General features: G+C 74.0%; 48 protein-coding genes and 1 pseudogene (2 of these 49 only partly in view). 18 read left to right on the top strand and 31 right to left on the bottom strand.

What is annotated here, in order from left to right:
- From ABEB06_RS10380 to ABEB06_RS10350, 7 genes are all read right to left on the bottom strand, one after another.
- Positions 1-662: the 5' portion of an ABC transporter ATP-binding protein gene (locus ABEB06_RS10380; RefSeq protein ID WP_345696532.1), read on the bottom strand. 55 nt of this gene lie to the left of the window's left edge; the window shows 662 of its 717 coding nt (coding positions 1-662); its start codon is at positions 660-662; its stop codon lies off the left edge, out of view.
- A complete protein-coding gene (locus ABEB06_RS10375) occupies positions 659-1,486 on the bottom strand; it encodes an ABC transporter ATP-binding protein (protein ID WP_345701801.1) in 828 nt (275 codons plus the stop codon). The genes ABEB06_RS10380 and ABEB06_RS10375 overlap by 4 nt, the downstream gene beginning before the upstream one ends.
- An 8-nt stretch (positions 1,487-1,494) precedes the next feature.
- Positions 1,495-3,438: a branched-chain amino acid ABC transporter permease gene (locus tag ABEB06_RS10370; RefSeq protein WP_345696531.1), complete on the bottom strand. Its 1,944-nt coding sequence runs from the start codon at positions 3,436-3,438 to the stop codon at positions 1,495-1,497.
- Between the two features lie 5 nt (positions 3,439-3,443).
- Positions 3,444-4,373: a branched-chain amino acid ABC transporter permease gene (locus ABEB06_RS10365; protein ID WP_345696530.1), complete on the bottom strand. Its 930-nt coding sequence runs from the start codon at positions 4,371-4,373 to the stop codon at positions 3,444-3,446.
- 89 nt (positions 4,374-4,462) lie between these two features.
- Complete coding sequence (locus ABEB06_RS10360; RefSeq protein WP_345696529.1) at positions 4,463-5,692, bottom strand: branched-chain amino acid ABC transporter substrate-binding protein; 1,230 nt, start codon at positions 5,690-5,692, stop codon at positions 4,463-4,465.
- 319 nt (positions 5,693-6,011) lie between these two features.
- The gene (locus ABEB06_RS10355) at positions 6,012-6,638 is read right to left on the bottom strand and encodes a hypothetical protein (RefSeq protein WP_345696528.1); all 627 of its coding nucleotides are present in this window, start codon (positions 6,636-6,638) and stop codon (positions 6,012-6,014) included.
- Between the two features lie 93 nt (positions 6,639-6,731).
- On the bottom strand, positions 6,732-7,184 hold the full coding sequence (locus ABEB06_RS10350; protein WP_345696527.1) for a PaaI family thioesterase: 453 nt from the start codon (positions 7,182-7,184) through the stop codon (positions 6,732-6,734).
- Positions 7,185-7,392: 208 nt separating this feature from the next.
- On the opposite strand from ABEB06_RS10350, the gene polA reads away from it, so the two are divergent.
- Both polA and ABEB06_RS10340 read left to right on the top strand, forming a co-directional pair.
- The gene (gene polA / locus ABEB06_RS10345; RefSeq protein ID WP_345701800.1) at positions 7,393-10,071 is read left to right on the top strand and encodes a DNA polymerase I; all 2,679 of its coding nucleotides are present in this window, start codon (positions 7,393-7,395) and stop codon (positions 10,069-10,071) included.
- A 476-nt stretch (positions 10,072-10,547) separates the two neighbouring features.
- Entirely contained in the window at positions 10,548-11,147 is a 600-nt protein-coding gene (locus ABEB06_RS10340) for a DinB family protein (protein ID WP_345696526.1), read from the top strand.
- On the opposite strand, the gene hrpB is transcribed toward ABEB06_RS10340, so the two are convergent.
- A complete protein-coding gene (gene hrpB, locus ABEB06_RS10335; RefSeq protein WP_345696525.1) occupies positions 11,148-13,709 on the bottom strand; it encodes an ATP-dependent helicase HrpB in 2,562 nt (853 codons plus the stop codon). It abuts the gene before it with no gap.
- Between the two features lie 6 nt (positions 13,710-13,715).
- Positions 13,716-14,597 carry a class I SAM-dependent methyltransferase gene (locus ABEB06_RS10330; RefSeq protein WP_345696524.1) on the bottom strand — a complete coding sequence of 294 codons (882 nt, stop codon included), beginning with the start codon at positions 14,595-14,597 and terminating at the stop codon, positions 13,716-13,718.
- 346 nt (positions 14,598-14,943) lie between these two features.
- Between ABEB06_RS10330 and rpsA the strand changes: the two genes are divergently transcribed.
- From rpsA to ABEB06_RS39485, 4 genes are all read left to right on the top strand, one after another.
- Positions 14,944-16,434 carry a 30S ribosomal protein S1 gene (rpsA, locus tag ABEB06_RS10325; RefSeq protein WP_345696523.1) on the top strand — a complete coding sequence of 497 codons (1,491 nt, stop codon included), beginning with the start codon at positions 14,944-14,946 and terminating at the stop codon, positions 16,432-16,434.
- Positions 16,435-16,600: 166 nt separating this feature from the next.
- Positions 16,601-18,829 (top strand): MMPL family transporter, encoded by a 2,229-nt coding sequence (locus tag ABEB06_RS10320; RefSeq protein ID WP_345696522.1) that lies wholly within the window; start codon positions 16,601-16,603, stop codon positions 18,827-18,829.
- Between the two features lie 98 nt (positions 18,830-18,927).
- Positions 18,928-19,752 (top strand): transglutaminase domain-containing protein, encoded by an 825-nt coding sequence (locus tag ABEB06_RS10315; RefSeq protein WP_345696521.1) that lies wholly within the window; start codon positions 18,928-18,930, stop codon positions 19,750-19,752.
- 173 nt (positions 19,753-19,925) lie between these two features.
- Positions 19,926-20,087 (top strand): aromatic-ring hydroxylase C-terminal domain-containing protein, encoded by a 162-nt coding sequence (locus ABEB06_RS39485; RefSeq protein WP_345696520.1) that lies wholly within the window; start codon positions 19,926-19,928, stop codon positions 20,085-20,087.
- A gap of 26 nt (positions 20,088-20,113) precedes the next feature.
- Here ABEB06_RS39485 and ABEB06_RS10305 read toward each other — a convergent pair whose 3' ends face one another.
- Positions 20,114-20,530 (bottom strand): MarR family winged helix-turn-helix transcriptional regulator, encoded by a 417-nt coding sequence (locus ABEB06_RS10305; protein ID WP_345696519.1) that lies wholly within the window; start codon positions 20,528-20,530, stop codon positions 20,114-20,116.
- A 62-nt stretch (positions 20,531-20,592) separates the two neighbouring features.
- On the opposite strand from ABEB06_RS10305, the gene ABEB06_RS10300 reads away from it, so the two are divergent.
- Positions 20,593-21,234 carry an MBL fold metallo-hydrolase gene (locus ABEB06_RS10300; RefSeq protein ID WP_345696518.1) on the top strand — a complete coding sequence of 214 codons (642 nt, stop codon included), beginning with the start codon at positions 20,593-20,595 and terminating at the stop codon, positions 21,232-21,234.
- A 39-nt stretch (positions 21,235-21,273) separates the two neighbouring features.
- Positions 21,274-22,191: an oxidoreductase gene (locus tag ABEB06_RS10295; protein ID WP_345696517.1), complete on the top strand. Its 918-nt coding sequence runs from the start codon at positions 21,274-21,276 to the stop codon at positions 22,189-22,191.
- A gap of 17 nt (positions 22,192-22,208) precedes the next feature.
- Here the strand turns inward: ABEB06_RS10295 and ABEB06_RS10290 are convergent, their stop codons facing one another.
- Entirely contained in the window at positions 22,209-23,099 is an 891-nt protein-coding gene (locus ABEB06_RS10290; protein WP_345696516.1) for an alkaline phosphatase family protein, read from the bottom strand.
- A gap of 188 nt (positions 23,100-23,287) precedes the next feature.
- On the opposite strand from ABEB06_RS10290, the gene coaE reads away from it, so the two are divergent.
- Entirely contained in the window at positions 23,288-23,893 is a 606-nt protein-coding gene (gene coaE / locus ABEB06_RS10285; RefSeq protein WP_345696515.1) for a dephospho-CoA kinase, read from the top strand.
- Here coaE and ABEB06_RS10280 read toward each other — a convergent pair.
- Positions 23,890-24,636 carry a CTP synthase C-terminal region-related (seleno)protein gene (locus ABEB06_RS10280; RefSeq protein ID WP_345696514.1) on the bottom strand — a complete coding sequence of 249 codons (747 nt, stop codon included), beginning with the start codon at positions 24,634-24,636 and terminating at the stop codon, positions 23,890-23,892. The two genes, coaE and ABEB06_RS10280, sit on opposite strands and share 4 nt — an antisense overlap.
- A gap of 70 nt (positions 24,637-24,706) precedes the next feature.
- On the opposite strand from ABEB06_RS10280, the gene ABEB06_RS10275 reads away from it, so the two are divergent.
- Positions 24,707-25,609 (top strand): LysR family transcriptional regulator, encoded by a 903-nt coding sequence (locus ABEB06_RS10275; RefSeq protein ID WP_345696513.1) that lies wholly within the window; start codon positions 24,707-24,709, stop codon positions 25,607-25,609.
- Between the two features lie 9 nt (positions 25,610-25,618).
- Here the strand turns inward: ABEB06_RS10275 and ABEB06_RS10270 are convergent, their stop codons facing one another.
- From ABEB06_RS10270 to soxR, 4 genes are all read right to left on the bottom strand, one after another.
- Positions 25,619-26,209 carry a GNAT family N-acetyltransferase gene (locus tag ABEB06_RS10270; protein WP_345696512.1) on the bottom strand — a complete coding sequence of 197 codons (591 nt, stop codon included), beginning with the start codon at positions 26,207-26,209 and terminating at the stop codon, positions 25,619-25,621.
- Positions 26,210-26,256: 47 nt separating this feature from the next.
- Complete coding sequence (locus ABEB06_RS10265) at positions 26,257-26,643, bottom strand: VOC family protein (protein ID WP_345696511.1); 387 nt, start codon at positions 26,641-26,643, stop codon at positions 26,257-26,259.
- A 26-nt stretch (positions 26,644-26,669) separates the two neighbouring features.
- A complete protein-coding gene (locus ABEB06_RS10260) occupies positions 26,670-27,518 on the bottom strand; it encodes an SAM-dependent methyltransferase (RefSeq protein WP_345696510.1) in 849 nt (282 codons plus the stop codon).
- Positions 27,519-27,621: 103 nt separating this feature from the next.
- Entirely contained in the window at positions 27,622-28,110 is a 489-nt protein-coding gene (gene soxR, locus ABEB06_RS10255; protein WP_345696509.1) for a redox-sensitive transcriptional activator SoxR, read from the bottom strand.
- 55 nt (positions 28,111-28,165) lie between these two features.
- Here soxR and ABEB06_RS10250 point away from each other — a divergent pair, with 55 nt between their 5' ends.
- From ABEB06_RS10250 to ABEB06_RS10240, 3 genes are read left to right on the top strand one after another with little or no spacing between them, the layout of a single operon-like run.
- Complete coding sequence (locus ABEB06_RS10250; RefSeq protein WP_345696508.1) at positions 28,166-28,867, top strand: transketolase; 702 nt, start codon at positions 28,166-28,168, stop codon at positions 28,865-28,867.
- A gap of 11 nt (positions 28,868-28,878) precedes the next feature.
- Complete coding sequence (locus ABEB06_RS10245) at positions 28,879-29,772, top strand: transketolase family protein (RefSeq protein WP_345696507.1); 894 nt, start codon at positions 28,879-28,881, stop codon at positions 29,770-29,772.
- A gap of 58 nt (positions 29,773-29,830) precedes the next feature.
- Complete coding sequence (locus tag ABEB06_RS10240; protein ID WP_345696506.1) at positions 29,831-30,604, top strand: tetratricopeptide repeat protein; 774 nt, start codon at positions 29,831-29,833, stop codon at positions 30,602-30,604.
- 158 nt (positions 30,605-30,762) lie between these two features.
- Here the strand turns inward: ABEB06_RS10240 and treZ are convergent, their stop codons facing one another.
- Together treZ and treY are read right to left on the bottom strand one after the other, a co-directional pair.
- Positions 30,763-32,499 (bottom strand): malto-oligosyltrehalose trehalohydrolase, encoded by a 1,737-nt coding sequence (gene treZ, locus ABEB06_RS10235; protein WP_425559603.1) that lies wholly within the window; start codon positions 32,497-32,499, stop codon positions 30,763-30,765.
- Positions 32,496-34,871: a malto-oligosyltrehalose synthase gene (treY, locus tag ABEB06_RS10230; RefSeq protein WP_345696505.1), complete on the bottom strand. Its 2,376-nt coding sequence runs from the start codon at positions 34,869-34,871 to the stop codon at positions 32,496-32,498. Before treY ends, treZ begins: the two co-directional genes overlap by 4 nt.
- A gap of 197 nt (positions 34,872-35,068) precedes the next feature.
- Between treY and ABEB06_RS10225 the strand changes: the two genes are divergently transcribed.
- Positions 35,069-35,419, top strand: a complete 351-nt coding sequence (locus ABEB06_RS10225; RefSeq protein WP_345696504.1) for a hypothetical protein — start codon at positions 35,069-35,071, stop codon at positions 35,417-35,419.
- Positions 35,420-35,449: 30 nt separating this feature from the next.
- Here ABEB06_RS10225 and glgX read toward each other — a convergent pair whose 3' ends face one another.
- Positions 35,450-37,567 carry a glycogen debranching protein GlgX gene (gene glgX, locus ABEB06_RS10220; protein WP_345696503.1) on the bottom strand — a complete coding sequence of 706 codons (2,118 nt, stop codon included), beginning with the start codon at positions 37,565-37,567 and terminating at the stop codon, positions 35,450-35,452.
- A gap of 256 nt (positions 37,568-37,823) precedes the next feature.
- Between glgX and ABEB06_RS10215 the strand changes: the two genes are divergently transcribed.
- Together ABEB06_RS10215 and ABEB06_RS10210 are read left to right on the top strand one after the other, a co-directional pair.
- Positions 37,824-39,080, top strand: a complete 1,257-nt coding sequence (locus ABEB06_RS10215) for an SAV2148 family HEPN domain-containing protein (RefSeq protein WP_345696502.1) — start codon at positions 37,824-37,826, stop codon at positions 39,078-39,080.
- 140 nt (positions 39,081-39,220) lie between these two features.
- The gene (locus ABEB06_RS10210) at positions 39,221-39,919 is read left to right on the top strand and encodes an exonuclease domain-containing protein (RefSeq protein WP_345696501.1); all 699 of its coding nucleotides are present in this window, start codon (positions 39,221-39,223) and stop codon (positions 39,917-39,919) included.
- A gap of 227 nt (positions 39,920-40,146) precedes the next feature.
- Here ABEB06_RS10210 and ABEB06_RS10205 read toward each other — a convergent pair whose 3' ends face one another.
- From ABEB06_RS10205 to ABEB06_RS10180, 7 genes and pseudogenes are all read right to left on the bottom strand, one after another.
- Positions 40,147-41,580 carry an amidase gene (locus tag ABEB06_RS10205; protein WP_345696500.1) on the bottom strand — a complete coding sequence of 478 codons (1,434 nt, stop codon included), beginning with the start codon at positions 41,578-41,580 and terminating at the stop codon, positions 40,147-40,149.
- A complete protein-coding gene (locus tag ABEB06_RS10200; RefSeq protein ID WP_345696499.1) occupies positions 41,577-42,413 on the bottom strand; it encodes an ABC transporter ATP-binding protein in 837 nt (278 codons plus the stop codon). Before ABEB06_RS10200 ends, ABEB06_RS10205 begins: the two co-directional genes overlap by 4 nt.
- A 175-nt stretch (positions 42,414-42,588) precedes the next feature.
- Positions 42,589-42,882, bottom strand: coding sequence for an oligopeptide/dipeptide ABC transporter ATP-binding protein (locus ABEB06_RS39335; protein WP_425559767.1), 294 nt, complete (start codon positions 42,880-42,882; stop codon positions 42,589-42,591).
- A 123-nt stretch (positions 42,883-43,005) separates the two neighbouring features.
- A pseudogene (locus tag ABEB06_RS39330) lies at positions 43,006-43,566 on the bottom strand (ATP-binding cassette domain-containing protein); the annotation flags it as partial.
- Positions 43,566-44,435, bottom strand: coding sequence for an ABC transporter permease (locus ABEB06_RS10190; RefSeq protein ID WP_345696497.1), 870 nt, complete (start codon positions 44,433-44,435; stop codon positions 43,566-43,568). The pseudogene ABEB06_RS39330 and the gene ABEB06_RS10190, both read right to left, overlap by 1 nt.
- Complete coding sequence (locus ABEB06_RS10185) at positions 44,432-45,394, bottom strand: ABC transporter permease (protein ID WP_345701798.1); 963 nt, start codon at positions 45,392-45,394, stop codon at positions 44,432-44,434. The genes ABEB06_RS10190 and ABEB06_RS10185 overlap by 4 nt, the downstream gene beginning before the upstream one ends.
- Positions 45,394-47,019 carry an ABC transporter substrate-binding protein gene (locus tag ABEB06_RS10180; protein WP_345696496.1) on the bottom strand — a complete coding sequence of 542 codons (1,626 nt, stop codon included), beginning with the start codon at positions 47,017-47,019 and terminating at the stop codon, positions 45,394-45,396. Before ABEB06_RS10180 ends, ABEB06_RS10185 begins: the two co-directional genes overlap by 1 nt.
- Before the next feature lie 189 nt (positions 47,020-47,208).
- Between ABEB06_RS10180 and ABEB06_RS10175 the strand changes: the two genes are divergently transcribed.
- On the top strand, positions 47,209-48,216 hold the full coding sequence (locus tag ABEB06_RS10175) for a LacI family DNA-binding transcriptional regulator (RefSeq protein WP_345696495.1): 1,008 nt from the start codon (positions 47,209-47,211) through the stop codon (positions 48,214-48,216).
- A gap of 97 nt (positions 48,217-48,313) precedes the next feature.
- On the opposite strand, the gene ABEB06_RS10170 is transcribed toward ABEB06_RS10175, so the two are convergent.
- Positions 48,314-49,951: an amidohydrolase gene (locus tag ABEB06_RS10170; RefSeq protein WP_345696494.1), complete on the bottom strand. Its 1,638-nt coding sequence runs from the start codon at positions 49,949-49,951 to the stop codon at positions 48,314-48,316.
- Positions 49,948-51,423 (bottom strand): APC family permease, encoded by a 1,476-nt coding sequence (locus ABEB06_RS10165; RefSeq protein ID WP_345701797.1) that lies wholly within the window; start codon positions 51,421-51,423, stop codon positions 49,948-49,950. Before ABEB06_RS10165 ends, ABEB06_RS10170 begins: the two co-directional genes overlap by 4 nt.
- 210 nt (positions 51,424-51,633) lie before the next feature.
- Between ABEB06_RS10165 and ABEB06_RS10160 the strand changes: the two genes are divergently transcribed.
- Entirely contained in the window at positions 51,634-52,353 is a 720-nt protein-coding gene (locus ABEB06_RS10160) for a TetR/AcrR family transcriptional regulator (protein WP_345696493.1), read from the top strand.
- A 9-nt stretch (positions 52,354-52,362) separates the two neighbouring features.
- Here the strand turns inward: ABEB06_RS10160 and ABEB06_RS10155 are convergent, their stop codons facing one another.
- From ABEB06_RS10155 to ABEB06_RS10145, 3 genes are all read right to left on the bottom strand, one after another.
- A complete protein-coding gene (locus tag ABEB06_RS10155; RefSeq protein WP_345696492.1) occupies positions 52,363-53,343 on the bottom strand; it encodes a polysaccharide deacetylase family protein in 981 nt (326 codons plus the stop codon).
- 132 nt (positions 53,344-53,475) lie between these two features.
- Positions 53,476-54,402 carry a phosphotransferase enzyme family protein gene (locus ABEB06_RS10150; RefSeq protein ID WP_425559602.1) on the bottom strand — a complete coding sequence of 309 codons (927 nt, stop codon included), beginning with the start codon at positions 54,400-54,402 and terminating at the stop codon, positions 53,476-53,478.
- 66 nt (positions 54,403-54,468) lie between these two features.
- Positions 54,469-55,908: the 3' portion of an MMPL family transporter gene (locus tag ABEB06_RS10145; protein ID WP_345701795.1), read on the bottom strand. It continues 768 nt past the right edge of the window; only the last 1,440 of its 2,208 coding nucleotides appear in the window; its start codon lies beyond the right edge, outside the window — the gene reads right to left on this strand; it ends in the stop codon at positions 54,469-54,471.

Genomic DNA, 55,908 nt, shown 5'->3' with positions numbered 1-55,908 from the left:
CCGGTGCCGTTGAGCACGATGTGGCCGGTCTGCATGACGTAGCCCTGGTCGGAGAGCGAGAGCGCGGCCTGCGCGTTCTGCTCGACGAGCAGGATGGTCATGCCGGAGGCCTTGAGCTCGACGATGGTCGCCATGATCTTCTGCATCATCAGCGGAGACAGGCCCATGGAGGGCTCGTCCAGCATGAGCAGCTTGGGCTTGGACATCAGGGCGCGGCCCATGGCGAGCATCTGCTGCTCGCCGCCGGACAGGGTGCCGGCGGCCTGCTTGCGGCGTTCGCCGAGGATGGGGAAGAGCGTGTAGGCGCGCTCGACGTCCTCGGCGATGCCGGCGGTGTCCTTGCGGAGGAAGGCGCCGAGGAGGAGGTTCTCCTCGATGGTCATCCGCGGGAAGATGTGCCGGCCCTCGGGGGAGTGGGCGAGGCCGAGCGACACGATCTTGTGGGCGGGGACCGTGTTGAGCGGTTCGCCGTCGAAGGTGACGCTGCCGGCGGTGGGCTTCAGCAGGCCGGAGAGGGTGCGCAGGGTGGTGGTCTTGCCGGCGCCGTTGGTGCCGATCAGGGTGGTGACCTCGCCCTGGTTGACCTTGAAGCTGATGCCCTTGACGGCCTCGATCTTGCCGTAGGAGACGCGGAGGTCGTCGACCTCGAGCAGAGCGGTCACTGGTCGTCCTCCGTGCCTGCGGTGGTTCCTTCGAGCGGGGCGCCGAGGTAGGCGGTGATGACCCGCTCGTCGTTCTGGACGGTCTCCTTGTCGCCCTCGACGATCTTCTGGCCCTGGACCAGGACGGCGGTGCGGTCGCACAGGTTGAAGATGAACTTCATGTCGTGCTCGATGACCAGGATCGCGATGCCCTTGTCGCGGATCGCGAAGACCAGCTCCTCGGCGGCGTTGGTCTCCTGGGGGTTCATGCCGGCGGTGGGCTCGTCGAGGAGGAGCAGGCCGGGCTCGCTGGCGAGCGCGCGGGCGATCTCCAGCTTGCGCTGCTCGCCGTAGGGGAGGTTGCGTGAGAGGTGCTCGGCCTTGTGGGCGAGGCCGCAGAACTCGAGGAGTTCCATGGCCTTCTCGCGGCTCTCGGCCTCGGCGCGCTTGTAGCCGGGGCCGCGCAGGATGGCCGAGAAGAGGCCTTCCTTGGTGCGGGTGTGCCGGCCGACCAGGACGTTCTCCAGGACGGTCATGTTGGCGAACAGCCGGATGTTCTGGAAGGTGCGGGCGATGCCGGCCTCGGTGACCAGGTTCGGCTTGGGCGGCAGGACCGTGCCCTTGTACTTCACCGTGCCCTCGGTGGGGACGTACAGGCCGGTGAGGCAGTTGAAGAAGGTGGTCTTGCCGGCGCCGTTGGGGCCGATCAGGCCGACGATCTCGCCCTCGCGGACGGTCAGGTCGACGTTGTTGACCGCGGTGAGGCCGCCGAAGCGCATCACGACGCCGGAGGCCTCCAGGACCGGCGCGCCGGTCGTGGTGGTGGGGGCGGTGTCGGTGGTCATCTGGGTGTTCACGCCCCTGCCTTGGTGAGTGCGTCGGCCGGCGCGGACTGGGCGGGGATGTCCGCCTCGTGGAACTCCAGCTTCTGCCGCCGGTTGGCGATGATGCCCTCCGGGCGGAAGCGCATCAGCAGGATCAGCGCGATGCCGAAGGCGAGCAGCTGGTAGTCCTGCAGGAACTGGAGCTTGGCCGGGATCAGGAAGAGCAGCGCGGTGCCGACGAGCGGGCCGCTGACGGTGCCCATGCCGCCGAGGATGACCGCGGCGAGCAGGAAGGCGGAGTTCGGCGGGACGGCGCCGGCGAACAGGTACTGGTCGGGCGAGACGGCGCTGGCCACGTGGGCCTGGACGGCGCCGGCCAGGCCGGCCAGGGTGGCGCCGAGCGCGAAGGCGATCAGCTTGACCTTGAAGCCGTTGATGCCCATGGCCTCGGCGGCGGTCTCGTCCTCGCGGATGGCGACCCAGGCGCGGCCGATCCGGGAGTCGGCGACCCGGGTGAAGACGGTGACGACGATCGCGGTGACGATCAGCATCAGCAGCAGGTAGTTGCCGAACTTGCCGAGCTGGAAGCCCAGGATGTCGTGCGGCTGGCCGAAGTCGAAGCCGAACAGCGAGACGTCCGGGATGGCGGCGACGCCGTTGGGGCCGTTGGTGAGGCTCGGGCCGGAGGTGCCGTCGAGGTTGTTCATCGAGATCCGGAAGATCTCACCGAAGCCGAGGGTGACGATGGCGAGGTAGTCGCCGCGCAGTCGGAGGGTCGGCGCGCCGATGACCACGCCGAAGACCAGGGCCGCGGCGGCACCGATCAGGACGGCGACGGGGAAGGGGAGGTGCAGGCCGCGGAAGACCGAGAACTGCGAGCCGGAGACCAGCGCGGCCGCGTAGGCGCCGACGCCGAGGAAGGCGACGTAGCCGAGGTCGAGCAGGCCGGCCAGGCCGACCACGATGTTCAGGCCGAGGGCGACGGTCGCGAAGATCAGGATGTTGACGCCGATCAGCGTGTAGACGTCGCTGCTCTGGGTGAACGGGAAGGCGGCCGCGGCGGCGAAGGCCGCGCCGGTGGTGACGGTGCGGTGCTTGCTGGTCAGGTCGCGCAGGCGCAGCAGCAGCCCGGAGGCGTTGAGCGCGGCGGTGGTGAAGGCGACCAGCAGCAGGTAGCCGATGAAGAGTTCGCCGTCCTCGGCGGAGATGCCGAAGGTGGCGGCGACCAGGCCGACCGCGAAGACCGCGATGATCAGCAGGATCTCGAGCCAGGAGGCCAGCGGGGCCGGCGCGGCGAGCGGGCGCTCGATCCGGCCGATGCGCAGCCACTGGTCGGCGAGCTTCAGGCCCGCGACGAGCAGGATCACCGCGGGCAGGGCGACGAAGAACCAGGTGTTGGTGGTGAAGATCTCCTCGATGCCGTCGGGGATGACGGTCAGCGCGAAGCCCTGGTCCAGGCCGATCCGGAAGACCACGGAGGCGGCCGCGATCGCGAACCACCACCAGGCCAGCGGCGGGTGCTTGACGTTGGTGCGGCGGTCGAGCGGCAGGCCGAGGGCGCCGAGGACGGCGATCAGCGAGCCGGCCGCGGCGACGAAGCCGCCGGGCTCCAGGTTGGCGAGGCCGCCGAGCTGGACGGAGATGGCGATCACCGAGTACCAGCAGACGGCGAGGGTGCCGGTGGCGGCGAACAGGATGCCGTTCTTGGAACCGGAGGGGCTCATCCAGCGGAAGCCGGGGGCGCCGTGGGCGGCGAGCGCCAGCAGGGCGGTGAGGGCGCCGCCGACCAGGGCGAGCCACTGCAGGCCGGCCGGGGAGCCGTAGTAGGTGAGGTCGCCGGGGAACTCGTCCGTCCAGGTCCAGGACATCATCGCGGAGGCGGCGGCGATGACGCCGCCGGCGATGGTGACGGCCTTGGCGACGCCCTCCGGGAGGGGGAGGACGGGCGTGGTCTCGTGGGTGGTGGTGGTCATCTGCCTCACGCCCGGTCTGCGACGCGCTCGCCCAGCAGGCCCTGGGGCCTGACGAGCAGAACGACGATGAGAAGGACGAACGCCCACACGTTGGCCCAGGCGGCGCCGCCGAGCTGGTGCATGCCGGGGACGTTCTGGATGTACGCGGTGGCGACGGCCTCGGCGACGCCGAGGACCAGCCCGCCGAGCATCGCGCCGTAGATGTTGCCGATGCCGCCGAGGACGGCCGCGGTGAAGGCCTTCATGCCGGCCATGAAGCCCATCATGAAGTCGACCTGGCCGTAGCGGAGGCCGTGCGCGACGGCCGCGACGGCCGCGAAGGCGGCGCCGAGGGCGAAGGCGATCACGATGATGCGGTCGGTGTTGATGCCCATCAGCTTGGCGGTGTCCGGGTCCTGCGCGGTGGCCTGCATGGCGCGGCCGGTGCGGGTGAGGCGGACGAAGCTGGCCAGGATGATCATGCAGAGCGGCGCGGCGATCAGCAGGAAGAGGTCGTTGCGCTGCAGGTGGAAGGCGCCGAACTCGATCGGGCCGCCGGCGAACTGCGGGAAGGTGAGCGCCTTCTTGGCGTTCGGGTAGAAGGCCCAGACCAACTGCTGGAGGGCCAGCGAGAGGCCGATCGCGGTGATCAGCGGGGCCAGTCGGGGGGCGCTGCGCAGCGGGCGGTACGCGAAGCGCTCGGCGCCGGTGGCCACCAGGACGGAGGCGATCACGCCACCGATGATCATGATGGGGAGGGCCACCCAGAGCGAGGTGCCCGAGGGCAGTGCCATGTAGGCGGTCAGCGCGCCGAAGCCGCCGATCATGAAGATCTCGCCATGGGCGAAGTTGATGAGCTGGACGATGCCGTAGACCATCGTGTAGCCGACGGCGATCAGGCCGTACATCAGCCCGAGCATCAGGCCGTTGGCCAGGTTTTGCGGCAGTTCGTGCACCGCAGCCTCCGTGTTGGGGGGTATGGGAAAGGCGGGGGGCGCTCTTGGCGCCCCCCGCCCGGACTAGCGCTTGGTGTCCGTCAGACGGATCAGCCGGTGTAGGTGCCGCTCTTCACGGAGGCCCACTTGTTGTCCTTGACGGTGTAGACCGTCAGCTGCTTGTTGCTGGTGTCGCCGTACTGGTCGAAGGAGACCTTGCCGGTGACGCCGTTGAAGGAGACCTTGCCCATGGCCTCGACGACCTTGGCGCGGATGTCGTCCGGCACCTTGCCGTTGTTGGCGGCGACGACGGCCTTGACGGCCTCGATGACCGACCAGGCGGCGTCGTAGGAGTAGCCGCCGTAGGCCGCGTAGGGCTCCTTGTAGCCGGCCGCCTTGTAGTCCGCGATGAAGGTCTTCGCGTCGGGCAGCTCCTCGACCGGGGCGCCGACCGAGGTGGCGAGGTCGCCGTTGCTGTTGTTGTTCGACAGCTTGATGAACTCGTCGTCGTACAGGCCGTCGCCGCCGAACAGCGGGACGGCGGCGCCGGCCTTCTTGATCTGGTCGGAGAGCGGGCCGCCCTCGGGGTACTCGCCGCCGTAGTAGACCGAGTCGGCGCCGGAGGACTTGACCTTGGTGGCGACCGCCGAGAAGTCCTTGTCGTCCGGGTTGATGTGCTCGGTGCCGACCACGGTGCCGCCGAGCTTCTTGAACTCCTCCTGGAAGATGTTCGCGAGGCCCGCGCCGTAGGTCTTCTTGTCGTCGATGACGAAGACCTTGGTCTTCTTGGCGTCGTTGAAGAGGTACTGGGCGGCGAACTTGCCCTGGACCACGTCGGTGGTGGCGGTGCGGAAGTACGAGGCGTACGGGCGGGTGAACTTGCCGGTGCCCCAGTCCGGGCCGAGGCTCAGCTGCGGGTTGGTGTTGGCTGGCGAGACCTGGGCGAGCTTGCCGTCGTTGAAGACCTTCTGCATGGTCAGCGAGACGGAGGAGTTCAGCGGGCCGACCACGCCGACGACGTTCTTCTCGCCGACGAACTTGGTGGCGTTCTGCTGGCCCGAGGTCGGGTTGGCCTGGTCGTCCAGGGCCTCGAGCTCGAAGGTGACGCCGGGAACGACCTTGTCCTTGTTGGCCTTCTGGACGGCCAGGTCGGCCGAGTTCTTGATGCCGAGGCCGAGGGCGGACAGCTTGCCGGTGAGCGGGGCGTCGACGCCGATGACGACCTTCGTGGTGCCGCCGGCGTTCTCGGAGCCGGACTTCTCACCGCGCGAGCCGCAGGCGGAGAGGGTGAGCGCTCCGGTGACTGCAATGCCCACGACAATCAGTGAACTCTTACGCACGAGGGTCCCCTTCTGGATCAGGAAAGCACCGCGCCCTGTGATGGCGGTGCCGGGTCGCGCGCTGGGCCAGGGGCCCACTCGGTTGGCGCGGTGACTGGCCGTGACTCTAAACCGGCTTTGCCGCGTCGGGCAGTGGGTCCGGACATGCTGTGATTCTCTTGTTATGAGTACCCCCTGAAGAAATCTCACATGGTGGTCATCCGACCCTCCTGGGGCCCGTGATTCCGGGCTCCGTCTCACTCTCCGAATGCGCTTGCAGGCCAAAGCCCTGGTCACGCAACGAATGTCCGATAATCGAACTGCAGTGTTCGGGTGGGGATCACTGGTCGCGTGCGTCCGAATATCGGGAATCCGGGCAGGCCAGACGGATGCTCGCGGACAGGTCGCGCGCGTAGGCCGCGCCGAGGATCTGGCTGACGGTCTGCATGGCGCGCGTGTTACGCAGCGTTACATCCAGGTAAGGCAGTGAGGCCTCCGCCGGCGCCGCCGAGCAGTCGGTCACCCGCAGCGTGACCAGCAGGAGGGCGTCCCCGTCCGGCGCCAGGGTGCGGGGCAGCGAACCCGTCACCTCCAGCCGCAGCCCGCGGTAGCCCTGGCTGATCCCCAGCAGCTCCAGCGGCACCGGCCCGTCGTTGTGCGCCGAGAGGCGGAAGGCGAAGGCCTGCGGGTCCTGCGCGGACGGGCCCTGGTAGGAGAACCGGGCCACCTGCGAGGGGTGGGGCGGCGGCGGGGAGTTGGCCGCGTGGTCCGGCCGGTGCGCCGCGTGCCGGACCGTCGCCGCGGTGGCCAGCGCGAGCAGCAGCGCGGCCAGCCGGCACTTCTGGCGTCGGGTCAGGAGCGGGGCGGGCGGACGCGGCGGGGGCAGCGGGGAGGTCGAGCCGTCACCCGCCTCCACCGGGCCGAGGAAGCCGTGGCCCGCACCGGGCGGTTCCCGCCCACCGGCCATGCCACCGCCCCCTCGCGTCGCCGTCGAATCGCAGCCAGGAGGTGCCCGTGACGGCGTCCGGCCAAACCGGCGAGGGGGTGGCGGGCTTCGTTCCTACAGGTCGCGCAGCATGCAGGTGAGCCGGCAGCTGGTGATCCGCTTGCCGGTGTCGTCGGTGATCGCGACCTCGTAGGTGGCCGCCGTCCGGCCCTTGAACACCGCCGTCGCCACGCCCGTGACCAGCCCGGACATCGCCGAGCGGTGGTGGGTCGCGTTCAGGTCGACGCCCACCGCGTAGCGGCCCGGGCCGGCGTGCAGCATCGCGCCGATCGAGCCCAGGGTCTCCGCCAGCGCCGCCGAGGCGCCGCCGTGCAGCAGACCGTACGGCTGCTGGTTGCCGTCGACCGGCATGGTGCCCACCACCCGGTCCGGCGAGGCCTCGACGATCCGGATGCCGAGCTTGTCGCCCAGGTGCCCGCCGGAGAAGGTCTCCGCGCTCACCCCCAGCTTGGCGAAGTGGTCGAGGACGTCCTGGGGCACGTTGAGGACGGGGGCCGGGTCGGTCATGGTGCTCCTGCCGATCGAGGGTGCACAGCTCGTGTCGACTGTGATCGTACGACCGTGTACCCACCGGTAGGAACGGGCGGTTTGCGTCCTTGCGTCCGCTGTCGGTGCCGGGCCATAGGATCTGTCCCTGGCAGTGGAACCGGCAGGACGGGACGTTGACGTGGCTACGCAGAGTGCAGGCAAGAAGGCGGCCGTCCGGCCCCGGCTGATGCTGCTGGACGGGCATTCGATGGCCTACCGGGCGTTCTTCGCCCTGCCCGTGGAGAACTTCAACACCACCACCGGTCAACCCACCAACGCGGTCTACGGCTTCGCCTCGATGCTCGCCAACACCGTGCGGGACGAGGCGCCCACCCACCTCGCGGTCGCCTTCGACCTCTCCCGGCAGACCTTCCGCTCCGTCGAGTTCCCCGACTACAAGGCCAACCGCGCCAAGACGCCCGACGAGTTCAAGAGCCAGGTCCCGCTGATCGGCGAGCTGCTCGACGCCATGCGCGTCCCGCGGATCACCGCCGAGGGCTTCGAGGCCGACGACATCATCGCCACCCTGGCCACCGCCGCCGCGGCCGAGGGCTTCGAGGTCCTGGTGGTCACCGGCGACCGTGACTCGCTCCAGCTGGTCGACGAGCACGTCACCGTCCTCTACCCGACCAAGGGCGTCTCCGAGCTGACCCGGTACACCCCGGAGAAGGTCCAGGAGAAGTACGGCGTCCTGCCGAGCCAGTACCCGGACCTCGCGGCGCTGCGCGGCGACCCGTCCGACAACCTGCCCGGCATCCCCGGCGTCGGCGAGAAGACCGCCGCCAAGTGGGTCAACCAGTTCGGCTCCTTCGACGAGCTGATCACCCGCGCCGACGAGGTCAAGGGCAAGATCGGCGAGAAGCTGCGCGAGCACCTCGACTCGGTCAAGCGCAACCGGGTGCTCACCGAGCTGGTCCGCGACGTCGAACTGCCGCTCGGCGTCCCGGACCTGGAGCGCACCGCGTTCGACGGCGAGGCGGTCTCGCAGATCCTGGAGGCGCTGGAGTTCCGAAACCCCAACTTCCGCGAGCGCGTCCACGGCATCGACCCCGGCGCCGGGCGGAGCACCGAGACCGCCGAGGCCGCGCCCGGCATCGAGGTCGACGGCGAGCTGCTCACCGTCCCCGGCGCCCTCGCGGCCTGGCTGGACGAGCACGGCAAGGGCCTGACCGCCGTCGCCGCCGTCTACGACTGGGCGCTCGGCACCGGCCGGGTGCAGGAGGTCGCGCTCGCCACCGCCGAGACCGCCGCCTGGTTCGACCCGGCGGGCCTGGAGGAGGCAGACGACCGCGCGTTCACCGCCTGGCTCGCCGACCCCACCCGCCCCAAGGCCCTGCACATCGCCAAGCACGTGATGCGCGCCTTCGCCGAGCAGGGCTGGCAGATCGCCGGCATCACCGCCGACACCGCCCTCGCGGCGTACCTGGAGAAGCCCGGCCGCCGCACCTTCACCCTCGACGTCCTCGCCGAGGAGTACCTGGCCCGCTCGCTCGCCCCCGCCGCCGCCGTCGAGACCGGCCAGCTCACCTTCGACGCCGAGGAGGAGGACGCCACCGCCGGCGCCCAGGCCCTGATGACCCAGGCCCGCGCGACCCTCGACCTGGCCGCGCTCTTCGAGACCCGGCTCGCCGAGGTCGGCGCCGTGGAGCTGTTCCACGACATGGAGCTGCCGATCGCCGAACTGCTGGCCCGGATGGAGCGCTACGGCATCGCCGCCGACCGGGCCTGGCTCACCGGCCTGGAGGCGCAGTTCGCCGTCGAGATCCAGCGCTGCGTCGAGGAGGCCCACGCGGCCGCCGGCCGCCCCTTCAACCTCGGCTCGCCCAAGCAGCTCCAGGAGGTCCTCTTCGGCGACCTCGGCCTGCCCAAGACCAAGAAGATCAAGACCGGCTACACCACCGACGCCGACGCCCTGACCTGGCTCGCCACCCAGACCGAGAACGAGCTCCCGGTCATCCTGCTCCGCCACCGCGACCAGGCCAAGCTGCGCACCACCGTCGAGGGCCTGCTCAAGACCGTCTCCCCGCAGGGCCGGATCCACACCACCTTCAACCAGATGGTCGCCGCCACCGGCCGACTCTCCTCCCAGGACCCGAACCTGCAGAACATCCCGGTCCGCACCGAGGAGGGCCGGGCCATCCGCCGCGCCTTCGTGGTCGGCCACGGGTACGAGTCGCTGCTCACCGCCGACTACTCGCAGATCGAGCTGCGCATCATGGCCCACCTCTCCGAGGACGCCGCGCTGATCGAGGCCTTCGAGAGCGGCGAGGACCTGCACACCACCGTCGCCTCCCAGGTCTTCGAGGTCGCCCCGGAGGCGGTCGACGCCGAGATGCGCCGCAAGATCAAGGCGATGTCCTACGGCCTCGCCTACGGTCTCTCCGCCTACGGCCTCTCCCAGCAGCTCGGCATCAAGCCCGCTGAGGCCCAGGGCCTGATGGACACCTACTTCGAGCGCTTCGGCGGCGTCCGCGACTACCTGCGCGACGTCGTGGAGGACGCCCGCGCCGTCGGGTACACCGAGACCCTGCTCGGCCGCCGCCGCTACCTGCCCGACCTCACCAGCGACAACCGGCAGCGCCGCGAGATGGCCGAGCGGATGGCCCTCAACGCCCCGATCCAGGGCTCCGCCGCCGACATCGTCAAGATCGCCATGCTCAAGGTCGACCGGGCGCTCACCGACGCCAAGCTCTCCTCCCGGATGCTGCTCCAGGTCCACGACGAAATCGTGCTCGAACTCGCCCCCGGCGAGCGGGAGCAGGTCGAGGCCCTGGTCCGCGAGCAGATGGCCGGCGCCTACCCGCTCCGCGCCCCGCTGGACGTCTCCGTCGGCGTCGGCCCGAACTGGGAGGCCGCCGCGCACTGACCCGCGCCCGCGAGCCCGACCGCGGCCGGACGCCCCCTCACGAGCGGGGCGTCCGGCCGTGATCGCTGGGATGCCGCCCAGACCTCCGCCCCCACGGGGACCTGAGCGGCGCAGCCGCGTGGGCGATGACGGGCACGAGCCGCGGCTGCTCCACCCCGCCCGCCGCCCCCGCCGCCGCGCCGAGCAGCCCGGCGGCAGCCGGGCCGGCCGGACGCCGCGCACCCGGATCACGCCGGCAACAACTGCAACTGCGACAACCGCCCGGCGCCCTCGACCTGTACGTACGGCGGTCCGGGCGTCGCCGTCTGCTCCCCGATCCTCGGCCTGTCGCCGCAGCCGCGTCGGACACCACCGGGCACCCCTCCTCGCCGACGCCGGCCCACTGAAAACCGCCGACCGTCGTCCCTTGCCGTCCGCCGGGCGCGCGCGAAATAATTTGCTGAAACTTTCTGAAAGTCTCTGCAAGGAGTTGCTTCATGCCGGGTCTCGCTCCTCCCGTCGCCGACGAGCGTTCGGGGCTCATCGCCTTCCTCGACCAGCAGCGGCGGCTGCTGCGGGTCGCCGCGCACGGGTTGACGGAGGACCAGGCCCGGACGGCGGCGGCCGCGAGCGAGTTGACCATCGGCGGCCTGATCAAGCACGCCGCCCGGTGCGAGCGCGGCTGGACGGACCTCGTCCTGCAGCGCGAGCGCACGCAGCCGGACGCGGAGGACGACGAGTTCGTCCTCGGCCCCGACGAGACGCTCGCCGGGGCGCTGGCCGACTACCGGGCGGCCACCGCGGAGACGGACGCGGCCCTCGCCGGGATCACCGACCTCGGCCGGCCGGTGCCGGTGCCGCCGGGGCAGGTCTGGATCTCCGCCGACGTCACGCAGTGGTCGGTCCGCTGGGTGCTGCTGCACCTGATCGAGGAGACCGCCCGGCACGGCGGCCACGCGGACATCATCCGCGAGACGATCGACGGCGCGACGCTCTACCCGCTGATGGCCGCGGCGGAGAGCTGGCCCGACCCCTGGTTCGAGCCGTGGCGGCCGGCCGGGGCGCAGACCGCCGAGGAGCGCGCGGCCGGGCGGTAGTCACCGGCGGGCGTTGGTGCGGCGGGTGGGTTCGGCGGTGGTCGGGTCCTCGGGCCACGGGTGGCGGGGGTAGCGGCCGCGGAGTTCGGCGCGGACCGCCTTGTACCCCTCGCGCCAGAAGCCGGCCAGGTCGCCGGTGACGGCCGCCGGCCGGCCGGCGGGGGAGAGCAGGTGCACAGTGAGCGGCACCCGGCCGCCGGCCAGGGCCGGGGCGGCCTGCCAGCCGAACAGCTCCTGGAGCTTGACCGCCAGGACGGGCCGGTCGCCGGTGTAGTCGACCCGGATCCGGGAGCCGCTGGGGACGGTGATCCGCTCCGGGGCGAGCTCGTCCAGCCGGCCCGCCTGGCCGCTCGCCCACGGCAGCAGCCGCTGCAACGCGCCCGCGGTGTCGATGCGCTGGAGGTCGGCGCGGCGCCGGGCCCGGGAGAGCTCCGGCTCCAGCCAGTCGTCGGCGGCCAGCAGCAGCGCGTCGTCGGCGACGTCCGGCCAGGGGGCGCCGAGCACGCGGTGCAGGAAGGCCAGGCGTTCGCGCAGCGAGGCGGCGGCCGGCGGCCAGCCGAGCAGGGCGGTGACGCCCTCGCGGGCGAGCCCGTCGAGGAGGGCGGACCGGAGCAGCGCCGGCGCGGGGGCGTCGAGCCGGTCGGCCGCGAGTTCGATCGCGCCGAGCGCGTCGACCCGGCGGGCGACCACGTCGCCGCCGCGCGTCGACCACTCGACCTCCTCGCGGGAGGTCAGCAGCGGCGCGGCGGCGCGCCGCGCGGTGGCCTCGTCGAGGGCGACGGCCCGCTGCACCCGCGCCGACGGCGAACCGGCCGGCCGGTCGGCGACGGCGATCGCCAGCCACTCCGTGCCCCCGAGCCGGGAGTCGGGCGCGAGCTCGGCGGCCGTCCCGGAGGCCATCAGGTACGGGCCCTGCGGCCCGCGCGCCCGCGCGATCCGCTCGGGGTGGGCCAGCGCGACCACGAGCGCGGCGTGGCCGGCCGTCGGTGCGGAGCCCGCCGGGGGCGGGACGTCCGGCCGGGGGCGGGCGCCGTCGGCCCCTCCCGCGGCGGGGCCCCCGCGGCCCTGCAACTGGGCGCGCAGCCTGCCGGACTCGGCGCGCCAGCGGCGGGCGTACGGGTCGTCGGGGCGGGCGCGGAGGGCGGTCAGGATCGCGTGGAGGTCGTCGCCCATGGCCCGCGGGGGCTCCTCGGACAGGAGCGCGACGAGGTCGGCGGCGGCCCGGGGGCCGACCGTGCCGGCGGCGTCGAGCAGGGCGCGGGCGAGCCGCGGGTGGAGGCCGGTGCGGGCGATGCGGTGGCCGCGCTCGGTGGCGCGGCCGTCGCGGTCGACGGCGCCGAGCGCGGTGAGCACGCCGCGGGCGGCGGCCATCGCGCCGGCGGGCGGGGCGTCCGGCAGGGCGAGGGTGCGGGCGTTGGGGTCGCCCCAGCAGGCGGCCTGGAGGGCGAAGGAGGTGAGGTCGGCGAGGGCGATCTCGGGGGTCGGGAAGCGGGCGGCGCGGGCGTCCTCGACCTCCGCCCAGCAGCGGTACACCGTGCCGGGCGCCTCGCGTCCGGCACGTCCGGCGCGCTGCCGCGCGGCGGCGAGCGAGGCGCGGACGGTGACCAGCCCGGCGAGTCCGCGGGCGTGGTCGGTGCGCGGCTCCCGGGCGAGTCCGGCGTCCACCACCACCCTGACCCCGGGGACGGTCAGCGAGGACTCGGCCACCGAGGTCGCCAGGATCACCCGGCGCCGTTCGCCCGCGCTCAGGGCCGCGTCCTGGACGGCCTGCGGGGCCTGTCCGTGGAGTTGCAGGACCTCGGCGTCGACCCGCAGCCGGTCGGCGACGCGGGCGATCTCGCCGACGCCGGGCAGGAAGCAGAGCACGTCGCCGTCCCGCTCGGCGAGGGCCCGGCGGACGGTGGCGGCGACGTGGTCGAGCAGTGCGGGGTCGGTGCGGGTGCCCTGCGGCGGGCGGACGGCGCGCGGCGGGGGTGCCCACACCACCTCGACCGGGTGGGAGACGCCCTCGGCGGCCACCACCGGCGCGCCGCCGAGCAGCTCGGACCAGGCGCCGGTGTCGGAGGTGGCGGAGGCGCAGACCAGTTCGAGCTCGGGCCGCAGGGCCGCGCGGACGTCCAGCAGGAAGGCGAGCGCGGTGTCGGCGTCCAGGTGTCGTTCGTGGCACTCGTCGAGGACGACCACGTCGACGCCGGGCAGCTCCTGGTCGCGCTGGAGGCGCTGCAGCAGGACGCCGGTGGTGACCACCTCGATGACGGTGGCGGCGCAGGCGCGCCGTTCGCCGCGCACGGTGAAGCCGACCCTCTCGCCGACCGGTTCGCCGAGCAGCCAGGCCATCCGGCGGGCGGCGGCCCGGACCGCGAGGCGCCGGGGCTCGGCGACCAGCACCCGGCGCGCGGGCCCGGCCAGGCCGTCCACCAGCCCGGCCAGGGCCAGCGGCACCAGGGTGGTCTTGCCGGTCCCGGGCGGCGCGGACAGCACGGCGCACCCGCGGTCGGCGAGTGCGGCGTGCAGCGCGGGGACGGCCGTGCGGACGGGCAGGTCGAGCCCCACCGTGCGCACCGGCGGTCAGCCCCGCTCGGCGACGAAGATCGCGGTGCCGGGGATCAGCCGGCCGCGCAGCGGGCTCCAGCCGCCCCACTCCTGCTCGTGGCCGGCGGGCCACTCGGGCTCGACCAGGTCGAGCAGCCGGAACCCGGCGCCGACCAGTTCGCGGACCCGGTCGCCGACCGTCCGGTGGTGCTCGACGTAGGTGGCGCGCCCCTGGTCGTCCTGCTCGACGTAGGGCGTGCGGTCGAAGTAGGAGGCGCTCACCGTCAGGCCCTCGACCCCGGCGTCGTCCGGGAAGGCCCAGCGGATCGGGTGGGTGACCGAGAAGACCCAGCGCCCGCCGGGCCGCAGCACCCGGTGGACCTCGCGCATCAGGGCGGCGGTGTCGGCGCTGAACGGCACCGCGCCGTACGCCGAGCAGGCCAGGTCGAAGGCGCCGTCGGCGAAGGGGAGGACGGCGGCGTCGGCCTGCACCACCGCGACCGGCTCGGCGCCGCGGCCGAGGTCGATCCGGCGGGAGTGCTGGAGCTGCCGGTAGGAGATGTCGAGCGCGACCGGACGGGCCCCCTGGGCGGCGAGCCAGCGGGAGCACTGGGCGGCGCCGGCGCCGAGCTCCAGCACGTCCTTGCCGGCCACCTCGCCGAGCAGGCGGACGTCGGCCTCGTCCAGGCCCTCGGGGCACCAGGTGAAGCGGTCGTCGCCGAGGAACTCGCCGTGCTCGTCCTGGTACTCGTCGGCGTTGCGGTCCCACCAGTGCCGGCTGGCCCGGCTGGACTCGTCCGCGGCGGCCTCCCGGCGGACGGCGTCGTCGCCGTCGTCCTCGTCCTCGTACGGGCTGAGCCGGGCGAGCTCGTCGAGGTCGGTGAAGTCCTGGGGCGTGGAGCCGGGGGTGGTGGCCAAGATCATAGAACCTGTCGCGTAGGCTATGGAGTGCGGAAGCGCCACTGGCGCATTCGGAGGATATGGCCTGATCTGTCCCGGCCTCTACCGTCTCGCCGCTTCGGCGTTGACCGTGCCCGGGTGTCCCCGTATGCTACAAGTTGCGCTGCGGGCCTGCGCGCCTCGGACGGAGCAGGTCGCGCTCGCATCTGTCGAAGACCCCACGGTCGTTAGACGGACACCGAACCCGGATTCCGGGACTTTCGGTGTGCCGTGTTCTGGGCTGTCCGGCTTTCGGTGGGAGCGATACGGGCCCTCCGCGTGGCATTACCTACGACTTCATGTCCGTACCGGAGCCCTTTTCCTAATGACGAGCCCCACCGACACCTCTGTCAGCACCACCCCGCAGGTTGCGGTCAACGACATCGGCGACGCCGAGGCCTTCCTCGCCGCCATTGACGAGACCATCAAGTACTTCAACGATGGCGACATCGTTGAGGGCGTCATCGTGAAGGTCGACCGTGACGAGGTGCTCCTCGACATCGGTTACAAGACCGAGGGTGTCATCCCGTCTCGCGAGCTCTCGATCAAGCACGACGTCGACCCCCACGAGGTTGTCTCCGTTGGTGACAACATCGAGGCCCTGGTCCTCCAGAAGGAGGACAAGGAGGGTCGCCTGATCCTGTCCAAGAAGCGCGCTCAGTACGAGCGTGCCTGGGGCACGATCGAGAAGATCAAGGAAGAGGACGGCATCGTCACCGGTACCGTCATCGAGGTCGTCAAGGGTGGTCTCATCCTCGACATCGGCCTCCGCGGCTTCCTCCCGGCCTCGCTGGTCGAGATGCGCCGTGTCCGCGACCTCCAGCCGTACGTCGGCAAGGAGCTCGAGGCCAAGATCATCGAGCTGGACAAGAACCGCAACAACGTGGTCCTGTCCCGCCGTGCCTGGCTCGAGCAGACCCAGAGCGAGGTCCGCCAGACCTTCCTCACCACCCTCCAGAAGGGCCAGGTGCGCTCCGGCGTCGTCTCCTCGATCGTCAACTTCGGTGCCTTCGTGGACCTGGGTGGCGTCGACGGTCTGGTGCACGTCTCCGAGCTGTCCTGGAAGCACATCGACCACCCGTCCGAGGTCGTCGAGGTCGGCCAGGAGGTCACCGTCGAGGTTCTCGACGTGGACATGGACCGCGAGCGCGTCTCCCTGTCGCTGAAGGCGACCCAGGAGGACCCGTGGCAGCAGTTCGCCCGGACCCACCAGATCGGCCAGGTCGTCCCCGGCAAGGTCACCAAGCTGGTTCCGTTCGGTGCGTTCGTCCGCGTGGACGAGGGCATCGAGGGCCTGGTCCACATCTCCGAGCTGGCCGAGCGCCACGTCGAGATCCCGGAGCAGGTCGTCCAGGTCGGCGACGAGATCTTCGTCAAGGTCATCGACATCGACCTCGAGCGTCGTCGCATCAGCCTCTCGCTGAAGCAGGCCAACGAGTCCCTCGGTGCCGACCCGGCGTCGGTCGAGTTCGACCCGACCCTGTACGGCATGGCCGCCTCGTACGACGACCAGGGCAACTACATCTACCCGGAGGGCTTCGACCCCGAGGCGAACGACTGGCTGCCCGGCTACGAGAAGCAGCGTGAGGAGTGGGAGCGCCAGTACGCCGAGGCGCAGGCCCGCTTCGAGCAGCACCAGGCCCAGGTCATCAAGAGCCGTGAGGCCGACGCCGCCGCTGCCGCCGAGGCCGGCGAGGAGGCCCCGGTCTCCGGTGGCGGTTCGTACTCCTCCTCGAGCGACGAGGGCTCCGGCGCTCTCGCTTCGGACGAGGCGCTCGCCGCCCTGCGCGAGAAGCTGGCCGGCGGCCAGAGCTGATCGCCCGCTGAACAGCCTCGCGGCTGAATAGCTGAGAAACCCCCACCCGGTTCGCCGGGTGGGGGTTTTGCTTTTCTTACATGTTCTTTATGTGAAGGAAATTGTGAGATGGGGCTCATCGTCCTTCTATAGGACGAACGTGCATTCACACCTACATTGAGAGGAGTTGTCCGAAAGGCTCCAGTACATGCGCAACGCCCGCACTACCGCTGAGCACCAGGTCAGCGGCCGGCTCGCCGCCCTCGGTCGAGCGTGCTTCCGCCACCGTCGTTGGGTCCTCGCCTTTTGGGCGCTCGTCCTGGCCGCCGGCGTCCTGATCGGGGGCCGGGTCTTCGAGGGCTCGGTGGCCGCCACCGGCTCCGGCGGCTCCGAATCGGCCCGCGGCACCTCGGTCGTGGAGACCGCCGACCCGGCCCTGGGCAGCCTCACCGCCGTCGTGGACGGGGCACCCGCGAGCGACCCGGCCGTCCAGCGGGCCGTGCAGGCCGCCACCGCCGACATCGCCGCCCTGCCGGGCGTCTCCTCGGTCGTCGACACCTACTCCGCCGGCGGGCAGCTGACCGCGGGCGACGGCAACGCCTCGCTGGTCTCGGTGAAGATGGCGGACGCCTCCACCACCGCCCAGCTCGCCGCGGTCACCGACCGCCTGGAGCACATCGACGCCGGTGGCGCGCACGTCACGGTCGGCGGCGACCTGGTGCTGCAGGACGAGGTCAAGAAGCAGACCGAGGCCGACACCCGTTTCGGCGAGATCGTCACCCTGCCGTTGACGCTGATCGTCATGGTGCTGGTCTTCGGCGGCCTCGCCGCGGCCGGACTGCCCGGCATCGGCGCGATCGCCTCGGTGGGCGGCGCCCTGCTCGCCATGTTCGGCTTCAGCCGGATCATGGACATGGACACCAGCGTCCTGCCGATCGCCACCGTGCTGGGCCTCGGCTTGTCGATCGACTACGCGCTGCTGATCGTCAACCGCTTCCGCGAGGAGCGCGGCCACGGCGCCACCATCGCCCAGGCCGTCGAGCGGACCGCCGCCACCGCCGGCCGGACGGTCGCCTTCTCCGGCCTGACCGTGGCCGTCGCACTGAGCGGTCTGTTCGTCTTCACCAGCCCGGTGTTCCGGGCGGTCGCCGCGGCGGGCGTGAGCGTGGTGGTGATCGCCGTCGCGGCGGCGCTCACCCTGGTCCCCGCGCTGCTGGGCTTCGTCGGCAAGCGGATCAAGGCGCCGACCTCGCCGGTGCCCGACGAGGGCTTCTTCTCGCGGACCGTCCGGCGGGTGCAGAAGCGCGCCGTCCCCGTGATGCTGGCCTGCATCGCGCTGCTGCTGGCCGCCGGCGCGCCGTTCCTCGGCTCGAACTTCAAGAACTCCGGCGCCGACGTGCTGCCGAAGAGCTTCTCCTCGCGCCAGGTCGCCGAGACCGTCGAGCAGCGCTTCCCCGGCCAGGTGCCGGCCCCGGTCACCGTGGTGGTCGAGGGCGACGCGGCCGCCGCGCAGAACTACGCGGACACCGTGGTCAGCAAGCTGCCCGGCGTCAGCGGGGTGCGGGCCGTGACGCCGGTCGGCGCCGACACCGGAGTCTCCACCGTCGAGGTCCTGGTGCAGGGCGACCCGCAGGGCGACCAGGCGAAGACCGTGGTCAAGGAGCTCCGCGCCGACCGCGGCGGCCTGAAGACCTACGTCACCGGGGACGCCGCCTCGCTGGTCGACTTCCAGCACGAGATCACCACCCGCGGGCCGTGGGCGCTCGGCCTGGTCGCGGCCGGGACGCTGGTGCTGCTGTTCATGATGACCGGCTCGGTGGTGATGCCGATCAAGGCGCTGCTGATGAACGTGCTCTCGCTGGGCGCGTCGCTCGGCGCGCTGACCCTGGTCTTCCAGCACGGCTACTTCAGCGGCCTGCTCGGCTTCACGCCGACCGGCGGGCTGGAGACGTACATCCCGGTACTGGTGTTCGCCTTCGCCTTCGGGCTGTCGATGGACTACGAGGTCTTCCTGCTCTCGCGGATCAAGGAACTCCACGACCAGGGGTACGACTGCCACCGGGCGGTGCAGCTCGGCCTGCAGCGCAGCGGCCGGATCATCACCTCGGCCGGACTGCTGATGGTGATCGTCTTCGCCGGGTTCGCGGCCGGGCAGATGCTCATGGTCAAGCAGATGGGCATCGCGCTGGCGGTGGCCGTCGCGGTCGACGCCACCCTGGTCCGCTGCCTGCTGGTGCCGGCCACCATGTCGCTGTTCGGCAAGCTCAACTGGTGGGCGCCGGCGCCGCTGCGCCGCCTGCACCGGATCATCGGCCTGAGCGAGCACGTCACGCTGCCGCCGCTGACCCCGGCGACCCTGCCGGCGCCGCGGGTGGCGGAGGAGGAGCGCGAGCTGGCGGGGGTCGGGGCGCACTGATCGGCCCGCAGCCGGCGCGGCATAGTTGAACGTGTTCAAAAATGCTGCGACGATGGGCCTCGACCCGGGGCGGTCCCGGGTCGAGGGGGGTGCGGGGCATGACGTGTGCGGTGCTGACGCCGTGGTGGCGCGCGAGGACGGACCTCGGCCCGGCGGGGGCGGCCGAGGCGGGAGCGGTCGAGGTGGGGGGCGGGACCGCGCCGACGCCGATCCTGGACCGCGAGCACCCCGGGGTGCGGGCGCTGGTCCGGGCGGTGGGGGACGAGGGCCCGCCGGTGGAGCGGCTGCGGCGGGCGCACCGGCTGATCGTGGCCCGGGTGCGGCCGGTGTACTCCGTGGAGGACCTCCGCCCGGTCTCCGAGGTGCTGCGGCGCGGATGCGGCTCGTGCAGCCAGCGGCTGGCGGCCCTGGAGGCCGTGGCCCGGGCCGGCGGCGTGCCCACCCGGGTCCGCGGACTGGTGGTGGACGGGACGTTCTGGTACCCGCGCTTCCCGCGGCTGCGGCGGATCGTCCCGGACCGGGTGGTGCTCGCCTGGCCGGAGTTCCGGATCGACGGCGGCTGGGTCTCCGTCGGCGAGCTCTTCGGCGCGGCCGCGGGTCGCGGCGCGGAGGGCGGCTCGGCGGAGGGCGGCTTCGCGGGTGACGGCTCGGCGGAGGGCGGCTTCGCGGGTGGCGGGTTCGCCAACCGCGGGTCGGAGACGCTGTTCGAGGCGCTGGCCAGGACCCCGATCGACTGGGACGGTCCGGCGGTGTGCCCGGCGGACGGGGCGGGCTGCGACCTGTCGGCGTACGTGCTGGCGGACCTCGGCCGATTCGACTCGCGCGACGAGCTGTTCGCGCGGCACGGCCAGACGCTCTGCGGGCCCGCCCGGCTGGTGGCGGAGCCGGTCCTCGGGCGGTGGGCGGCCGGCGCCGCCGCCTGAAGACTTGCCGAGCCGCACCCGCCGGCGGGCCGCTCCGCGCCGGAGCTGTCCGTCGAGGTGGACGGCACTCGGCTGCGGCTGGCGGAACCCGCTCGGAGCGGGCGGCCGTTGCTGCTCGACCTCACCGGAGGGCAGCCGGGGAGGGGAGCCTCCTGGCGGAGGGGCGGTCCGAGGTGGACGTGGTCACGGCGGCCGGCGGCGCGGACGGGCCGGGCGGACTGCTGGTGCGCCCGGACGGGTGCGTGGCGCGGGCGTGCGGCCCGGCCGGGCCGCACGCGGCGGAGCGGGAGGAGCTCCGGGCCGCGGTCGGGTGCTGGTTCGTCCGGACCCGGTAGCCCGCCCGCGCCGGGCCCGCCTCCGGTCAGACGAGTCGGCGCAGCAGTGGGATCGCCTCGCTCAGGCGGCGGTGCTCGGCCGGGGTGAGCCGGTCGGCGATGGCGGCGGCGATGGCCCCCTCGCGGCGGGACCGCTGCGCGCGCAGCGCGGCGGTCCCGGCCTGCGTCGCGGTGACCAGCAGCTTGCGGCCGTCGGTGGGGTGCGGCTGCTGGGCGACCAGGCCGGAGTCGGTGAGCAGGGCGACCGTGCGGGCCATCGACTGGTGGCGCACCCGCTGCAGGTCGGCGAGTTCGGCCGTGGTGCGGGGCCCCTCGCGGACCAGCCAGCCGAGGACGGCGGCCTGGTTCTGCGGCAGCACGTCGTCCACCCGCAGGGCACGGACCAGGGTGCCGATCGCCAGCCGCAGTTCGGCGGCGGTCTCCAGGGGGTCGGTGCTCTCCATGGGGGAAGTGTAGCCCGCCCGTCTACAGCAAAACTGTGCAGTCTTGCTGTAGTGTTTTCGACATGCGACTCACCAAGTTCGGACATGCCTGCGTACGGATCGAGCGCGACGACACCGTGGTGGTGATCGACCCCGGGGCGTTCACCGAGCCCGAGGCCGTCCTGGGCGCGGACGCCGTGCTGATCACCCACGAGCACTTCGACCACTTCACCGAGGCGCAGCTGCGCGCCGCCGTCGAGGCCAACCCCGGCCTGCGGATCTGGGCCAACCGCGCGGTCGCCGCCCAGCTGGACGGCATCGGCGCCCGGGTCGCCGTGGTCGGCGAGGGCGACGCCTTCGACGTCGACGGCCTGCCGGTCACCGTCCACGGCGAGTGGCATGCCGTGATCCACCCGGACATCCCCCGGGTGAAGAACATCGGCTTCCTGCTCGACGGCACCCTCTTCCACCCCGGTGACGCGCTCACCCTGCCGCCCCACCCCGTGGAGACGCTGCTGCTGCCGATCGGCGCGCCCTGGACCAAGGTCAGCGAACTCATCGACTACGTCCGTGAGTTCAAGCCGGTGCGGGCGGTCTCGGTGCACGAGGCGGTGCTCAGCGAGATCGGGCAGACGGTGCACGGCCGCCAGCTCGGCCCCGAAGGCCCGGGCACCGGCGCCGAGTTCGTCCGGCTCGCGGCCGGCGAGTCGCTCGACCTGGGCTGACCGCAGCCCGGCCGGTGGGCGGTGTGACAGACTGCGATCATGACAACGGGGACGATCACCGCCGCGGCGGCGGGGAGTTGGCGGCTCGGCGACCTGGAGGTGAACCGGGTCGGCTTCGGCGCGATGCGGATCACCGGCAGCGGCGCCTTCCACCAGGGAGTGCCGAGCGACCGGGGGCGGGCGATCGCGGTGCTGCGCAGGGCCGTCGAGCTCGGCGTCAACCACGTCGACACGGCGGCGTTCTACTTCTCGCGGCTGCGCTCGGCCAACGAGCTGATCAATTCGGCGCTGGCGCCGTACCCGGAGGACCTGGTGATCACCACCAAGGTCGGGCCCGGCCGCGACCCGTCCGGCGAGTGGTACGGGGCCAAGCCCGAGCAGCTGCGCGGGCAGGTCGAGGAGAACCTGCGCCAGCTCGGCCGCGACCACCTCGACGTGGTCAACCTGCGCCTGTTCGGCCCGCGCGGCACCACGCCGGCGGCCGAACTGTTCGGCGCGCTCGCCGAGTTGCGGCAGGCCGGGCTGATCCGGCACCTCGGTCTCTCCAACGCCGGCGCCGAGGACCTGGCCGAGGCCCGGGCGATCGCGCCGGTGGTGTGCCTGCAGAACCCGTACGGCATCGACATCCGGCGCGAGGACGACGGGCTGGTGCGCGAGTGCGCGGCGGCGGGCATCGCCTACGTGCCGTTCTTCGCCCTCGCGACCACCGGCCGCGAGGGCGGCCGGGGCGGCGGCGAGTACCCGGCGGTCGAGGAGGTCGCGCGGGCCCACGGCGCCACCCCGGCCCAGGTCCGGCTCGCCTGGACCCTGGGCCGGGGAGCGAACGTGCTCGCCATCCCGGGCACCGGCGACCCCGACCACCTGGCCGAGAACGTCGCCGCCGGCGCGCTGCGCCTCACCGCGGAGGAGACGGCGCGGCTCGACGCGCTCGGCGGGCCGGAGGCCGGTGCCCGGTAGTGCCCGGTAGCGCCCTGTCAGGCCGGGAGGAGGGCGGGTTCGGCGGCCGGGGTGAAGGGGCGGCCGTCGAGCGTCCAGTGCGGGTCCGGGGCGATGTCGAGCGCCGCGTAGACGTGGGCGGCGACGTCCGTGTGGTGCAGCGGGCCGACGGGGGCGCCGGGGACGATGCCGGGGCCGGCGGCGGCGATCCAGGCGGTGCGCTCCAGCTCGCTGCGGCCGCCGTGGCCGCCCTGGTCGACGTGGCCGTGGTCGGTGACCACGATGACCGTCCACTCCTCGTCGACGTGGCCGGGGCGGGAGCGGACGGCGTCCAGGATGCGGCCGAGGCGGGCGTCGGCGGCCTCGATCGCCCGGCGGTACTCCGGGCCGCAGCCGAGGAAGTGCGCGGTCTCGTCGGGCGACCCGAGGTAGACGAAGGACGCCTGCGGGTCGTCGTCGCTGCGGCCCAGCACGTACTCGGCCTCGGCGGTGACCCGCTCGTCGCAGACCTCCCAGGCCGCCGGGGTGTCCTCCAGCGGCGCGATGTAGGAGAGCCGGCCGGGCGCGGCGAACAGCGGGCCGCCCGAGCGGTTCAGGAACAGCGGCTCCCAGCCGCCGGCCGCGAAGGTCCGGCGGCGGTGCACGGCCGCGAGCCGGGTGGTGAAGTCGGGGAAGACGTCCAGCCGGTTGCCGCCCAGGTGGTTGCCGTACACGCCGTGCTTGGCGACGCCGACACCGGTGACGACGGTGGCCCAGCACGGGCCCGACATGGTCGGGGTCGCCTCGTCCACCTGGACGGGGGCCAGGAAGCCGGCGGCGGCGACCGCGTCCAGGTGGGGGGTGTGCAGCGCGTCCAGCAGGTCGAGACGGACGCCGTCGATGCCGACGACCAGGACGCGGCGCGGGCCTGCGGGCCAGAGGCTGGACATGGGACTCCCGTTCGGTGAACTTGTGTGAACAACACACTAGTGCGGCCAGGGTGGTCCGGGGGAAGGCCCGGAGGCTCCGGCCGGGCGGGAGACGGGGCGGGCGCCGGAGAGTTCGCCTGAAGTTCGCGCGCTGTTCGGCGGGGCGGGGTCACCGGGAGGGCGCCCCGACCGGCCGGTAACCTTGGCGCATGCTGAGGATCGGACTGACGGGCGGAATCGGCGCGGGCAAGAGCGAGGTCTCGCGACAGCTCGCCGAACTGGGTGCGGTGATCGTCGACTCGGACCTGATCGCCCGCGAGGTGGTCGCCCCCGGGACGCCCGGCCTGGCCGCCGTGGTCGAGGAGTTCGGCGCCGGCGTGCTCCGCGCGGACGGCGGGCTCGACCGCCCCGCGCTCGGCGCCGTCGTCTTCACCGACCCGCAGCGCCTGGCGGCCCTGAACGCCATCGTCCACCCGCTGGTCCGGGCCCGCTCCGCGGAACTCGAGGGCTCCGCCGGGCCGGACGCGATCGTGGTGCACGACGTCCCGCTGCTCGCCGAGAACGGCCTCGCCCCGCTGTACGAGGCCGTCATCGTGGTGGACGCGCCCGACCAGGTGCGGATCGACCGGCTGGTCCGGCTGCGCGGCATGGCCGAGGACGAGGCCCGGGCCCGGATGGCCGCCCAGGCCACCCGCGAGGACCGCCTCGCCGTCGCCGACCTGGTGATCGACAACAGCGGCACGCTCGACGAGCTCACGCCCCGGGTCCGCGAGGTCTGGCAGCGGCTGAAGGACCGGCAGGCCGCGCAGCGTTAGGCGCCGACGGGCGCGGCCGCGTGTCGGACGGCGGGCGCGGCCGCGTGTCGGACGGCGGCTGCGGCGAGGGCTCGGACGATCGGGTGCGCGCGGGTGCCGTCGCCGGCCAGTTCGGGCTGGAAGAGGGTGGCCAGGAAGAAGGGGTGGCCGGGGAGTTCGGCGATCCGGACGTCCCCGGTGTCGTCGGCGCCGGTGAAGCGCAGGCCGTGCGCGGCCAGCACGCCCAGGTGGGCCGGGTCGAGGCCGTACGAGCAGTGGTAGCGCTCGACCGTCCGCTCGGCGCCGAGCACGGTGGCGGCGAGGCTGCCGGGGCTGACGGTCACCGCGCCCTCGTGGCCCACCAACGAGCAGGCGAGCGGCACGATCACCGGGTCGGGGGCGGCCGGGTCGTTCTCGGCGTGCCCGGCGCCGGCGAGCCCGCAGACGGTGCGGGCGTACTCGAGGACCGCGTGCTGGAAGCCGGCGCACGTCCCGAGGAAGGGGATCCGCCCCTCCCGGGCGGCGCGGACGGCGGCCACCGCACCGTGCTCGCTGCGGTACGGGCTGCCGGGCAGCAGCCAGACGGCGTCGAAGCCGGACAGCGCGTCCGGGGCCCCGGCGTCCTCGGTGGGGATCCAGTAGGCGTCCAGGACCAGCTGCTCGCGCTCGGCGAGGGCGTCCAGCAGCGAGGGGACGCGGGCGTGCGAGCGGACCGACGGGGAGCGGTCGCCGACCAGGGCCAGACGGGCGGTGAAGGAAGTCATGGGAATCATCGTCGGCGGGCAGGGTCATCACGTCCAACGATGATTTCTGGGTTGCTCATCAGTGTTGCTGATGGAGATCCTGGACGGCATGGACCCGCACCAGCTCCGGACCTTCGTGACGGTCGCCCGGCTCGCCTCGTTCTCCGATGCCGCCCGCGAGCTCGGCTACACGCAGTCGGCCGTGTCGCAGCAGATCGCCGCCCTGGAGGGCGACGTGGGGGCGGCGCTGCTGGAGCGGCGGCCGGTCCGGGCCACGGCGGCGGGGGAGCGGCTGCTGGAGCACGCCGGACCGCTGCTGCTGCGGCTGGACGCGGCGCGGGCGGACGTGCGGCGGCTGGCCGGGGCGACCGGCGGGCGGGTGGTGCTCGGGGCGGCCGGCGTGACGGTCACCGCGCGGGTCGCCGGGGCACTGGCCGCGGTGCGCGAGCGGTACCCGCGGGCGGAGGTGACGATCACCCAGGTCGCCCGGGCCGAGGTCGCGGCCCGGGTCGCCACCGGGGCGGTGGACGTCGGACTGGTGGACGGGGTCGCGGCACCCAGCGACCCGCTGGCGCTCGGCGACGCCGGGCCGCTGCGGACCGTCGCGGTGGCGGAGGAACCGCTGGCGGTGCTGATGCCCGTCGGGCACCCGCTGGCGCGCCGCGCCGGGCTGGCGCTCGCCGACCTGGCGGACGCGCGCTGGCTGGACGCGCCGGACGTGGCGATGGAGCTGGACCGGCTGCGGGCCGCGGCGGGGGCCGGGGCGGGCTTCCGGGCGGCGGCCCGGTACGAGGGCGGCGAGGTGCGGGGGCTGCTGGCGCTGGTCGCGGCGGGGCACGGACTGGCGCTGGTGCCGCTGCCGGCCGCGGGCGGGGACGGCATCGCGGCGGTGCCGCTGCGCACGCCCCGGCTGGTGCACCGGACGGAGCTGGTGCACGGAGCCCTGCCGGAGGGGCCGGTGGCCCTGCTGGTGGAGACGCTGACGGGCCGCTGACGCGGCGGCTCAGAGGTCCCAGGAGCGGGGGCGGGTCTGGGCCTCCCACTCCTCGCGGAGCAGGGCGAGGATCGCGACGTCGTGGCGGCGGCCGCGGTGCAGGCAGGCGGATCGGCGGACGCCCTCCCGGGTGAAGCCGGAGCGGGCGAGCGTGGCCAGCGCGGCGGCGTTGGTGGTGTGGGTGACGGCCTCGACGCGGTGCAGCGGGAGTTCGCCGAAGGCGAGGTCGGTGAGGGCGTCGAGGGCGTCCGAGGCGTGGCCGTGGCCGCGGAACCCGGGGGCGAGCAGGAGGTGGGCCTCGGCGGTGCCGTCGGCGAGGTCCTGGTCGGTGAGGGCGATGTGGCCGATCGGCGTCCCGTCGGGCAGCAGGACCAGGAAGTCGTCGCGGTCGTTGTCGCCCTGGTCGCGTTCGATGCGCTCGCGCAGGGCGGGGAGGGAGCGCGGCCAGATGCCGATCTCGTGGGCGGCGGTCGGGTCGGAGCGCCAGCCGTGCAGGAGTTCGGCGTCGTACACGTCGAGCGGCGCGAGGGCCACCTCGCGGCCGCGCCAGCAGAGCACGCGGCCCGGGTCGGTCCCGTCCTCGTGATCGGTGTCGCTCATGCGCGGATCGTACGAGGGCGGCTCCCCGGGCCGGTAGCGAATTCCGGTCAGGCCGGCTGGATGAGGTCCCAGCGGTTGCCGTACAGGTCCTCGAAGACGGCGACGGAGCCGTACGGCTCGTGCCGGGGCTCCTCCAGGAAGCGGACGCCGGCGGCGAGCATCCGGGCGTGGTCGGCGGCGAAGTCCTCGGTGGTGAGGAAGTGGCCGACCCGGCCGCCGGTCTGGTCGCCGATCCGGGCCCGCTGCCCGGGCTCGGAGGGCCGGGCGAGGAGCAGGCCGGACTCGGTGGAGCCGCGCGGGGCGACCACCACCCAGCGGGAGCCGTCGGGGCGCGGGGTGTCCTCCCGCAGTTCGAACCCGACGGCGTCCACGTAGAAGGCGATCGCCTCGTCGTAGTCGGCGACCAGCAGGGCGGTCAGGGAGATGTGTGCCATGCGCACCATGATCCCCGAGCCGCGGGTCAGGGCTTGCGCGCGACGCCCGCCCAGATCGCGACCTGGGAGTCGGTGGGCTGCGCGGCCCGGTCGGGGCGCCACTGCGGGGCGGTGACCAGGCCGGGCTCCTGGAGTTCGAGGCCGTCGAAGAAGCGCAGCACCTGCTCGCGGCTGCGCATGGTCAGCTGGGCGGTGGCGTTCTTGTAGATCGCCGGGCCGCGGCCGGCCTCCTCCGGCGTGCTGAAGTCGCCGGTCGCGTGCGAGATCGCCAGGTAGCTGCCGGACGGCAGCGCGTCGACCAGGGTGCGGACGATCGCGTACGGGTCGTCGGCCTCGTCGACGAAGTGCAGGATGGCGAACAGCAGCAGCGCCACCGGCTGGTCCAGGTCGAGGAGTTCGCGCACGCCCGGATCGGCCAGGATCGCCTTCGGCTCGCGCAGGTCGGCCTGCAGCACGGAGACGCTGCCCCGGGCGGCACCGGCCAGCAGCGCCCGGCCGTGGACCAGCACGATCGGGTCGTTGTCCAGGTACGCCACCCGGGCGGACGGCGTGACCTGCTGGGCTGTCTCGTGGGTGTTGCCGGCGCTCGGGATGCCGGTGCCGATGTCGAGGAACTGCCGGATGCCCTGCTCGGCGAGGTGCCGCACGGCGCGCTGCAGGAACGCCCGGTTGGCGAGCGCGCTGATCCGCACCAGCGGCCCGAGCGCCAGCACCTGCTCGGCGGCGGCCCGGTCGGCGGGGAAGTTGTCCTTGCCGCCGAGGTAGTAGTCGTACATCCGCGCCGGGTGCGGGACCTCCGGGCGCAGGTCGGCCGGCGGGCGGGCCTCCCCGTCGCCGTTCATCCAGTCGAGCGCCACGTCCTGATGGTCGGTCATCTGATCCCCCGTTCGGCCGTACGTACCGTACGGAGGGCAGCATAGACGGGACGGGTGTTGTCCACGCGTCAGTCCGCGGCCCGGTCCGCGACCCGGTGCCGGGTCAGTCCTGGGCCGGGCGGGGCTCGGGGCCGGTGGACGGGTCCCGGGTGAGCAGGTAGCGGGCGCCGGGCCCGGACTCGGCGGCGCGGTCGCCGGCGTTGTACAGCGCGCAGCGGCTCAGCGACAGGCAGCCGCAGCCGATGCAGCCGGTGAGCTTGGCCTTCATCAGTTCGAGCTCGGCGATCTGCCGGTCGATCCGGCTCTGCCAGGCGGTGGCCACCGCGTTCCACTCCTGGTGGCTGGGGGCCCGGTCGTGCGGCAGCCGGTCGAGCGCGGTGTGCACCTCGTCGAGGGAGAGGCCGACCTGCTGCGCGGCCCGGACGAAGGCCACCCGGCGCAGCGTCGAGCGGGCGAAGCGGCGCTGGTTGCCGGTGGTGCGTTCGGCGTGGATCAGCCCGAGCTTCTCGTAGTAGCGCAGCGCGGAGGTGGCCATGCCGCTGCGCTCGGCGAGCTGGCCGATGGTGAGCAGGTCGTGCCGGGTCGGTCCCATGGCACGCAGGATACCGCTTGACTTGAAGTCGACTTCAAGTTGCACGCTCTTCCCCATGACCACCGAGACGCCCTCCCGGTACGGCTTCGCCGACCTGCCGGGCCTGATGGGCCTGATGACCGGCGACGAGAAGCACGGACCGGCCGCCACCTCCACCCTGGACGCGCTCTGGGTGCTCCACGACCGGGTGCTGCGGGTCTCGCCCGCCACCGCGGACGCCCAGGACCGCGACCGCTTCCTGCTCTCCAAGGGCCACGGACCGATGGCGTACTACGCGGTCCTCGCGGCTAAGGGCTTCCTGGCCGCCGAGGTGCTGCCGAGCTTCGGCAGTTACGACTCGCCGCTCGGCCACCACCCCGACCGGCTGCTGGTGCCGGGCGTCGAGATCGCCTCCGGTTCGCTGGGCCACGGGCTGCCGCTGGCCGTCGGCACGGCACTGGGCCTGCGGGCCCAGGGGCTGACCGACCCGGCGGTGTGGGTGCTGATCGGCGACGCCGAGTTCGACGAGGGCAGCAACCACGAGGCCCTCGCCTTCGCCGGGGCCGCCGGGCTGGACCGGCTGCACGCCGTGGTGATCGACAACTCCTCGGCCACGCACGGCTGGAGCGGTGGCATCGCGCGCCGCTTCGAGGTCGAGGGCTGGTCCACCGAGACCGTCGACGGCCGCGACCACGAAGCCCTGTACCGCGCCTTCACCGCCCCGCACCCCGGCCGGCCGCACGCCGTCGTCGCCCGGGTCGAGCCCAAGAACTCCTGAGGAGCCCGCAGATGGAAACCATGCGCGAGCGATTCGCCGCCACCGCCGGCGAGTTGCTGGACTCGGACCCCCGACTGGCGGTGGTCCTCGCCGACATCGGGGTGGACGGCTTCGCCGGCGCGGCCGCCAGGCACCCGGACCGGGTCGTCAACGTCGGCATCCGCGAGCAGCTGATGATCGGCGTCGCGGGCGGGCTGGCCCTCACGGGCCTGCGCCCCGTCGTCCACACCTTCGCCGCCTTCCTGGTCGAACGGCCCTGGGAACAGGTCAAGCTGGACCTGGTCCACCAAGGGGTCGGGGCGGTCCTGGTGAGCGCCGGCGGATCGTACGACTGGCCGGCCGGCGGGCGCACCCACATGTCGCCGGGCGACGTCGCGCTGCTCGACACCCTGCCCGGCTGGACGGTGCACGTCCCCGGCCACCCCGACGAGGCGGAGACCCTGCTGCGGCACGCGGCCGCCGACGGGGACGGCCTGGTGTACCTGCGGCTCTCCGCCCACCGCAACGAGCACCCGGTGGACGTCCGGCCCGGGCGGTTCACCGTGGTGCGGGAGGGCCGGCGCGGCGTGGTGCTCGCGGTCGGGCCGATGCTGGACGCGGTGCTCGCCGCGACCGAGACGCTCGACGTGACCGTGCTGTACGCGGCCACCGTCCGGCCGTTCGACGCGGAGGGGCTGCGCGCCGCGACCGGGGAACGGGCCGACGTGGTGCTGGTCGAGCCCTACCTGGCCGGGACCTCGGTGCTCGCCGCGCACGAGGCCCTGGCGGATCGGCCCCACCGGGTGCTGGCCCTCGGCGTCCCGAAGGCGGAGCACCGGCAGTACGGGTCGATCCCGGAGCACCTGGCGGCGTACGGGCTCGACGGCAGCGGGCTGCACACCCGGATCGCCGGGTTCCTCCGCTGAGCCGACGTAGGCTTCGCTCCGAAGCCATGCCCGCACGGAACGCGAGGGAACCGCACGGATGATCGACGACCGGTACCTGTTCGACATCTGCCGCCACCTGTTCGACGAGGCCGTCGGGGGCGACGAGGGGAGCGGGCAGCAACTCGGCGCGTTCACCCCCGAACTGGAACGGCTCGCCCTGGCCGGCGACACCGGCGCCCAGGACCTGCTCGGCGGCATCGCGACGTCGCTCACCGCCGACCACGCGGCCGCCGCCCGCTGGTTCGCCCTCTCCGCGGCCGCCGGCAGCCCGGTCGGCGCCCGCTCCCTCGGCCGCCTGTACGCGGAGGGGACCGGCGTCGAACGGGACACCGCCAGGGCCGTCGGCCTCTTCCGCACGGCCGCCGCCGGCGGGGACGCCCCCGCCAAGGCCGACCTGGCCCTGATGGCCCGCGGAGGCCGCGTCGAGCTCCCGGCGGACGAGATCCTCGTGCTGCTCACCGAGGCGGCCGCGGCGGGGACCGCCGGGGCGAGCGCCGCCCTCGGCGACCTGCTCGACGAGGACGGCCGGCCCGCCGAGGCCCTCGCCCGCTGGACCGAGGCCGCGGCCGGCGGCCACGAACGCGCCACGGCGACCGCCGCCGACCGCTACCGCGACGGCGTGGGCACCGACCGCGACCCGGTCCGCGCCGTCCAGCACTACCTGATGCTGCTCGACCACGGCAACGGCGACGGCGTCCACCAGGCCCTCGCCCTCGCCCGCGGCCTCACCGACGACCAGGTCCGCGATGCCTGCCGCCTCGCCGGCCGCGACGACCACGCCCGCGCCATCCTCGACACCGTCCGCGACTGACCCGTCCGCGCAGCGCCCCGCCGGGGGCGGCCCCAGCTGCGCAGCCGTGCAGCGTCCCCGCCGGAGGCGAACGGACGGCGGCCGGAACGGCAGATCGGCGTGCCCCGTCCGCGCAGCGCCCCGCCGGAGGCGAATCCGGAGGCGGGACGGGCGGCCGGTCAGCCGGTTTGGACGATGGCCGTGGTGTCGGGGGCCAGGTAGAGGTGGTCGTCGGTGCCGGGCCAGCAGTCGCCGTGGAGGGCGAGGGTGGCGCGGTAGGGGGCGCCGAGGGGGACGGCGAGGGGAGCCCGGCCGCCGAGGTGGACGACGACCCGGTAGGGGCCGCGGTGGACGGCGAGCCAGCCCTGCTCGGCGTCGTGGTCGACCCGCACCGCGGACAGGTCGGCGTCGGTGAGCTCCGGGACGGTGCGGCGCAGGCGGATCAGCTGCCGGTACCAGTCGAGGAGTTCGGCGTGCGGTTGGCGCTGCGGCTCGGTCCAGTCGAGCACCGAGGCGAGCACCGTGGAGCGGGCCTGCGGGTCGGGTACTTCCTCGGCTTTCCAGCCGTACTCCGCGAACTCGCGGCGCCGCCCCTGCCGGACGGCCTCGGCGAGGCCGGGGTCGGTGTGGTCGGTGAAGAACTGCCAGGGGGTGGAGGCGCCCCACTCCTCGCCCATGAAGAGCATCGGGGTGAACGGCGAGGTGAGCACCAGCGCGGCCCCGGCGGCGAGCCGGCCGGGGGTGGTGAGGGCGGAGATCCGCTCGCCGGTGGCGCGGTTGCCGATCTGGTCGTGGGTCTGCAGGTAGCCGAGCAGCCGGTGCCCGTACTCCGCTGGGAACGGCCGCCCGTGGTGGCGGCCGCGGAAGGTGGACCAGGTGCCGTCGTGGAAGAACCCGCGGGTGAGGGTCTTGGCGACGGCGGCGTACGGGTCGGCGCCGAAGTCGCCGTAGTAGGCCTGGGACTCGCCGGTGAGCAGGGCGTGCAGGGCGTGGTGGAAGTCGTCGCTCCACTGCGCGTCCAGGCCGAGGCCGCCGGCCTGCCGGGGGGCGGTGGTGCGCGGGTTGTTGAGGTCGGACTCGCCGATCAGGAACAGCGGCCGCCCGGTGGCGTCGGCCAGTTTCCGCACCTCGGCGGCGAGTTCCTCCAGGAAGTGCAGGGCGCGGTTGTCCACCAGCTCGTGCACGGCGTCCAGGCGCAGCCCGTCGATCCGGTAGTCGCGCAGCCAGGCCAGCGCGCTGCCGATCAGGTAGGCGCGGACCTCGTCGGAGCCCGGGGCGTCGAGGTTGACCGCGGAGCCCCAGGGGGTGTTGTGCCGGTCGGTGAAGTAGGGGCCGAAGGCGGGCAGGTAGTTGCCGGAGGGGCCGAGGTGGTTGTGGACCACGTCGAGGATCACGCCGAGTCCGCGCCGGTGGGCGGCGTCGACGAAGCGCTTGAGGCCTTCGGGTCCGCCGTAGGGCTCGTGCACGGCCCACAGCGAGACGCCGTCGTAGCCCCAGCCGTAGCGGCCGGGGAAGGGGCAGACCGGGAGCAGTTCGACGAAGTCGACGCCCAGGTCGACCAGGTGGTCGAGGCGCCTGGCGGCGGCGTCGAAGGTGCCGTCCGGGGTGAAGGTGCCGACGTGCAGCTCGTACACCACGGAGCCGGGCAGCGGCCGCCCGTGCCACGGGGTGTCGGACCAGGGGAAGGCGGCGTGGTCGACCTTGCGGCTGAGCCCGTCCGGGCCGTGCGGCTGGTGGGCGGAGCGCGGGTCGGGCAGGGCCGGCCGGCCTCCGAGGCGGAAGCCGTAGTCGCCCTCGGGCGCCTCGCCCTCCCACCAGCCGGGCCGGTCGGGGATCCGGGTCATCAGGTAGGGGACGGCCCCGACCTCGACCTCGACCACGACCGCGTCGGGGGCCCACACCTGGTAGCTCGTCACGAGACCTCCGTCAGCAGAGCCACCGGGTAGCGGCTCAGCAGGTACGACAACTCAACCGGACCGCCGAGGAAGTGACGTTCAGTCAACTGGTCGGTCCACCGCCCCTCGGGGAGCTCCAGCACTGTATCCCGCCAGCCGCCGGCCCGGTGCAGGCCGTAGGGCAGCCGGGTCGCGGCGGCGATCAGGCGCGGGCCGCGGGCGAAGGCCAGCAGGTGGTCGGCGCACGGTCCGCTCGCGGCGAGCGGCGCGTACGGCCCGAACGGGTGGGTCTTGCGCAGGTGCAGGGCGGTGGTGGTGAGGTGGAGCTTCTCGCGGGCGAGGTCGTCGGTGCGGTCGGCGGGGGAGTCGGTGAGGCGGACGGCGAGCGCGTCCAGGTCGACCGGCGCCCGGTTGTCCGGGTCGACCAGGGTGTAGAGCGGCTCCTCGCTGCCCTGGTAGAGGTCGGGGACGCCGGGGACGGTCAGCTGCAGCAGCGCCGAGGAGAGCGAGTTGCTGCGCGCGAACGGCGCGGTCAGCTCGACGAACCCGGCTATCCGCGGGCACAGCACCGGGTTGGCGAGCGCGTCGCGGACGTACCCGGTCAGCCACTGCTCGAAGCGCTCGTCGGGCCGGATCCAGGAGGTGCGGCGCTTGGCCTCGCGGGCGGACTTGAGGATCACGCCGGTCAGCCGCTCCGCGGAGGCGGGCCAGGCGGCGAGCAGGGTCTGCCAGATCAGCCAGGCGGTCGACCGGTCCGGGCACGGGCCGGCGGCGGTGGTCCAGGCGGCGCACTCGGCTGCCCATGCCTCGGGCAGCTCGGAGAGGACGGCGAGCCGGGCGCGGGCGTCGGCGCTGCGCTTGGTGTCGTGGGTGGAGAGCGCGGTCATCGCGCCCGGCCAGGTGCGCTCGCGCTCGGCGCACCAGCGGTGGAACTCGGCCGGGGTGACGCCCGGGTGGCCGGGGTCGCCGCCCACCTCGTTCAGGCTGAGCAGTGCGTTCCAGCGGTAGAAGGCGGTGTCCTCGACGCCCTTGGCCGCGACCGCGGAGGCGGTCTGGGCGAACCGGGCGCAGAACTCGTCCTTGGCCTCGGAGCGGCCCAGCCTCCCGAGCGCCAGGTCCCGGACCAGGCGACCGGTGGCGTCGTCCTCCGCGGCGTCCCCGAGCACGGCGAGCGCCTCGGCCGGCGGCTCCTCGCCGGGCACCACGTACGGCCGGTACACGGGGTAGGCGGTGAACAGGTCGGTCAGCGCCCGGCGCAGGTCCAGCGGGGAGTGGTCGGCGAGGGCCGCCTCGGCGGCGCAGATCCGCTGGGTGAGCCGGACCAGCCGGTCGGTCTCGGCGGCCAGCTCGCCGCCGGGGGCGGTCTGCTCGGCGCGGCCCTGCCGGGCGGCCTCGGCGGCGGTGGTGCGGTCGGCGACGTCCCGCTGGTACGCGGTGACCAGCCGCTCCGCCCCGGCGTGGTCGGTGAGCACGCCGTCGATCCGGCGCAGCGCGTCGTACCCGGTGGTGCCGGCGCACGGCCAGTCGGCGGGCAGCTCCTCCGGGCCGGTGAGGATCTTCTCCACCACCGTGTACGCGCCGCCGGTGGCCTCCGACAGGCGCCGCAGGTAGCCGCGCGGGTCGGCGAGGCCGTCCGGGTGGTCGATCCGGAAGCCGGCCAGCACGCCGTCGGCGTGCAGCCGCAGCAGCACCCCGTGGGTGGCCTCGAAGACCTCCGGGACCTCCATCCGGACCGCGATCAGCTCGTTCACGGTGAAGAAGCGCCGGTAGTTCAGCTCGCCGGCGGCCAGCTTCCACCAGGCGAGGCGGTACCACTGGCGGGAGAGCAGCTCGGGCAGCTCCAGCTTCTCGGTGCCGGGGCGCAGCGGCAGGACGTGCTCGTGGTAGCGCAGCACGTCCCCGTCGACGGTGAGCTGGTCGAGGACGGCGCCGAGCCGGTCGCCGAGCAGCGGCAGCAGCAGCCGGCCCCGGGCGGGGGCGTCCGCCGGGCCCGGCTGGGCCGTCCAGTCGACGTCGAACCAGGCCGCGAACGGCGAGTCCGGGCCGTCCCGCAGCACCTGCCACAGCGGGCCGTTGAGCCGTTCGGGGACGGGCAGCGCCATGTGGTTGGGCACCACGTCGGCGATCAGGGCGAGGCCGTGCCGGTGCGCCTCGTCGGCCAGCGAGCGCAGGGCGGGCTCGCCGCCGAGCTGCTCGCTGATCCGCGAGTGGTCGACCGTGTCGTAGCCGTGCGTCGAGCCGGGTGCGGCCTCCAGGAGGGGCGACAGGTGCAGGTGGGAGACGCCGAGCGCGGCCAGGTACGGCACCGCGCGTTCGGCGTCCTGCAGGGTGAAGCCCGGCTGGAGCTGCAGCCGGTAGCTGGCCGTCGGTGGGTGTGCGGCGGCTGAGGTCATGCCTCATGCCTACCCGGGTGTCCGGGTCGGTATGGGATCGAACTGCGCCAACCGGGGGGCGGCCGGGCCGCAACCGCGGGCGGTGCGGGTGCGTCCGCAGGGGCATGGACACTGCTGTGGGGCTCGGGCGCGCGCCCGGGGTACGGGGGCCGGCGTTCCTGCGGGGGGCGGCCGGGCTCGGGTCCGGGGTGCTGGGGTTGGCCGTCGGGAACGGCGCGACCGGGCTGGCGGCCGCGGCGCGGAGCTACTGCGACGCGGCCTGGGAGCCGCAGCACAGGATGGTCTTCGTGTACGTCGACTGGCCCGTCGTCGAGCTGCTGGCCCTGGCCACGGCGGTGGGGGTGTGGGTGGGCTCGCGGCGGCTGACGGCCGGACTGCCGATCGCGTGGCGGGGGATCGTCCCGGTGGGGCTGGTGCTGTTCGCGCTCGCGGTGCTGACGGTGGTGTGCTTCGCGGTGGTGGGCACGCCGGGCGGGTACCCGGGGGACTCGGGGCTCTGCCCGGAGAGCAACGTCCCGCCGTGGTGGCCGTCCGGGCTGCCCGCCTGAGCGGGCGCGCCGGGACGGCCGGGCCCGGGGTCAGGCCGGGCGCTGGAGGACCATCAGCGAGCGGTCGGTGAGCCAGAGGCTGTCTCCGGCCTTGACCCGGGTGCCGGTGCCCGGGGCGGGCAGGGTGGGCCGGGTGGTGTCGACGACGACCGTCCAGACCTCGCCGTGGTCGGCGGGGACGGTGAACTCCAGCGGCTCGAAGTGGGCGTTGAAGAGCAGCAGGAAGGAGTCGTCGACGATCTTGCCGCCGCGCCGGTCGGGCTCGGAGATGGCGTTGCCGTTGAGGAAGACGGTCAGCGACTTGGCGTAGCTGGTCGACCAGTCCTGCTTGGTCATCTCCTCGCCGCCCGGGGTGAACCAGGCGATGTCGGTCAGGTCGTCGTGGGTGCCGGAGACCGGGCGGCCGTGGAAGAAGCGGCGGCGGCGGAAGACCGGGTGGTCGCGGCGCAGCCAGATCATGCCCTGGGTGAACTCCAGCAGCTGCGTCTCGGGGCCGGGGCCCTCGGGCCAGTGCACCCAGGTGAGTTCGGAGTCCTGGCAGTAGGCGTTGTTGTTGCCGAGCTGGGTGCGGCCCAGCTCGTCGCCGTGCGAGAGCATCGGCACGCCCTGGGAGAGCATCAGGGTGGCGATGAAGTTCCGCTGCTGGCGCGCCCGCAGTTCGAGGACGGCCGGGTCGTCGGTGTCGCCCTCGGCGCCGCAGTTCCAGGAGCGGTTGTGCGACTCGCCGTCCCGGTTGCCCTCGTGGTTGGCCTCGTTGTGCTTCTCGTTGTAGGAGACCAGGTCGCGCAGGGTGAAGCCGTCGTGGCAGGTGACGAAGTTGATCGAGGCGATGGGGCGGCGGCCGTCGTCCTGGTAGAGGTCGGAGGATCCGGTCAGCCGGGAGCCGAACTCGGCGAGGGCGGCGTTCTCGCCGCGCCAGAGGTCGCGCACGGTGTCCCGGTACATGCCGTTCCACTCGGTCCACAGCGGGGGGAAGTTGCCGACCTGGTAGCCGCCCTCGCCGAGGTCCCAGGGCTCGGCGATCAGTTTGGCCTGGGAGACCACCGGGTCCTGCTGGACCAGGTCGAAGAACGAGGACAGCCGGTCCACCTCGTGGAACTGCCGGGCCAGGGTGGCGGCGAGGTCGAAGCGGAAGCCGTCCACGTGCATCTCGGTGACCCAGTAGCGCAGCGAATCCATGATCATCTGCAGCACGTGCGGCGAGCGCATCAGCAGGCTGTTGCCGGTGCCCGTGGTGTCCTCGTAGAAGCGCTGGTCCTTGGCGAGCCGGTAGTACGAGACGTTGTCCAGGCCGCGGAAGGACAGCGTCGGACCCAGGTGGTTGCCCTCGGCGGTGTGGTTGTAGACCACGTCGAGGATCACCTCGATGCCGGCCGCGTGCAGCGCCTTCACCATCGACTTGAACTCCTGCACCTGCTGGCCGCGGTCGCCGCCGGAGGAGTACGAGGAGTGCGGGGCGAAGTAGCCGATCGTGTTGTAGCCCCAGTAGTTGGACAGCCCGAGGTCGCGCAGCCGGTGGTCGCGGACGAACTGGTGCACCGGCATCAGCTCGATCGCCGTCACCCCCAGCTTCGCCAGGTGCTCGATCACCGCGGGGTGGGCGACGCCCGCGTAGGTGCCGCGGATCTCCTCCGGGATGCCCGGGTGCAGCTTGGTCAGGCCCTTCACCTGGGCCTCGTACAGCACCGTGCGGTGGTAGTCGGTGCGCGGCGGCCGGTCGGTGCCCCAGTCGAAGTACGGGTTGATCACCACCGAGTGCATGGTGTGCGGCGCCGAGTCCAGGTCGTTGCGGCGCTCCGGCGCGCCGAAGTGGTAGCCGTACACCGACTCGTCCCAGTCGATGTGCCCGCTCATCGCCTTCGCGTACGGGTCCAGCAGCAGCTTGGCGCTGTTGTGACGCTGGCCCAGGCCCGGGTTGTACGGGCCGTGCACCCGGAAGCCGTACCGCTGGCCGGGCTGCACGCCCGGCAGGTACGCGTGCCGGACGAAGGCGTCGGTCTCCCGCAGCTCCACCGCGGTCTCCGAGCCGTCCTCCGCCAGCAGGCAGAGCTCGATCCGGTCCGCGCTCTCCGAGAAGACCGCGAAGTTGGTGCCCGCACCGTCGTACGTGGCGCCGAGCGGGTACGACTGCCCTGGCCAGACCTGCATATGTCCTCGACTTCCCTGGGAGGCGTACGGCTCATGTCGCATACTCCCCAACGCTTCGCCGAACACCGCATCCATTTGGCAGTAGTTCGCCCGAACGGGTGTCCGTGGTGTTTCGGGTGGGACGGGCCGGGTCCCGTGATGCCGCCGGTGTGGGGCAACGGCTGCCACCCGGCGCCGCCGGGCGATACCCTTGATCGTCCGGAGTGACGCACCGTCACCCTCTGTGGTGTGGCGGCAGCGAGAGGTGAGGTAGCGCATGGGGTTCCCCGCCGGCGGCAGGGGCGGCGGCCCCGACGGCCAGGATCCGCTCACCGGGCGGAGCGAGGCGCCCACCCTGGTGATCCGCCCCGGCAGCCCGGGCCGCGGCCCGCTCGCCCCCCAGCCCACCGTCGACGGCCCCACCCTCGCCTGGAGCTCCGGCCAGTGGGAGGACGCCTACCGCCGGGTCCGGCTGGCCGGCCGCGCCTACGTCTGGCTGAACCTCGTCGAGCAGCGGATGCGCGACCTCGTCGACGAGGTCCTGCGCCCGGTCTACGCCCCCGCCCACGGCGAGGAGTGGGTCACCGCCGCGGCCGGCCCGGCCGGCGAGGAGTGGGTGCACCGCTCCGGCGCCGTCCGCGAGGTCAGCCGGCGCAAGGGCTACCTGCTCGACCCGGCCGACGACGACCCGCTGGTCTTCCTGACGCTCCCGCAGCTGCGGGAACTGATGGTGCAGCACTGGCCGTGCTTCGAGCCGTACCTGGTCGACCGGCGCGAGGTGGAGCTGGCGCTGGACGAACTGGAGGTCGCCCGGCACGTCGTCTCGCGCAACCGCTCGCTCTCGCAGACCGTCCTCGACCAGACCGAGCGGGCGGCCGCGCGACTTCTCGCCCTGCTCGACGGCGGACACGGCGGCCTGCCGTCCGACGTGGTGGAGGAACTGGTCGCGGGCCGGTACGCCGACGTGGTCGCGGTGCACGCGGACCGGGTGCGCCTGCAGCGCGACCTGCCGGTCGAGGACCTGCTGGACGGGGCGCGGCGCCTCGACGCGGTCGGCATCGGCCTCGGCATGCTGTGCCAGAACTACACCGGCAAGCGGCTGGTCAGGCTGGCCGGCGACGGGTGCCGGGTCCGGCTGCTCTTCCTCAACCCGGCGAGCAGCGCCGTCCGCCGACGGGAGCGCGAACTCGGCTTGGGCCGAGGCGAGTTGGGGCGCTCGATCGAGATGAACATCATGCACGTGCGGCGGGTGCGGGCCCGGCTCCGCGACCCCGGGGCGTTCGAGATCCGGGTGTTCGACGAGATGCCGCGCTTCACCGCCTACCTGGTCGAGGGCCCGCGGCTGGCCGGGCCGGGCGGCGGGCGGCGGCGCTCCAGCGACCTCGGCGTGGTGCAGCCCTACCTGCGGCGGGCGCGCGGCATCGAGTCCCCGGCGCTGGTGCTGCGCAACGGCACCGGACCGGAGCCCGGGCTGCTGGAGGTCTACCGCGAGGAGTTCGAGGGCGTCTGGGCGGATTCGCGGGCCGTTTCCTAGCGGACGGCCGGCTCCGTGCGGGCGCCGCGCGGGGTCGGCCGCCCCCGGGGCGGCGGCCGGCGCCGGGGTTGTCACTGCGGCACGGGATGATGGTCACCGTCGCCGCGACGGCGACCGCGCGACGACGGAAGGACACGCCTATGACCTGGTGGAAGGGGCCACTGGTCGGATTCGACCTGGAGACCACCGGCACCGATCCGGAGGAGTCCCGGATCGTCACCGCCGCCCTGGTGGACACGGTCGGGGGGCGGCTGGAGTCCACCGCCAACTGGCTGCTCGACCCCGGGGTGCCGATACCCGCGGAGGCCACCGCCATCCACGGCCTCGACGACGGGTACGTCCGCGAGCGGGGCCGGCCCGCCGCCGAGGCGGTGGAGGAGATAGCCGCCGCGCTGTGCGAGCGACTCACCGCGGGGCGGCCGGTGGTGGCGTTCAACGCGGCCTTCGACCTCTCGCTGCTCGACGCGGAGCTGCGCCGGTACGGGCGGCCCGCGCTGGCGGAGCGGCTCGGCGGTCCGGTCGGGCCGGTGGTCGACGCGATGGTGATCGACCGGGCGCTGGACAAGTACCGCAAGGGCTCGCGCACCCTGCAGCGGGTCTGCGAGGTGTACGGGGTCGAGCTGCTGGACGCGCACCAGGCGGGCAGCGACGCACTGGCCGCGGTGCGGGTCGCGGTCGCGCTCGGCGAGCGCTTCCCGCGGCAGGCGGGGGAGCTGCGGCCGGAGGAGCTGCACCAGCGGCAGATCGGCTGGCACCGGGAGTGGGCGCAGGGCCTGCAGGAGTTCCTGCGGCGCAAGGACGCGGACGTGGTGATAGACCCGCGCTGGCCGGTCCGGTAGCCGCAGGGGTTCCAGGTGCGGACGGGGACGTCGTCCGGCACCGGGCGAACGGATCGGGTGCGCCCAGCGCCTCCCGGCCCGTCCCGGCGGCCGGCAGCTCCTCGGCACCGCCGGCAGGAGGAGCTCCGAGCGCGGATCACGCTCCCGGCCGGCGCCGCCCCGGTGGTCGACCGGCGGAACGGCCTGCCGCGCCCCCGGCGCCGCCACCGCCCCGGCCGCGGCCTCCCTCAGGCGCCGACGAGGGCGCCGGGGGCCACGTGCGGCCAGGGGCGGAGGGCCTCGACGGCGGCGGCCGCGCGGAAGACGGTGGCGTCCTCGTAGGTGCGGCCGACCAGTTGCACGCCGGTCGGGACGCCGTTGGAGGCGAAGCCGGACGGGACGCCGAGCACCGGGCAGCGGCTGGCGATGTTGAAGACCGTGGTCATCGCGGCGTCCATGTAGTGGTCCAGCAGGACGCCGTCCACCTCCACCCCGGTGACGGTGTAGTCGTCGTCCGCCGCGAACGCCGGGATCGCGATCGTCGGGCAGAGCAGCAGGTCGTGACGGTCCAGCAACGCGCCCAGGACGGCCTGGATCTCGCCCTCCAGGGCCAACCCCTCCAGGAACGCGCCCGGTTCGGCGACGAAACCGGCCGCCTCCTCGGCGAAGGCCAGCGCGTACGGGGTCAGCAGCTCGGCGTGCTCGGCGGCGACCGAGGAGACGTACGGGCCGAACACCGAACCGAAGTGGATCATCGCGGCGCGCCGGACCCGCGCCCGGGTGATCCCCACCTCGACCTCCTCGACCACCGCCCCGGCGGCGCGCAGCGCTTCGGCGACCGCGCGGGTGTTGGCCGCCACCTCCGGGTCGACCGGCCAGTCGCCGAGGTGCACCGAGAGCGCGACCCGCAGCCCGGCGACGCCCTCGAACTCCTCCGGCAGGACCAGCTTGGGCCGCAGCGAGACCGCGTCCAGCGGGTGCGGGCCGGCGATCACGTTCTGCAGCAGCGCGCAGTCGCCGACCGTGCGGGCCATCGGGCCGTCGTGGCAGTAGGTGTCGAGGTTGAACGGCGCCATGGCCGGCACCCGGCCGTACGGCGGCTTGAAGCCGACCGTGCCGGTCGCGGAGGCCGGCAGCCGGATCGAACCGCCGATGTCGGAGCCGGTCGCCAGCGTCGTGCTGCCCGAGGCCAGCGCCGCTCCCGCGCCGCCGGAGGAGCCGCCGGGCGAGTACGCCGGGTTCCACGGGTTGCGGGTGACGCCCCACAGCCGGGACTGGGTGAACGCCGCGCAGCTGAACTCCGGCGTGGTGGTGCGGGCGTGCACGATGCCGCCGGCCGCCAGGATCCGCTCCACCACCGGGTGGGTGTGCTCGGCGACCTCGTCCCGCAGGGCGAGCGAGCCGTCGGTGGCGCGGCGGCCGGCGATCGGCTGCTCCTCCTTGGTGGCCACCGCCAGGCCCTCCAGCGGCCGGGGCGGCTCGCCCCGGCCCGCGTACCGCGCCTCGGCGGCGCGGGCGGCGGCCAGCGCCTCCTCGAAGGTGCGCTCGGCCAGGGCGTTGACGGTCGGCTCGACCGCCTCGGCGCGCTCGATCACCGCCGTCATCAGCTCGACCGGGGAGAGCGAGCGGTCGCGGAAGCGGCGCAGCGCCTCGGTGGCGGGGAGGTGGGCGAGTTCGGTCATGGCACCAGGTCCTCGGTGGGGGCGGCCAGGGAGCGGCGCTGCTCGGCGATGTGCTCCGGACGCCAGCCGGGGCGGGGGACGGAGGCCAACAGCAGCCGGGTGTACGGGTGTCGGGGGTTGCCCAGGACGGCCTCGGTGGCGCCGGACTCGACCACCCGGCCGGCCCGCAGCACGCAGATCCGGTCGGTGAGGTGGCGGACCACGGCCAGGTCGTGGCTGACGAAGAGGAAGGACAGGCCGGTGTCCCGGCGGATGCCGGCCAGCAGGTCGAGGATCTGCGCCTGGATCGACACGTCCAGTGCGGCGACCGCCTCGTCCAGGATCAGCACCTTCGGCTCGGCGGCCAACGCCCTTGCGATGGCCACGCGTTGGCGCTGTCCGCCGGAGAGCCGGCGGGGCAGCGCGGCCGCCTCGCGCTCGCCGAGGCCGACCCGGTCGAGCAGGTCGGCGGCCCGGTCGCGGCGGGCGGCGGCGGTCAGCGGGGAGTGCAGCCGCAGCACCTCCTCGACGCAGTCCCGGACGGTGATCCGGGGGTCGAGCGAGAGGTACGGGTCCTGGAAGACCATCTGGATCTCACGGGCGCGGGCCAGCCGTTCGGCCCGGCCGCGCGGACGGGCCGAACGGTCGCGGCCGTCGAGCAGCACGGTGCCGGTGTCCGGGGTCTCCAGGCCGACCAGCATCCGGGCGGTGGTGGTCTTGCCGCAGCCGGACTCGCCGACGATGCCGAGCGAGCCGCCCGGCGGCAGGGTGAAGGAGACGTCGTCGACGGCGGTGTGCGGGCCGAAACGCTTGCCGAGACCGGAGACCAGCAGGCCGGAGGGGGCGGTGGTCACGGCCGCCTCCCGGCGGTCGGGGCGGACGCCCCCGCGGAGCGGGACCGGGTGGCGGCCGCGTGGCCGAGGGGCCGGGGAGCGGCAGCGGATGGGCCGGTGGCCGGGAGGCGGGGGCGCCGCGCGCTGCGCGCGGGGCGGCCGGCGGGCGTGGTGGGGCCGGGGTGGCGGGGGCGGGTCACGGGAGGATCCCTTCGTCGGCGCGGTGGCAGGCGGCGAGGCCCGGGCCGTGCGGGGTGAGGGCGGGGGGCTCGGTGCGGCAGCGGTCCTCGGCGTGCGCGCAGCGGGCGGCGAACGCGCAGCCGGCCGGGGCCTCGGCGAGCGAGACCGGGCGGCCGGGGATCGGCCGGGGCGGGGCGGCGCCGGGCTCCAGCCGGGGCGTGCAGGCGAGCAGTCCGGCGGTGTACGGGTGCCGGGGCCGGGCGAAGAGCTCGGTGACGGCGCGCTCCTCGACGATCCGGCCGGCGTACATCACGTAGATCCGGTCGCAGACGGCTGAGGCGAGCTCCAGGTCGTGGGTGACGAAGAGCATGCCGGTGCCGCGGTCGGCCTGCAGCCGGGTGAGGACGGCGATCACCTCGGCCTGGGTGGTGACGTCCAGTGCGGTGGTGGGCTCGTCGGCGAGCAGCAGTTCGGGCTGTCCGGCGAGCGCGGCGGCGATCACCACGCGCTGCAGCATGCCGCCGGAGAACTGGTGCGGGTAGCGGCGCAGCGCGCCGTGCGGGTCGCGGACGCCGACCGCGTCGAGCAGTTCCTCGGCGCGGGCGGCGGCCTCGGCGGCGGGCGTCCCGGCGGCGCGCAGGCCCTCGGTGAGGAAGTCGCCGACCCGGCGCAGCGGGTTGATCGAGGCGCGCGGGTCCTGGAAGACCATGGCGACCCGGCGGGCGCGCAGGTCGCGCAGCCCGGCGGGGCCGAGGTCGAGCACCTCGCGCCCGCCGACCCGGATCCGCCCGTCGGCGCGGGCGCCCTCGGGGAGCAGGCCGAGGACGCTGCGGCAGGCCACCGACTTGCCGGAGCCGGACTCGCCGACCAGGCCGACCGTCTCGCCGGGCCGCACGTGCAGGGTGACCCCGTCCAGGATCGGCCGGGCGGCCTGGCCCTCGGGGAGTTGGACGGTGAGCCCGTCGACCTCCAGGACGTTCCGATGGTCGGTCATCACCGCTCCCGCCTTGCCACTCGGTCGGCGAGGCCCTCGCCGACGATGCCGAACGCCACCACGGCGAGCACGATGCACGCGGACGGCGCGAGCGCGGGCAGCATCGCGCCCTGCTGGAGCGCCGACTGCCCTTCGTTGATCATCGCGCCCCAGTCCGCGGCGGGCGGCTGCACGCCGAAGCCGAGGAAGGAGAGCGCGGCGAGGTCCATCAGCGCGTAGCCGAAGTTCATCGCGCACTGGGCGAAGACCGTCGGCGCGATGTTGGGCAGCAGGTGCCGCAGGCAGATCGTCCAGCCGGACCAGCCCTGGACCAGGTACGACTCCAGGTACGGGCGGGCCTTCTCCTGCCGGGCGATGCCGCGCACCAGGCGTCCCACGTACGGGGTGTAGGCGACCGACATGGCGATCACCGGCGCGGTCATCCCGGAGCCGAACACCGCCACGAACATGATCGCCAGCAGCAGGCCGGGGAAGGAGAAGACCAGGTCCATGGTGCGCGAGAGCAGGGCGTCCGCCCAGCCGCCGCGCCAGCCGGCCAGCACCCCGAGCAGGGTGCCCAGCAGCGTGGACAGGCCGACCACCAGCAGCGGGCCGAGCAGGCCGGTCCGGGCGCCGAAGAGCAGCCGGGAGAGCACGTCGCGGCCGGACTGGTCGGTGCCGAGCAGGTGGTCGGCGCTGCTGCCGACCAGGGAGGCGCCGAGGTCGAGCGCCTCGGGGTCGGCCGGGGCGAGCAGCGGGGCGCCGACCGCGACCAGGACCAGGGCGAGCAGCACCAGCAGGGCGGCGGTGAACAGCGGCCCCCGGCCGAGCAGGGCCAGGGCCCGCCCGCCGGGCCGGCGGCGCAGTTCGGGCAGCGCGGTGGCGGTCATGCGGTCCCTCCCTTCGCCCCGCGGCGCAGGGTGAGCCGGGGGTCGATCAGCGGGGCGAGCAGGTCCACGGCCAGGTTGACCGCCGCGAACGCGGCGACCACCAGCAGGGTGACCGCCTGCACCACCGGGAAGTCCTTCACCGAGACCGACTGGACCAGCAGTTGGCCCACCCCCGTGACGTTGAACGCGGTCTCCACGATCGAGGTGGAGACCAGCAGGCCGGCCAGCATGGTGCCGCCGACCGTGACGATCGGGCCGAGCGCGTTGCGCAGCACGTGCCGGCGCACCACCGAGCGGCCCGCGACGCCGCGGGAGCGCGACACCTCGACGTGCTCGCGGCCCAGTTCGTCGAGCATCGCGGAGCGGGTCACCCGGGCCAGCAGGCCGGCCAGGGTGACGGCCAGCGCGAACGCGGGCAGCGTCAGGTGGTACAGCCGGCCGCCGAGGCCGCTGCCGGTCGAGCCCGGGCCGGGGAACCACCCCAACTGCACCGAGAACAGCGAGACCAGGGCGATCGCGGAGACGAACGGCGGGGTGGCGGTGGCCACCCCGGTGCCGATCAGCACCGCGCGGTCCAGCGGGCCGGGGCGCAGCGCCGCCAGCACGCCGAGCAGCACGCCGCCGACGGCGACCAGCAGCGCCGCGTACCCGACCAGCAGCAGGGTGCCGGGCAGCCGGGCGCCGATCAGCGCGCCGACGTCCTGGCGGAACTGCACCGAGCGGCCGAAGTCGCCGTGCAGCACGCCGCCGAGCCACTTCAGGTACTGGGTGAGGAACGGGTCGTCCAGGTGGTACTGGGCGCGCAGCGCGGCGACCGTGGCGGGCGAGGCCGGGCGCCCGTTGAGCAGGAAGGCCACCGGGTCCCCGGGGGCGAGGTGCACGGCGCTGAAGACCAGGAACGAGGTCGCCAGCAGCACCCCCGCCAACCCGAGGAGCCGGCCGAGGAGGTAGCGGGCCATCAGCGCGCGGCGCCGATCGTCGCGGCCCACGGGTAGTACAGCGACGAGATGCTCGCCGTGGCACCGGCGATCCTGGAGCCGAGGAAGACGGTGTACGGCGACTCGTAGAGCGGGATGGCGACCAGTTCGCGGACCGCGATCTTCTGCAGCTCGGCGGTCAGGTCGGCCCGGGCGGCCGGGTCGGCGGCGGCCACCGCGCGGTCGAAGAGCCTGTCGAACTCGGGGTCGGACCAGTTGCCGTAGTTGGCGAAGTCGCCGGTGTGGAACGACTGGTAGAACTCCAGCGGGTCCGGGCTGTTGGTGTAGCCGTTGGTGATCACCAGGTCCAGGCCGGCCCGGGCGTTCGGGTCGGTGAACAGCGAGGTGTACTGGTCCGGCGCGACCGGCTTCAGCTCCACGTCCAGGCCGATCCGCCGGCCCGCCGCCTGCACGGCGTTGGCGACCACGCTGATCTCGGGCGCCAGCGAACTGGTCGCCAGGACCACCTTCTTGCCGCTCGCGCCGGCCTCCCGGACCAGCTTCTCGGCGGCCGCCACGTCGTACGCCGGCTCGGGGAGCGCGGCGAAGTAGCCCTCGGTCCGGTCCGGGGCGGTCGCCCACGCGGCGCGGGCGGACGGCGCCTTGGCCGGGGTGCCGATCCCGCCCACCGCGGCCTTGACCATGGAGGCGCGGTCCAGCGCCATGGAGAGCGCCCGGCGGACCTTCAGGTCGGCGAGGGTGCCCTTGAAGTCGAGCACCGCGAGCTCGCTGGCGGCGGTGTTCGGGCCGAAGTACAGCTTGCCCTGACCGGTCGAGCGCAGCTGCGCCAGCGAGGAGGTGGGCACCATGTAGCCGCCGTCGACGGTGCCCGACAGCCAGGCGTTGGCCCGGGCCGTGGGGTCGTTGATGAAGACGAACTTCACGCTGTCGGCCTTGGGCGCGAGCTTCGCGTCCCAGTAGGCCGGGTTCTTCTTCAGGGTCAGGCTCTCGCCCTGCGCCCAGCTGTCGATCGCGTACGGGCCGGTGCAGTCCACCCCGCCCTGCGGGGAGCCGTAGTCCTTGCCCGCCTTGGCCAGGTGGGCCGCCGACTCGACGGTGCCGGGGGAGGCGGCGAGCAGCTCGTTCAGCAGCACGTCCGGCTTGGTGAGGCGGATGGTCACCTCCAGCGGGCCGGTCTTCTCGATCGAGGAGACGTTCTTGAACGCCGACCCCCAGGTCGAACCGGTCGCCGGGTCGAGGTGCCGCTGCAGGCTCGCCACCACGTCGTCGGCGGTCATCGTCGCGCCGTCGTGGAACTTCACGCCCTCGCGCAGGGTGTACACCCAGGTCAGCGGGTCCGGGTTGGTGGACTTCAGGGCGAGCGACGGCTCGATCCTCAGGTCCGGGGTGACCCGGAACAGCTGCTCGCAGACGTTCGCCAGCACGGTGTTCGGCGGGTAGTCGAAGGCCTGCGCGTAGTCGAGCGAGTACGGCTCCGCGTAGAGCGACCAGGTGAACGACGCGATCGGCCCCTTGGCGGGCGGGGTGTCGGGCGCGGCGGTGTACGCCGCGTCGGTGGCCGTCGGCCTGGCCGCGCCGGAGCAGGCGGCGGTGGCGAGGGCCAGGGCGGTGGCGGCCAGCAGGGCGGCCGGTCTGGGGACGCGCATGGCGGGTCCACCCCTTTCAGGGGTTGGCGGGGTGCTGGGGAGCGTGCTGGGGAAGTGCTGAGGAGTATTGATGCGGGAACGTTCCCGCACAAGGGGTGCGACACGGTTTGCGGGAACGGTTTTGCAAAGGTGGCGGGGGCGCCGGAGGAGGGGTGACGGCGGGCGGGCCGGGCTGGCAGCATTCGGTGCATGACCGACACCCCGCGCCCCCGGATCCGGCTCGTCGACGTGGCCCGCGAGGCCGGCCTGTCCAAGACCACCGTCTCCGCCGCCCTCAACGGCACCGGCCGGCTCTCACCCGCCGTCCGGGAACGCGCCCGTGAAGCCGCACGCGCGCTCGGCTACCGGCCCAACGCCACCGCCCGGCTGCTGCGCGCGGGTCACGCGCGGCTGATCGGCTTCGCGGTCGGCGAATACCCGGCCGGGGCCGGGTCGTACATGGAATCGCCCTACTTCGCGCAGCTCACCAGCGCCACGGCGACCGCGGCCCTGGAACACGGCTACGCGCTGGTGCTGCTGCCCAGCGGCGCCACGCCCGACGAGTGGAACGACCTGCCGCTGGACGCGGCGATCGTCGCCGACCCGCTGATCGACGACCCGCTGGTGGAGGACTTCCTGCAGGCGCGGATCCCGCTCTTCACGGACCGGTCCGTGGAGGGGCGCGAAGGCGCGCACTGGGTGGACATCGACACGGTCGAGGCGGTCCGAGGGGTCCTCGACCACCTGCGGGAGCAGGGGGCGGGGCGGATCGCCTTCGTGTCGCAGGACGCGCGGACCCGGTTCCACCGCGAGTCGGGGGAGGCGTACCGGTCCTGGTGCGAGGAGCGGCGGGTGGAGGATCGGTCGGTGCTGGCGGAGCGGCCCGGGAACGGGGCGGTGGTCGCCGCCGTCGAACGGGCGTTGGGGGGTGGGGCGGACGCGCTGTTCGTGGTCGCGGAGGTGGCGCCGCCGCTGGTGCTCGACGCCGCGCGGCGGCACGGGCTGGCCGTGCCGCGGGACCTGCTGGTGGTGTGCGCCGGCGAGGACGGTTCGGCCGAGCACGCCGACCCGCCGGTCAGCACGCTCAGCCTCCGGCCCACCCAGGTCGCCGAGGCGGGGGTGGAGCTGCTGGTCGCGGCCCTGGAGAGCGGCGACCCCGCGCCGACGGGACGGCTGGTCCGGACGGAGCTGACGCTCCGGGCCAGTTCGCTGCGCTGAGCGCGGGGCGTGCCCGCCGTCGGCGGCCGCGAGTGCGCGGCGGGTCGCTCGCGCGGTTCTCCGCGCCCCTGGCGGGGCGCGGAGCGGCGGGTCCGCGTCAGTCCCGGCTGTGGACCAACCGGCCGCCGACGTACGTGCGTTCCACCTTGGTGTCGGCGATGGTGAGAGGGTCGGCCGTGAGGATGTCCCGGTCGAGGACGACGAGGTCGGCGAGGTGGCCGGGCTGGAGGCTGCCGGCGTCGGGGTGGCCGTTGACGTGGGCGGACCCGGCGGTGTAGGCGGCGATCGCGCTGGTGAGGGCGAGGCGCTGCTCGGGGAGGAAGACCCGCCCGTCGGTCGCGTCGGGTTCCATCCGGTTGACGGCGACGTGGATGCCGGCCAGCGGGTCGGGGCTGGAGACGGGCCAGTCGCTGCCGGCGCAGAGCGTGGCGCCGGCCCGGTACAGCGAGCCGAACGGGTACTGCCAGGCGGCGCGTTCGGGCCCGAGGAACGGGATGGTGAGCTCGTCCATCTGCGGCTCGTGGGCGGCCCACAGCGGTTGGATGTTGGCGATCGCGCCGAGCCGGGCGAAGCGCGCGATGTCGTCGGGGTGGACGACCTGCAGGTGGGCGAGGTGGTGGCGGTTGCCGCGCCGGCCGTTGGCGGCGACGGCGGCCTCGACCGCGTCCAGCGCCTCGCGGACGGCGCGGTCGCCGAGCGCGTGGAAGTGCACCTGGAAGTCGAGCGCGTCGAGGTCGGTGACGTGGGACCGCAGCGCGGCCGGATCGACGAAGCTGAGGCCGGAGTTGGCGGTGGCGCAGCCGCAGCCGTCCAGGTAGGGGCTGGTCATGGCGGCGGTGAAGTTCTCGGCGATGCCGTCCTGCATGATCTTCACCGAGCCGGCCCGGAACCGCCCGGTGCTCAACGCGGCCCGGCGCTCCACGAGTTCGGGGATCTGCTCGGCGCCGCGCTCGCGGTCCCACCAGAGGGCGCCGGTGACACGGGCGGTGAGGGTGCCGTCGAGGGCGGCGGTGCGGTACGCGTCGGAAGGGTCGGGCTGGCCGTTGAAGACGCCGAGCAGGGCGTCCTGCCAGCCGGTGATGCCGAGGGAGTGCAGCAACTGCTGGGCCCGGTGCAGGCCGGCCAGGCGGTCGGCGGCGGTGCTGGGCGGGATCAGCCGGGCGACCAGGCCGGTGGCGCCCTCCTGGAGGACGCCGCTGGGGGTGCCGTCGGCCTCGCGCTCGATCCGGCCGTCGGCGGGATCGGGGGTGTCGCGGGTGAGGCCGGCGAGTTCGAGGGCGCGGGTGTTGGCCCAGGCGCCGTGGTGGTCGCGGTTGGTGAGGTAGACGGGCCGGTCGGGGACGACGGAGTCGATCAGCTGCCGGGTGGGCAGGCCGCCCGCGAAGCTCTCCATGGACCAGCCGCTGCCGGTGATCCACGCGCGCTCGGGGTTGGCGGCGGCGAAGGCGCGGATCCGGGCGAGGTAGTCGTCGACGCCGACGGTGCCGGTGAGGTCGCACTGGGCGAGCTCGGCGCCGCCGAACACCGCGTGGACGTGCGAGTCCTGGAAGCCGGCGAGCAGCAGCCTGCCGTCCAGGTCGACGACCTCGGTGCCGGGGCCGACGAGTTCGCGGACCTCGTCGTGGCCGACGGCGGTGATCCGCTCGCCGGTGACGGCGAGGCTGGTGGCCCGGGTGCGGGCGGGGTCGCCGGTGTGGACGGGACCGTTGGTGAAGACCAGGTCGGCCTTGGTCATGGCTGGCGCTCCAGTGCGTCTGCGGGGGCGGCGTCCGGGTCGGTGGCGGAGGCCGGGCTGTAGTCGGGGGAGAAGTACGGCGCCTTGCGGACCCAGCGGGCCCAGGCGGCGGCGGCCAGGCCGCTGGCGATCATCAGGACCGGCACCAGCAGCTCGAACCAGCCGTTGTCGGCGGAGAGCTCGAAGTGGTCGGCGGAGTCCCAGAAGGTCCAGACGAGGTAGCCGCCGACGGCGAGCAGGGCGGCCGCGCCGAGCAGCGGCGCGACGACGGCGCGCAGGCCCTCCAGCGGGTTGCTGCGCAGCAGGTGCCGGAAGCGCTTCGCGGCGGCGGTCGCGACCAGCGCGTAGTACAGGGCGACGACGATGCCGATCGCGTTGACGGCGGCGGAGATCAGGTCGTTGACCGTCGGGATGACCAGCGAGAGCAGGGCGAGGGCGACCGCGATGCCGGTGATCAGGTAGGTGCCGGTGGCGGGGGTGCCGTACCTGGGGTGGATCCGGGTCCAGACCGGGCCGAGGGTGCGGTCGCGGCCCATCGCGTACATGCCGCGGGCGGTCGGGATGACCGAGGCCTGCAGCGAGGCGGCGGCGGAGAACATCAGGGCGACCAGCGGCAGGGCGGCGAGCGGCTGGTCGGCGAGCTTCTCGCCGAAGTAGGCCAGGCCGCGGGCGCCGTTGTCGGCCAGTTCGTCGAGCGGCAGGACCCGCTGGAAGGCGGTGCCGGCCACCAGGAAGAGCAGCAGCATCACGGTCAGCGCGATGAAGCCGGACCGGGAGGCGTCGCGCGGGTCGCGGACCTCCTCGCCGACGCTGAAGACGGACTCGAAGCCCCAGTAGCAGAACACCGCGAGGACCATGCCCTGGGCGAGGGCGGCCATCGACGGGATGGCGAACGGGTTGTACCAGTCCCAGGAGAACGGCTGGTCGCCGACGACCAGGCCGTAGCCGCAGAAGGCCAGCAGCACCGCGTACTCGAAGACCAGCAGGACGTTCTGCAGGCGGGTCGCGTGGTGCAGGCCGCGGACGGCGACCACGGCGGCGGCGATCAGCACCACCAGGCCGAGCAGGGTGGACTGCACGGTGGAGTCCGGGTCCAGGGTGAGCCCGGCGACGCCGTGCAGGCCGGCCTGGCCGAGCAGTTGGAGGACGGCGGAGCCGGTCACCGTGGTGGTGTACGCCATGAAGACGACGGTGCCGACGGTGTTCACCCAGCCGGTCAGGAAGCCGAGCCACGGGTTGAGCGTCCGGCCGACCCAGCGGTAGCTGGAGCCGGCGTCCGGTTCGACCCGGCCGAGCCGACCGTAGCCGCCGGCGATGGCCAGGACCGGGAGGAAGGCCAGCAGCATCAGCGCGGGCAGGTGCAGGCCGACGATGGCGGCCATCAGGCCCAGGCCGATGCCGACGCTGGTGGTGGCGGCCGTGCTGGATGCGGCGAGTGCCACGCCGCCGGCCACGCCGAGCGAGCGGCGCATCGCCGGCTGGGAGCTGTGCAGGCCCGCTCTGGGGCCGGCTCCGGAGTCCTTCACCGTGGGTGCCAACGGATCACCGCCTAGGTATGGGGGAGGAAGTGCCAGGTGGGGGAGGGCTCGGACAGCGGGCGCGCGGCGCCCGGTCCGGTAGCGAGCTCATGAAACCCGTGAGGCGCTTCACACGTCAATGCTGTTGTCATAAGCTCGGGAGGCATGAGCGATCGAGTCGTACCCGAGGACCGGCGCCGGCGCCGCCGCCCCACCCGGCAGGGCACCGTCCTCACCCGCGAGGTCATCATCGGGACCGCGCTGCGGCTGGTCGAGCAGCACGGGACCGAGGCGTTCACCGTGCGGCGCCTCGGTGCCGCGCTCGGCGCCGACCCCAGCTCGCTGTACCGGTACTTCCGCAACGCCGACGACCTGCTGCTCGCGGTCGCCGACGAGCTGATCGGCCGGGCCCAGGCCGGCTGGCGGCCCTCCGGCGACTGGCGGGCCGACCTGCGGGAGATCGGGCTGCGGATCCACGCGGCGTACCAGTCCCACCCGCAGGCCGCGGTGCTGGCCGCCCACCGCACCACCGGACGCGAGAACGAGACCCGGGCGGTGGAGGCCATCCTCGGGCTGCTGCGCGACGCGGGCTTCCCCGACCGGGAGGCGGTCCGGGTCTACCACGCCTTCGTCGACCAGGCCCTGGGCTTCGCCGCCCTCGACGCGGCGGCCCAGGCCCTCCCCGAACCCGCCCGCAACGCCGACCGCGACGTGTGGCCCGACGCCTACGCCCACCTCACGGCCGAGACCCACCCGCACATCGCGGCCACCGCCGGCCTGCTGGTCGCCGACATGGGCCGCAGCGGCTACCCGTTCGCGCTGGACCTGCTGCTGGACGCCGTCGCCGCCCGACTGGCCGGCCACCGCACCGCGGAGGGCGGTTGACGGACCGGCCTAGGAGGCCGGGAAGTCGAAGGTGTAGCCCTGGGCGACCAGCCACGGCAGGAGCTGTGCCAGCGCGGCGACGGTCTGGCTGCGGTCGCCGCCGCCGTCGTGCATCAGCACCACGCCGCCGGGCCGCAGGTCCTTCTGGACGGTGGCGACGATCGCCGGGACGCCGGGGCGGGACCAGTCGCGCGGGTCGACCGTCCAGCCGAGCGACTTCATGCCGAGGTCGGTGGCCGCCTTGACGTTCTCGGCGGTGAAGTCGCCGCCGGGCGCGCGCCACCAGGTGACCTGGGTGCCGGGGCCGCCGGCCCTGACGATGGTGTCCCGGGCGTCGGCGATCTCGGCGACCTGCCGGTCGTGCGGGAGGGCGTGCATCGGCTGCGGGTGGTCGACGGTGTGGTCGCAGAGCCGGTGCCCGCCGGCCAGGATCCGCTGGGTCATCGCCGGATCGGCGGCGACGTTCTTGCCGACCTGGCAGAAGGTGGCGTGCGCGCCGTAGCGGGCGAGCAGGTCGAGGACGGCCCCGGTGGCCGGCCCCGGGCCGTCGTCGAAGGTCAGCGCGACGGTGCGGCCGCCGGAGGCGGTGTGGTGCAGCACCGAGCCGGGCACGGGGACGCCGCCGGGCGGTCCGGAGGGGCGCGGCGTGGCGGGGGCCGTCGCGGAGGCCGACGGGGAGCCCGGCGGGCGGGTCGCCGAGGGCTCGGCGGTCTGCGGCGCGGGGGTCCGGGTCGGGGTGGGGTCCGCGTCGTCCGCCCCGGGAGTGCTGCTCGGCGAGGAGGGGTTCGGGGCCGAGCGCGCGGTCGAGGTGGAGGCGGCGGGGGAGGGCGACGCCGACGGCGGGGCCGACGCGGAGGGGCGGCCCGCGGCGTCGCCGGCGGACGAGCCGTGCCCGGGGCCGCCGCAGGCGACCAGCACGGCGGGCGCCAGCAGGGCGGACAGGCCGACCCCGAGGGCGCGGCGGCGACGGTTGAGAGTGTGGTGGATCACCAAGGTGACGACTCCTGACGTCGTACCGGCCGCCTTTGGACGGGGCGTCTGGCGGATACGACGCCGGGCACGAACGGGCTGGTTCCGTACGGGTGTGCGCCACGCCACATCGCGGGCGACCCTGGGAATCGGTCAGAACTCGGACCAGCGTACGCGGGCGTCGGCGTTACGCAGCGAGGTCACCCGGCGACCGAACTCCGCTGCGGCGGCCGGGTTCTCGGGCGTCTGCTGGGCGACCCAGGCGGCGCTCGCGGTCTCCCGGGCACCGCGCAGCACGGCGCATCCGGGCCACTCCCGGACGTCCCAGCCGTACGCCTCGGTGAAGGCGGCGTACTCCTCGGCCGGTAGCCCGTACCGGTCCTGAGCGAGGGTCAGCACCACCAGGTCGTGCTCGCGCAGGTCGGCGGAGACCGTCTCCAGGTCGAGCAGCACCGGGCCGTCCGGGCCGACGTGGACGTTGCGCGGGAGCGCGTCGCCGTGGACCGGGCCGGGCGGCAGGACCGGGGTCAGCCCGGCGAGGGCGGTGACGAAGCTCTCCTTCCGCTCGCGCAGGAACGCGGCGTCGGCCGGGTCGACGCGGCCGTCCGCCGCGGCGAGCCAGCGGTCGACCGGGGCGAGCAGCTCGCGCCGGGGCAGCGGGAAGGCCGGCGCCGGCCGGTCCGGGGCGTCGGGCAGCTCGTGCAGGGCGCGCAGCAGCGGGGCGAGGTCGGCCGCCCGGGCCGGCCGGACGGCCGGCGGCAGGCGGCGCCAGAAGGAGACCGGGTGGCCGTCGGCGTCGAGCGCCTCCGGCAGGTGGGGGCGGACCACCGGGATGCCGCGCCCGTCCAGCCAGCGGGCCACCGCGAGCTCGCGGGCGGCGCGGCAGCCGGGGGCGCCGGCGGACGGGACGCGGCCCACCTTGGCGACCACCGCAGGGTCGCCGAGGTCGAACACGGCGTTCTCACCGAGCGCCAGCAGCGCCGCGCCGTCGGGGTCGGGCAGCCCGGCCGCCCGGCAGGCCCGCCGCAGCAGGTGGCGGGCCCGCATCTCGTCGAAGGGTCGCTCCAGCACGGGGACCATCGTGCCAGCGCGGGTGCGCCGATGTGCGCGGCCGGTGGCGGGCCGCGCACATCGGGACGGGACGGGTCAGACCAGGACGCGCTCCCGCTCCTCGGCGCCGTGCCGCGGCTCGGGGGTGCCGTGGTCCAGGTTCGGCAGCCAGGAGAGCCAGCTCGGCAGGTACCAGTTGCGCTCGCCGAGCAGCGTCATGGTGGCGGGCAGCAGCACCGCGCGGATCACCGTGGCGTCGAGCAGGACGGCGACCGCGAGGCCCACGCCCATCTGCTTCATGGACTGCATCGACAGGGTGCCGAAGACCCCGAACACACCGACCATGATCACCGCGGCGCTGGTCACCACCCCGGCGGTGGAGCGGATGCCGTACGAGACCGCCTCGCGGGTGGCGAGGCCGCGGTCGTGCGCCTCCTTGATCCGGGAGACCACGAAGACGTGGTAGTCCATGCTCAGGCCGAAGAGGATCACGAAGAGGAACAGCGGCACCCAGGACTCCACCGCGCCCACGCCGGCGGTGCCGAACAGGGCCGCGCCGTAGCCGTGCTGGAAGACCAGCGAGAGCACGCCGTACGCCGCGCCGACCGACAGCAGGTTGAGCACCACCGCCGTCAGCGCGATGCCGAGCGAGCGGAACGACATCAGCATCAGCACGAAGGCGAAGGCGACCACGAAGCCGAAGACCGGGATCATGGAGTTCGACATCTGCTGGTTGAAGTCGTGCGACCCCGCGGTGCTTCCCGTGACCGGGGCCTCGGTGCCGGGCACTTTGAGGACGGTGGACGCCACCACGTCCTCCCGGAGGGCCTTCAGCGCGGCGGTGCTGGTGGCGTCGTTGCCGCTGCCGCTCAGCGGGACGTCCACGGTGGCGACGTTCTGCTCGGCGTGGACGTCGACCGTGATCGGGCCGTGCATCTTCCCGCCGCTCGCCAGCGCCTTCGCCTGGAGCTGCTCCAGCGCGGCCTTCATCTCCGGGGAGTCGATGTCGCGCGCCTTCACCACCACGGTGGCCGGTGCCGGGCTGCCGGGGAAGGCGGCCTCGATCCGCTGCGAGGTGGCGACCAGGGCGTTGCCCGCGGGCAACTGCTGCTGGAAGGTGAGGTTCGCGGTGTGCATGGTCAGCAGCGGCGCGGCGAGCGCCAGCAGCACGCCGCCGGCCAGCACCGCGGCGGTCACCGGACGGGCCAGCACCGGGGTGAGCAGCGCGTTCCACACCCGGCCGCCGGTGCCGCCGGTGCCGGCGGGCTGCGCGCTGCGCAGGCGGTGCAGGAACGGGACGCGGCCCTTCTCCACCCGGTCGCCGAGCATGGACAGCAGGGCGGGCAGCACGGTGAGCGAGCCGAGCACGGCGGTGACCACCACGATGATGGTGGCGGCGGACATCGCCTGGAAGTCGGCGATGCCGGTGAGGAACATGCCGGCCATCGCGACCACCACGGTGATGCCGGAGACCAGCACGGCCCGGCCGCTGGTGGCGGCGGCGATCTGCAGCGCGTCCGCCGCGCTGCGGCCGGC

This window comes from Kitasatospora terrestris, assembly GCF_039542905.1.
GTDB lineage: Bacteria > Actinomycetota > Actinomycetes > Streptomycetales > Streptomycetaceae > Kitasatospora > Kitasatospora terrestris.
The sequence above is the reverse complement of the archived record's forward strand: the minus strand, read 5'-3'. Positions and strand labels throughout refer to the sequence as shown.

Bases quoted from the DNA above. Each gene is read 5' to 3' on its own strand.
- ABEB06_RS10170 (WP_345696494.1), bottom strand. From the start codon at position 49,951: ATGACCAAGGCCGACCTGGTCTTCACCAACGGTCCCGTCCACACCGGC.
- ABEB06_RS10175 (WP_345696495.1), top strand. From the start codon at position 47,209: ATGACCGACACCCCGCGCCCCCGGATCCGGCTCGTCGACGTGGCCCGC.
- ABEB06_RS39335 (WP_425559767.1), bottom strand. From the start codon at position 42,882: ATGTACGCCGGCCGGATCGTCGAGGAGCGCGCCGTCACCGAGCTCTTC.
- ABEB06_RS10215 (WP_345696502.1), top strand. From the start codon at position 37,824: ATGGGGTTCCCCGCCGGCGGCAGGGGCGGCGGCCCCGACGGCCAGGAT.
- ABEB06_RS10240 (WP_345696506.1), top strand. From the start codon at position 29,831: ATGATCGACGACCGGTACCTGTTCGACATCTGCCGCCACCTGTTCGAC.
- ABEB06_RS10280 (WP_345696514.1), bottom strand. From the start codon at position 24,636: ATGACTTCCTTCACCGCCCGTCTGGCCCTGGTCGGCGACCGCTCCCCG.
- ABEB06_RS10160 (WP_345696493.1), top strand. From the start codon at position 51,634: ATGAGCGATCGAGTCGTACCCGAGGACCGGCGCCGGCGCCGCCGCCCC.
- soxR (WP_345696509.1), bottom strand. From the start codon at position 28,110: ATGGGACCGACCCGGCACGACCTGCTCACCATCGGCCAGCTCGCCGAG.
- ABEB06_RS10375 (WP_345701801.1), bottom strand. From the start codon at position 1,486: ATGACCACCGACACCGCCCCCACCACCACGACCGGCGCGCCGGTCCTG.
- treY (WP_345696505.1), bottom strand. From the start codon at position 34,871: ATGACCTCAGCCGCCGCACACCCACCGACGGCCAGCTACCGGCTGCAG.
- ABEB06_RS10305 (WP_345696519.1), bottom strand. From the start codon at position 20,530: ATGGAGAGCACCGACCCCCTGGAGACCGCCGCCGAACTGCGGCTGGCG.
- ABEB06_RS10150 (WP_425559602.1), bottom strand. From the start codon at position 54,402: ATGGTCCCCGTGCTGGAGCGACCCTTCGACGAGATGCGGGCCCGCCAC.
- ABEB06_RS10260 (WP_345696510.1), bottom strand. From the start codon at position 27,518: ATGACCGACCATCAGGACGTGGCGCTCGACTGGATGAACGGCGACGGG.
- ABEB06_RS10355 (WP_345696528.1), bottom strand. From the start codon at position 6,638: ATGGCCGGTGGGCGGGAACCGCCCGGTGCGGGCCACGGCTTCCTCGGC.
- ABEB06_RS10205 (WP_345696500.1), bottom strand. From the start codon at position 41,580: ATGACCGAACTCGCCCACCTCCCCGCCACCGAGGCGCTGCGCCGCTTC.
- ABEB06_RS10165 (WP_345701797.1), bottom strand. From the start codon at position 51,423: ATGCGCCGCTCGCTCGGCGTGGCCGGCGGCGTGGCACTCGCCGCATCC.
- ABEB06_RS10270 (WP_345696512.1), bottom strand. From the start codon at position 26,209: ATGAGCGACACCGATCACGAGGACGGGACCGACCCGGGCCGCGTGCTC.
- ABEB06_RS10210 (WP_345696501.1), top strand. From the start codon at position 39,221: ATGACCTGGTGGAAGGGGCCACTGGTCGGATTCGACCTGGAGACCACC.
- ABEB06_RS10340 (WP_345696526.1), top strand. From the start codon at position 10,548: ATGCCGGGTCTCGCTCCTCCCGTCGCCGACGAGCGTTCGGGGCTCATC.
- coaE (WP_345696515.1), top strand. From the start codon at position 23,288: ATGCTGAGGATCGGACTGACGGGCGGAATCGGCGCGGGCAAGAGCGAG.
- glgX (WP_345696503.1), bottom strand. From the start codon at position 37,567: ATGCAGGTCTGGCCAGGGCAGTCGTACCCGCTCGGCGCCACGTACGAC.
- ABEB06_RS10275 (WP_345696513.1), top strand. From the start codon at position 24,707: ATGGAGATCCTGGACGGCATGGACCCGCACCAGCTCCGGACCTTCGTG.
- ABEB06_RS10315 (WP_345696521.1), top strand. From the start codon at position 18,928: ATGACGTGTGCGGTGCTGACGCCGTGGTGGCGCGCGAGGACGGACCTC.
- ABEB06_RS10250 (WP_345696508.1), top strand. From the start codon at position 28,166: ATGACCACCGAGACGCCCTCCCGGTACGGCTTCGCCGACCTGCCGGGC.
- ABEB06_RS10190 (WP_345696497.1), bottom strand. From the start codon at position 44,435: ATGACCGCCACCGCGCTGCCCGAACTGCGCCGCCGGCCCGGCGGGCGG.
- ABEB06_RS10180 (WP_345696496.1), bottom strand. From the start codon at position 47,019: ATGCGCGTCCCCAGACCGGCCGCCCTGCTGGCCGCCACCGCCCTGGCC.
- ABEB06_RS10300 (WP_345696518.1), top strand. From the start codon at position 20,593: ATGCGACTCACCAAGTTCGGACATGCCTGCGTACGGATCGAGCGCGAC.
- ABEB06_RS10350 (WP_345696527.1), bottom strand. From the start codon at position 7,184: ATGACCGACCCGGCCCCCGTCCTCAACGTGCCCCAGGACGTCCTCGAC.
- ABEB06_RS10290 (WP_345696516.1), bottom strand. From the start codon at position 23,099: ATGTCCAGCCTCTGGCCCGCAGGCCCGCGCCGCGTCCTGGTCGTCGGC.
- ABEB06_RS10245 (WP_345696507.1), top strand. From the start codon at position 28,879: ATGGAAACCATGCGCGAGCGATTCGCCGCCACCGCCGGCGAGTTGCTG.
- ABEB06_RS10185 (WP_345701798.1), bottom strand. From the start codon at position 45,394: ATGGCCCGCTACCTCCTCGGCCGGCTCCTCGGGTTGGCGGGGGTGCTG.
- ABEB06_RS10295 (WP_345696517.1), top strand. From the start codon at position 21,274: ATGACAACGGGGACGATCACCGCCGCGGCGGCGGGGAGTTGGCGGCTC.
- polA (WP_345701800.1), top strand. From the start codon at position 7,393: ATGCTGCTGGACGGGCATTCGATGGCCTACCGGGCGTTCTTCGCCCTG.
- ABEB06_RS10370 (WP_345696531.1), bottom strand. From the start codon at position 3,438: ATGACCACCACCACCCACGAGACCACGCCCGTCCTCCCCCTCCCGGAG.
- rpsA (WP_345696523.1), top strand. From the start codon at position 14,944: ATGACGAGCCCCACCGACACCTCTGTCAGCACCACCCCGCAGGTTGCG.
- ABEB06_RS10265 (WP_345696511.1), bottom strand. From the start codon at position 26,643: ATGGCACACATCTCCCTGACCGCCCTGCTGGTCGCCGACTACGACGAG.